Below are 57,671 nucleotides of genomic sequence, written 5' to 3' on the forward strand. Positions count from 1 at the left end.
CTGGAAAAGTTGATCCGTTGCATCGCTTCCGCAATTGGCCTAGCCAACGCCGAAGGGTTGGAGGCGAGCCATACTTAGTATCTTCACATGGCCCTTTGACGCCGGTTCCGCCTTGGTGGTAGCGGGTTGGGGTTTTTGGTTTGGCGCGCTAGGACTTGTTCTCACTGTCGGTGGTTTCAGGATCACGTGGGTTCAGCTAAAAAGGACAGAGAATGCTGCCGAAGCCGCCAGCAAAGAAATTGCTCGCATACAGCTAGCTATTGCTACCTACGACGCAGCGCAGGAAACGTCCCGAGCTATGACGGCCTTGGATGCGGCAAGACGCCACCTTCGGAATACTGCCTGGGCCGACGTTGCAGATAGTTACGAAACTTTTCGGCGCTCCATAATGACCGTCGCTGCCATTCAGCAGCTTACCGACGAGATGGGCGAAGAGGTAGTCGCCGCAAGCAAATATGTTACCCGCCTTTGTGAGCGTATCGAAGAAGGGCTTGTTAAAGGTACTGTCCAAGTCGATACTGCCAAGACAATATCGATGATTCGTCAACATGATGAGTTAGCTGGACAGATAAGCCTGCATTTGCAGAGAGGTGCGATACAGTGAGTGATACGATCCGAAAGTACCGTACGTTAGTAGAGAAACTTTACATTCGTACCAAGTCCGATTTAATAAATTGGAAATGGGACGAAGAACAGAAAATTGTATCTTCTAAGATTGCAGATCTGTTCGTAGATTTAAAAAAGGGTGTCAACGACAATTTTGAAGATTTGTATAGCGTTGTTGTCTACGGACCCGCCGGTCATGTTGTCGATGAGTTTAATGATGAATATATTTCATCGCCCTCGGCAAAGCCGGGAACATTGAATTTTGATTCTTATTTCTTTTTGATGGACGCTTTATACGAAATGGCTTACCGAAAGTCGATCGGCGCAGATAAGGCGCTTGATCAGATTTTAACGTATCTTGATGAAATCGAAGATCCGTTCTGATAATCAGTCGCCAATATTCTTTGTTGTGACATCTAGTAGCGCCGCCCCAAAGTCGTCCCTGCCCACGGAATCCCGCTTCGTCATATCCCGCGATTTTTGGGCCATACCCAGCTTGATTAGCAGCTGCCCCAGCATCGCGACGTTCCGGCGGTGGTTCTCCTGATCCACCGGCTTGCCATCCAAGAGGTCCGCGGTAGCCTGCTCGCAAAGCATCGCGATCGTCGCTGCATTCATCAGCAATAGGCGTTCCGATGCCGTGGGGTTGCGGCCTAGCTGCTCCGTGAGGTCCGTTCCGATCGATCGGAAGCGACGCGCCTCCATGGTGCGCCCGTCCACCTTGCGGCCTGCCACGACCAGATCGAACGCCGGGGGTTCAATGGACACTGGCTGTTCCTCCCATGGAATACCCGATCGCCTGGGCAGCTTGGATCACGCGGGCCGTGGTAGCGGGTGCGATACGCCCAGTGCCCTTGAGCGCCCGCGCTACCGTTATCCCCGACACACCGGCATGCTTCGCGACGTCCGCCATAGTGACGGTGCAGGGGTTATTTTGGACATGATCGACATACGCCAGCACACAGTCGCGGGTGGTCCGCGGTTCCAGGCCAGCGAGCGTGCATACCATGGCGAAGTCGTCACCACCGTTCGCGAACCATGCGCGGGCGGATTGCTGGATAGTGCGATGCGTATCCCCGATGCGGCGCCCGCCAGCCGCCTCTATCGCCGCGTTGGCGACGACGCCAAGGAATAGGCGTTGTTCGGGGCTGATCGCGCGGGAAACGGTTGCGGACTGGTCCAGGGCGTAGCTCATGCCGCCCGCCTCAGTACCGCCTTGCACCGACAACCGGCTTCCAGGGGCGGCGTGAAGCACGGCCCCAGGGGGGTTGCGAACGGCTGGTTTAGGGGCACACCGTCGCGGTTCATTGCGGGCACCTGGGCATGCGCGAGGCGCACGCGCTCGTCCCCGGCGGTCCGCCAGTACCGGCGCTGATCGGCGGGTAGCGCGCCAAACCGCTGGGCGATCTGCCACCCCGTGAGCTTGGCAGCTTCCGCGATGCTGTGCGCGGCGTTCCCGGCGACTGCCTTGGTGCGGGCGTTGCGAAGGGCACGCGCGTGCTTGTCCAGGATCGCTTCCGCCTGGGCTGGCGTCGTTCCGATGCGGATGGCCTTCGTGAGCATCTGGCGCTGGGCAGCGGTGATGTTGCCGCGGGTCGGTGCCAGGATGGCGTTGGCGTCGGCGCGGGGGTCCGCGGCATGCGCGACCAGGGCTTCGCGCACGACGTGAAGGGAACGGGCCTGATTGCTCGAAAGGCCGGTGATGCGACGTATCTGGGCCGCGCGGCTGTCGGGGCTTCCTGGGGCTACCAGCATGCGCTGAAACGTCTCCCGTAGAGCGTTGGCGCTTTCGTGGAGGTAGGCGGCGCGGAATGAGCGAACGGCGCTGTCGCGGGCTGTGGTGGCGTCTGCGGCGTTTGTGTTGGCGACATGACGGACGTGCGCCGCTGCCAATGCCGTGATTGCGGCGAAGAACGACGCAAGGCCGATTGCCATGGCTGTGGCGTCCAGGGCATCGGCGAGTCCGCTGTGGTCCAGTTCGTCGGTGCCGATGAAGGTAGCAAGCTGTTCGCGGTAATGGTCGCGGGCGTCCGCGCCATCGTCGTCGGCGTGGCCCAACATTGCGGCGAGTAGCATGATGTCCAGACTGGCGATGGCATCATCGATCGCGGCGTTCAGGGCAGCTTCGATGTCCGCTTCCTGCTGATCGGTGAGTTGGTCGATAGGATCGATCACAGCTGGACCTCCGCGACGTTGGCGGACGATGCGCGCAGATGCGGTTCGATCAGTCGACGGACGTGCTTGGGCAGCTCATCCGTGATCGTCGGGAAATACATGGTCATCGAGTCGCCCAGCATCCGCTGCATCACGGGGGCGCCGGGGAGCTGCCCTTGCGCAAGTAGGTGGATAGCAAGCTCTACAGCCGCGGCTTCGATCGCTGGTGGGGTCGCGACGGTAAGCGGATAACCATGGGGACAGCGATCGGGCACACGCGGCCATGCCAGTGCCTGCGTCGGGGCTACGGATCGCCCCTGCCAACGCATGCGGTCTAGCAGCGCCGTCGCGGTGATAAGTGCCTTGCTTTGATCGCCTTCGTTGGCGCGATGCCATGGGTCCGCGAACAAGCGGGTCGACGCGAACGCATCCGCCGCGGGGTGGCTGACATACGAGTTCAGGCCGGCGCTGATTGTCCAGGCGGGCGGCGGGCCTTCCTCGATTGGTTCTTCGTCGTTCAGGTCGTCGTAGGTCACGTCAGGGATACCTTATGGAGCACGCCACCGGGGAGGTTTCGGCGCTCCAGGCGGACCACCTTGAGGGCGGTTGCGTCGGGCAGCTCGAATGTATCGCCGATGATGATTGGGTGGGGGTGGTCGATCAGCCACACGGTCGCGGTGGCGTTGGCGATGGCCTCGTTGGATGCGGCGCCAAGCGTCTTGCCTGGGCTGTAGGTCACGCGGGCGCGGTGAAGGGTGACTGTGCCGCGGCCCGGTGAGAAGGACAAGCCGTTACCGCTCCAATTCTCGCTAGGTGCCACAATGGTTTCGCGCCCAAAGATGTCGCGGACCGGATCGCGCCAGTGGCGCACGGTATCGGTCATGAGCGGCAAGAGGTCAGCGAGCATGGGGCACCTTTAAAAGAGGTTGCCACCCGCGCGCCCCATTTCAGGAGAGTGGGCGCCGGTGGCTTTCGGGGTTTTGCTGCACGGGCACTGTCCGAATGATCCCGCGCCGGGTGTTGCCACCCGGCCCCATCCACTCCGATGCGCGCGGCGGGCATCCTTTCCAGCGCATCGAATATGTGGGTGGCTTCTATTGCCCGTCGGGGAGCTTACGCCGCCTTCACGCCCTTGAGGCGGGCCGCGGCCTTGGGATGCTTGATGACGTAGCCCGAGTACCATTCGGTGCGCGTCCGAAGCGCGGGCTTGTCGTCCACCTCGCCCAGGTCGCGCGCTTCGATCGGCTTCGTCTGGATTCCGTGCATCGTGTCCGCGCCGAAACGGACCGCATAGATGCTGGCCGTCGCGTTCGCCGTGCCCTGGGCTTCATCGAAGGCCAAGATTTCCGCGCCCGTCTCGTCTTCCTCCACGATGCCGAACGGAACGCCGGCATAGCCGTCCAGTTCGCGGCCGAGCTGGTCCGTGGAGATCGTGAGGGCATTGACCGATCGGGCGAGCTGGCGAGCGCGCCGGCGGATGGTCTTGTTCATGAGCAACAGCGTGGGCGTGCCGCGCACCGCGTCGACCAGCTCGTCCAGCATTTCCAGCGTCAGCACGTTTCCGTTGGCACCGGCGGACAGAACCTGTTCCCCGGTCAGCCGGCGGTTGAGTCCGTCGAACTCCTTGGGGTTCGTGGAAGTGTTGCCGTCGAAGAAAGTGCGGCACCACGTCAGCGCCGCCGCCTTCGCCTTGAGTGCGTCGTGAATTGCGCGAGTATCGTTGTCGCCGGTCTGCATCGCAATCTGGGCAACGTCGAAATCGCTATCGCCTCCCAAGATGGTAAGCGTCTCGGTGAGCGGGTTCACAACGCCGGTGCTTTCCACGTAGCCCTCGTTGAAGCCGCGGAAGGCAACACCGGGAAGCGATGTCTCACGGTTGTAGGTGAATGCATTGCCGGCGATGTTGATGAACGGCATCGCAGCGAGCACAGGGTTCTCGGTAGCGAAAATCTCGACAATACCGGACGTGAGCTGATCGGGGTTCAGCTTCGCCCATTCGGTGATCGTTAGCACTTGAAGGTATCCTCTCTTGTATTGTTATTTGCGGTATCCGCCGGCCATGCGAGCAAAGACAGGCAGGGACGACGGATCGGGGGTGGTCGGTGTGATGGAAGGCTTGCCGCTGTCGGTCGCAGGTACGACGGGCTTGGCGTCGAAAACGCCGGTGGCCTTCGCGGTGTCGAACCACGCGAGCTGTTCCGCGGGCGACATGCTGGCGGGGATCAGCCCGCGAAGAGCTTCCGGGACGCCGGCAAGCACGGTGGCCGCGGTGGCCGCGAGCTGGGCCTTGAGTGCGGCAAGCTCCGCGACGGCGGGGTCAGGCGTGGGGGTCTCGTTTTCCATGTTAGCTCCTACAGGGGCAGCGCGAGTGCGGCGGACTCGTCGCGGCGGGATTGAAGTTCGCGCATCGCGGCGGTGCGATCGGGGTAGCCATCGGGATTGATCGCCATCAGCGCGTCGGCGGGGGACCAAAGGCCCAAGTCGATTTTCTCGCGGCTGTTGGCGAGCTGTTCGGATTCGGTCAGGCTGTCCATCAATTCGGCGAAGTCGACCGCGATCGTGGCATCGTCGGGGATGGTGCCGGGGCGGTGCGTGTTCACAACCGCCTTGAGCACAGCGAACAAGCGGGCTTCGCCGATGCGCCATTGCGCGATGTCGTCCAGGCGTTCTTCCCGAAGCTCGATGCGGCCCGCGTGCTTCGCGCTACCGGACTCGGCTACCTTGGACAGGTCGAAGACGTCGCTGCCCACGCCGTGAGTGGCCGCTGTCTGGCGCATTACGAACTCGATCGCCGACAGGATCGATGCGATCGGCGAATTGGGAGAAGCGAAGCCGAAGGTGCCGCCCTGGGGTAGCGCAATCGCGCGATCGGGGCCGAACTGTAGGATCTCGTTGGCGCTGATACCGGATGCCCAGGCTTGCCCGTGGGCTTGGCTTTCCACCGAGCGCCACAGGTTCGCGAGCGCGACGTTCACGGCGTCCTGGGCTTCGATGAGGTCATCGCCACCGGGGAGGAAGAACTGGTCGTCGGGAAGCCGATCGAACAACGGGACGAAGGGGAGGACGCCGTAAGGGTTGGCGTTGCCAGGGTTGCCGTCGATCCGGCGGGGCGCGCCGCGGTAGTTAAGGCGGCGGTAGCCCGTTGCAGTCCAGTCGCTGAAAGTCACGTCTTCCGCGCGGGTGGCGCCGTGCGTGATGATAACACGCTCGGGGTGCTCGGGGTCGCTGTAGAGCACGTCCAGTACGTTCGGGGTGATGACGTTCAGCGTTGGCACGCCAGCGGCTTCGTTGAAGCCCACCTGCAAGACCGCGGTTTTGCATAACTTCGTATATCGCGAAGCCTTCTTGAGCACCGCGTCGGCGTTGATCGACCGATAGAGCGCGTCCATCGTTGCTTGGTCGACGCCCGTGAATACCCGGCGGGGCTGGATGCGATAGGTATTGGCGCGGCGGTTCGTAATCGCGCGAACCATGTTGATGCTGAATACGCGGAACTGCTCGGGGCGCGACCACCGGCGGGCAATGAGCTTGAGCGTGTCCTGTGACTGCTCGTCCCAATAGTACCGAAGTCGACGCGCGCAAATATCCTTGCGATCCTTCGACGCGGTGGCTATACGGACAGTGTCAGATGAAAACAGCACTTGGATCAGTAAGCCTTAAAGCCGAAAATACTGTAGCAGTATAAATCAAAAATCGATGTAAGTCACGATGTTTTTCATCGTGGGACGGTGTGTGCGCCAATATTTTTCATTCTTGTTGTCGCGAACACTTCAAACGCCAACGGCTGGACCGGCTTGCGGTCGCGATAGGCATCGAAAAGCCGTGACGCCTCGCGCATCGATCGACATTCGCGGGCGCAAAGGGGGACGTGCCCCCCGCCATTCAGCACGCACGCCGCGACCGATGGTCCGCGTCCGTTGCAGTGGATGCCGTCGAGTTCGTAGGGGTTCAGGGATACGTGGCGCAGCGAGTGCGCGGCCCAGGCGACAGCATGCACGAAGTCGTCATGCGCGCCGCGGGGGTGCGTGAACTTCGGGATGGCGGCTTCGCCATCGGTTGCCTTCCCGTCCGAGTGGACCTCGAACACCGCCAGCTCCGAAAGCAAATCTTTGAAGGCCGGGTGGACGTGAAGGCGCTGTTCCGCCGCGGCCTGCCACAAGCCCATGAAGGCCTGATACTTCGTCCGCCGCGAGGGGTGGATTACCTCTACGCCGGAGCTGAACGGCTGCGTCGCGGCCCAATCAGCGACGTCCTGGGCACCGTACGATTCCAGGGTGGCACGGGTCATGCCGTATCCGCGGTGGTATCCATCCAGGCGGCTCTTGATGCCGCCCAGGCGCCCCAGGAACACGCTGTCGGCGTCCAGGACGTACAGGTGCTCTTCGTCATCGATCACGATCTTTGCGACGCATGCGGTGACGGTGCGGTCGCCATGCTTCGATCCACCGAAAGCGCGGTCCAGGCCACCGCCGACGATGTATGCGGACCCGGCGGCTAGGGCCTTCACGTCCAGGGGATACTCGTGCGTGCATGCCGCCAGCACGTCGGCGGGGAACAAGGCGCTGGTCGCGTCACCCCAGCGGTTGAGGTGGTACAGCGCGAAGTCGTGCGGGAGCATCTGGCGCGCGAGCGAGCGCAGCTTCTTTTCGCTGATCCAGGGCGGCGCGTTGTGGCATGCGTCGTCCAGGTCGGCGTAGGATATGTGGCTGAACGCGATCGACGTGTCGGGGTCGGTCGGATGGGTCGCGGCCTGATACAGCTCGTAGAGCTTGTTGGATTTCGGCGAGACGGTGCTGTCGATCAGCATCAGCGAGCCGGCGGTGTCCAGCAGCGAGCCGGCAAGCGCCGCGAACACCTCATCACCGCGGGGCGCGGCATGAAGCTCCGAGACTTGCGCTGTCGACAGCTTCTTGCCCCAGAGGGCAGCGGGATTGGCGCTGAACGCTTGGATCGTGGACCCGGCGGTCGGGAACTCGATACGATCGCCCAGCACATTGATTGTCCCCGCCGCGACCAGCCGCTTGAGCAACGGGGTTTGCTCGAAGGCCTCGCGGATCGACCGGAACGCCGTGTCGACCACTTGCTTTTCGCTGTTGGCGACAACCGCAACGTTTTCGGTCGCGCGGGTCAGAAACCGCCACACGATCACCATCGCCGACGTGACGGACTTCCCGTGCCGCCTGGGCCAGCAGAACACCGCGACGGACACGTCGCTGCCATCCAGGGCCTTCGCGATCTCCGCGGCTTCACGGGGGCCAGGAACGAAGGGGGTGAACCCGCCGGTGCTGGACCGGACACGCGGCTGCACTTCGTCCAGAAACCGGAAGAACCCGGCGGACCCTTGGCGCCACGATGCGATCGACGCGGCAAGATTGGACGTGGTGTAGGCGGTGGACACGGATGATCTCAAATCGGGGAGGTCGGGAGCTGATGGAACACCGCGTGGTCGCGGGATCAGTCTAACGACGCTCGACTTGAGCGGCCCGTCCTGGGCGTGGACCGCACGCGGTCCGGGTAGTTCGAGGTGCCTAGCGCCGCGGAGCGGCTAGTGGCCCGGTGCAATCAAGATGACGGCGCTTTCGTGATCGCCTCGAACGCCGCAAGTGGGAAACACCCCGGAACGTCATGATCTACATGACAGCATGACTATACCAGGATCAGAACAGGAAGGGAACGAAAAACTTCATACCCGCCGAATGGGTGCGCTTCTCGAATGACAAGAATCAAAGCGAGCTGTCACGGAGTGACAGCGAAGCTTATTACCCGACCGAAGGGAGGGTAAACGTACCAATCGCCCTAAGACGATGATCGCCCCACCTGCGGTGGGACGATGATCTGCGCCTTCGCTACGCTACGGCTTGATTCTTCTCGCTTCGCTCGATGCGAGTACACATACATGTCGTCAGAAATATGATGTAATTTGAGACGACGTGCATCTGTACGGGGTGGAAAACGGCAGTTTTACGTTCCTGTGCAGCTCAAGCCTCTTCAAAAACCTCCGAAATCACCCCGTTCAAAAATCGTCCGATTGAACGGGGTGGATTTGTGTCTACGTCGCGCCCGAAGTCGCCCCATACCGGCGCGCCGTCAGGCTCGATCTCAAGTTTTCCAATGCGGGTGATGGCTTCATTGACCCGCACACGAAGCGATGTCTCTGGCTTCCCCTGATCGCGGCCCAGCGCAATCATAGCGCGGGTTACGTCACCGCCGGTGACCTCCCCACCGTGGCGGTGCTCGATCGCAGTCAGGACCTGCCACACGTCGCATGTCAGAGTGACGGTGCCGCTGGGGAGGTTCCGCAACCATGTCGGCGCGCCGGGGGTTGCCACCGCCTTCACGAGCGCGGCGTGTCGCCGCTCGCGCTCGTCATCAAACGCCGTTAGCGACGACGCGGCAACGGTCTTTGCCCGTTTCGCCTTCCGCGTCTTCGCGTCGCGATCTTGGCGTTTCCGCTTCGCCTCCGCGGCGCGCGCCGACGACAGTGCGTCGGCGTTGTCAGATACCCAAGCGCGCTCGTTGCAGGCGGTTGCGAACTCGGTGAAGGTTCTGTGTTCATAACGAGCCACACCGGCCAAGGCTTGCGTCGCGTCCTCCCAAGCAGCGCGCTTGGCTAGGATTTCCGCGTCGCTCTCGACGCGGTGCTCCGCGAACTTCCCACAAGCTACTCGGGAAGGGCATCCATCGCACCATCGGGGCGGACCCTCTTTCCCCTTGTATGTGTCGCGCTTGTCCGAGAGGCCCCGAGTGAACTCGATAGGACTTGCAAAGCAATCGAGGTTCTTGATAGGCGGATGACTTATGTTGCCGTCCGCATCGATAACTACATCGGCTATCTTGAGCTTATCTCGGCGGTTCCGATACCTCTGGACACGAAGAACATGCTTGCCATCCAGAGCGATATAGGCTACATTACTGGCGATCATTGAAGCGATTCATTGGTTTATTCCTTGTGCACCTGCCCGCCGGTTCATGCCGGCGGGCTTTTTCTGTCACATAGAATAGACGACTATCCGCTAATTTGCAACGACGGTTTTTGAACGGGGTCAGTTAACCCACCGCCGGGAACACCACCCCATCAAACCGCACCCGCCGCATCACCGGCGCCAGGAACTGCACGGTGCCCTGCCGCACAGCGCCATAACCCCCGGTGGTCGACTTCTGATCGTGCCCCAGGGCGACGGCGATCTGGTCGTCAACCAACCCAACCTCCGCGCGCAGTCGGTCCGCCAGCTCGTGCCGGAAGCTATGCGCCCCCAGGCCATCCGCACCCGACTTGACGCCGATCCGGGTCAGGTAGTCGCGCCAGAACACCGAAGGCATCGCGCCTAGCTGATCGCGTTCGTTCGCGAGCAACTCCGGGAACAGGCGGCTATCGGCACCATGAGCACGGCGGGCCTTCACGAAGTCGATGAACCCCATTTCGACCAACTTGGCATGCGCCACCGCGGCACGCGATTGTCCCGCCTTCGTCGTCTGTCCACGATCCGGCGCGTGCATGATGTCGATCATCCAAGCCCCGCTCTTGTGGCGCGATATGTCGTCGGCGCGGAGCTGCGCAGCCTCCCCTACCCTCATGCCCGTGAAAAGACACAGCATGGGTATCCAGCGCCGCCAGTCGGTCGCCATGACGGTGCCAGGGCGGTGCTCCTTCCCGTCTGCCTCGAACCCCGTGAACAAGGGCGATGCGAGCACCTGATTGAGGCGCTCGGTGCCGAATGGGGGCCGCGGGTTCTTCCCCTTCACGCGCTTGAAGAACAAGCCGGTGCAGGGGTTCGTAAGGTCCCATCGCTCTTCGATCAGCCATGCGAACAGCGGCGATACCGTCGACAGGTGCTTGTTTATGGTCGTGAGGGCTATGCGGGGCATGTCCGCGGCGCGGGCCTTCTCCGCGGCTTCCCGCATCGTCAGACCCCGCATATCGGCGCGGTCGCGCCACTTCGGCGGTAGCTGGCGCATCGTGTCGCGATAGTCACGGACGTGCTCGGGCTTGATCGACGCCACGGCGCGATCGACGCCCACGAACTCCGCGAATTGCTCGATCACCTTGCGGTCTTGGGCGAGCGTGTCGTCACGCTTCCCTTCCTCTGCCTTCCGCACGTCGGCGTAGCGGTCAAACAGCTCTAGCAACGTCTCACCGGGCTTGGCCTTATCACGCTCTCGCTGGCGCACGCGGGCAACGAGCGGGCTTTCGGTGCATGCTTCCAGGTCGCCGCGCGCGCGGGCGTGGCCGGTTTTCAGCGCCGCCAGGCGCGCAGCGTTCAGGTCGGCGAGAAACTGGCGGTACGCCGGGGTGCCGGGTTCAAGGTCCAGCCCCATGCCGTCAATGATTTCAGAAGCCATACCCTCGACAAGCGAGTGGTCGCTGGTCGCTGCCAGCGGCATGAAGGCATCAAGCGCCGCCTCCGTGCGGTGCATATGCCGACGCCAGCCGCCGGGTTGCTGACGACGCAAATCGCTTTGCGCCAAGGCCTCGTCGTGTCCGAACTCTACTGCCAGCGCCTCTAGCTCCGCTTCGGTTGGCTGTCGGCGTGCCGACGACGCTTCGGGCAGCATATCGAACCCCTCCCCGCGCGCCGATGCCCATTCGCGCTTCCATTCGTCTAGAACCCTTAACGCACGGTCCGATGCGATCCGGCGATCGGTCGTGCCCATGGATTTGATGCGTTCCCTGGGCTTGCCAGGAGCATGAAGCGCGCGCGGAACCGGCACGCGAAGCTGCCAGGTGCCGCTCTTGCCGCGCTGGACTAGGTAGGTAGCGAGGGACATAGAAGCCGACTTCTCCGTGCGAGTGCTGTAGCAAGTCGTAGCACGTCTGCTGTAGCAAGTGGAGTCCGAAACCCGCAGAAAACCGCGACTCGCGGTAATTCCTATGTCAAGATTGGTCCTCGATTCGAATCCTGTCTCCCCGACCATTTCCGCCGCTTGCCAGCCATCGGTCGCGTCCGCTACGGCGCCGTGGCACGGAGGGCCTGTAGCTCAACGGTTAGAGCTGGCCGCTCATAACGGCTAGGTTGCGGGTTCGAGTCCTGCCGGGCCCACCGTGCTTCTCCGTTTCAGGCGGCCCATGACCGACGCATCGCCCCCAAATGTCATCGGCCTCGATTTCGGCACCACGAACACGGTCGCCGCGCGGGCGACGGGCGACACGGATGTCGCGCTCGTGCCGCTGATGTCGCCCGACGGGCAGGACCCGGTGTTCCGCTCCGCCTTGTGCTTCTGGGAGGAGGCGCAGGGCGTCGCGTCTGCGGCGGGGCCGTGGGCGGTGGAGGAGTATCTGGCCTTCCCGCAGGGGTGCCGCTTCATCCAGTCGTTCAAGTCGGTCGCGGCGACGGCGTCGTTCAACCATGCCACGATCTTCGGCCGACGCTGGTCGTTCGAGGAGCTTGGCGCGCGGTTCCTGCGCCATCTGCGCACCGCCGCGCAGGGCGCGTTCGATCCCGCCCCCGCGCGGTTGATTGTCGGGCGGCCCGTCGAATATGCCGGCCATCGCCCGGATCCGGCGCTGGCCCGTGCCAGGTACGACGCGATGTTCGCCGGCGCGGCGACGTCGATCCATTATGTGTACGAACCGCTTGCCGCGGCCTACAGCTACGCCACCCGGCTTGCGGAACCCGCGACCGTCCTGGTGGCGGACTTCGGCGGCGGGACCAGCGATTTTTCGGTCGTGCGGATCGCCGCGCCGGGTGCCGCGCGGCGCTGCGTCCCGATCGGCCATGCGGGTGTCGGCATCGCGGGCGACCGGTTCGACCGCCGGATCATCGATCACCTGCTGCTGCCGCTGCTGGGCCTGGGCGGCACGTATCGGTCGTTCGACAAGGTGCTGGACATTCCGCGCGGCTATTTCGGCGACGTGGCGGATTGGTCGCGACTAGCGTTGATGCGCAATCCCAGGACGCTGGCGGAACTGGAGCGCCTTCGCCGCAGCGCAAGCGATCCGGATGCGATCGCGCGGATGATCGCGATCGTGGAGGAGGAGCAGGGCTATGCCCTGTACGACGCGGTAGGGAAACTGAAGCGCCAATTGTCGGTCGCGGACAAGGGCGTCTTCCGTTTCGAGGGCGGCGGGGTGGACATCGAGGTGGAGGTGGAACGTGCAGCGTTCGAGGCGTGGATCGCGCCCGACCTTGCGCGTATCGAGGCAGCGGTAGAGCGCGCGCTCGACACCGCGCAGATCGCGGCGGGTGCGATCGATCGTGTATTCCTGACCGGGGGCACGTCGCTGACGCCGAGTATCCGGCAATTGTTCGTCCGACGCTTCGGCGCAGAGGTCATCGCGACGGGGGAGGAACTGACCTCGATCGCACATGGCCTGGCGCTGGTCGGGCGCGAACCGGATCTGGCGCAATGGGAAGCGTGACCGGGGCGCGGCACGCGTCGGCGGCGGCGATCACTTCGGTCACCGACGCAGGGGCGTAGCCCGCGCGCGCAAGGGCGTCGAAGACGACGTCCCACCAGCGGTGGAAGCGCGCCAGGTCCGCCGCGTCGCGGACATAGGGGGTGTGCCCCGGTACCAGCGACGGCGAATGGAACGACAGGACCAGCAGGCGCAGGTCCGCCGTCGCCACCGCGTACGCCGCCTCCGCCGCGTCGACCCCCTCCGGCGTCAGTGGTACGCGCGACAGCAGCCCGCCACGCGCGAGAAGGCCGCGTCCCCACGGAATCCGTCCGGCCAGGGGATGCAGCCCCCGACCGAAGCGGCGCCAGCGGCCGGTATCGATCGTGCTGAGCGGCAGTTCCGTCAGGCGATCGTCGATCCGGAAGGCGTCCCCGGCGATCGCGCCATAGTCCGGGCCACCCGCGGGCCGATAATCATGCCGCGCGCGCATCGAGGTATCGACGCGGAAACCGCGCCCGGCCAACAGATCGAAGGTCGAAGGCCCCAGGCCATAGCGCCCCGCCCGGTACGCCCGCGGGCGGACGCCCATGCCATGCTCGATCGCCTGCACCAGCGCATCCAGCTTCGCCGCCTCCAGTTCCGGCGGCAGGTTTCCCGCGAACGACGCGGCCACCCCCGGGCGTTCGGCGTGCGGCGGATTGACCCATGGGTGCAATTGCGCCCCGATCTCCGTCCCCTGCCCCGCCAGTGCGGCGACGGTCGCGGCGGCGCGCGGGTCCGTGGCGACGGGATGATCGACCAGGTACAGGGGCGCCACCCCGGCAGCGGTCAAGCGGCCGTGCATCGCGGGAAGCGAGGCCACGGCGGTCACGCCGCGCGCCGAACGGGAGAAGGGCTGCCGCCAGTCGAACTCCTCCTCGACATCGACGGTGACCAGGAAACGACGCCCGAACGACGCCGGCCAGTCGATCCGCGCGGACGCGGGCATGGCGAAGCGCATGCGGTGAAGCGTGACCGGCGGTTCGGCGGTCACGGCTTGCTGGTGGAGGCCTGTCCCATGGCGACGGTGGAACCCGCGGGCAGCGTCAGTGTCAAGCGATCGCGCTCGAAACCCAGCCTGCCGCCCAGCTCGGTCGCCAGATGACGCGCCAGACGCAACGCGAACCCGACGCCGAGCAGGGGCGCGCCCTCGTCGCCGTCGAGGCGTTCGTCGTCCATCGCCATCAGTTCGGACGACATGCGGTCGCGCAGTGCGGCAGGGCGGGAGATCGACAGATGGATCGTGTCCCCCGTCCCCGCCGCGGCACGAACCGCCAGCGCTTCCCCCGCCGCCGCGGTCGACAGGACGCTGGCGAGCAGGCGCGACACCAGTCGCTCGACCGCGGGTGCGTCAGCCGCCCAGGAAAGGTCGTTGCCGCCCCCCACGTCGAACGACGCGCCGCGACGCGCGGAAAGCGGCGCGAGGTCGGCGGCGACGCGGTCCAGCAAGGGGGCGACCGCCACGCGTTCCTGCCGCAGGTCGAGCATCCCCCCCTCGATCCGCGCGGCGGTTTCCAGATCGTCGATCGCGTCCATCAAACTGTCGGTCCGGCGATGGATATCCGCCGCCCGTTCGCGGTAGACCGACGCGACCGGGCCGAGCAATTGCTGCTCGATCAGCTCCGAGAAACCCGAAATGGCGTTCGCGGGCGTGCGCAGTTCGTGCACCAGGCGACGCAGGCCGTCGATCTCGCGCGTCGGCGCGCGCGGGCGGCGACGCGCGGCGTCCTCCTCGACGAACGGTCGCCGCGCGCTGCCGCGATAGCCGGTGAAATGGCCGCGCGCATGATCGAACAGCGGCACGCCGGAGATGCGCCAGTCGCCCGACAACGGCGATTCGCCCGCGACGACGAGCCGCGCGTCGGCGAAGGATGCGCGCTTGCGGAACGCGCCCGCCGCCACGCCGTCGACCGACGGTGCGACCGACGCGGCGTGATCGAGCGACAGACCGACGACCGCGCCGCGCGGGGCGCTGTCGATCCAGCGGATGATGCCCGCGGCATCGGTTTCGAAGCGGAACGAGGCGACCCGCGTGTCCGCGACCGGCGCGGCGGCCGGTACGGCGCGATCGCGCTGGAAGGCGGCGATGCGATCGACCAGTTCGGCGATCTCGAACCGCGCGCCGCCGGTGTCGTCGTCGTTGGTTAACCGCGTCGCATCGATCCGCGGCATCACGGCCGCGGCCAGCACGCCGATCGCGGCGAAGTCGTCCACCGATGCGGGCACGTACAGCGGTGCGGCGGGGGCGTCGGCCGGGGCCGCGACCCGGGCGTCGGGCAGTGCGAAATCGGTGCTGCCGAACGCGTCGAGCGCCCGCAGGGCGGTCGGCGGCAGGTCGCCGCGACGCCGGAGGACGCTGCGGCCGTGCGGGCCGACGCGGGGAATGACCTGCTCCCATCCTTCCGGATCCAGCCTTACCGCACGCAGGACCGCGGCGGCGACGTCCGGACCGTCGTCGGCCAGGAACGCGACCAGCGCGGCGGGCGGGTCCGCCAACGCCATCCCGCGCGCGACCGCCGCGCGCGTCTCGGCCGGGACGCTCGTGCGCAGCGTCGCCAGCCGGTCGAACAAAGCGGCATCCGGATCGATGCGGTGGCGGGCGGCAAGATCGACCAGCTGCCGATAGGCGGCGCGCGCGCCGAAGGCGGTCGACGTGTCGGCGGCAAGCACGGTCTTCAGACTGTCGTCGAACCTTACGCGCACCGATCGTCACTCCAACGACGACCCGACGGGATCGCCTGGGAAGGGACATAGGGGCTGGCGTCCGAGAGCGATACCACGGCGAAATGGCACCTGTCGCAGCATGGCACAATTGCCAGCACGCGCAATTTTCCTGTAGCGACGGTTTGCGAAGCTATCGCGATCGTGCGCGTAGCCGGGAAAAGGCGTGATGACACTGGACCGGATCGACCGAGAGATCCTGGCCCTGCTTCAGCAGGACGGGCGAATGACGAATGTCGAGCTGGCTGAACGGGTCGGCCTGACGGCGCCGCCGTGCCTGCGGCGGGTACGCGCGCTGGAGCAGGCGGGCGTGATTCGCGGATATCATGCCGAATGCGACGCGGCGAAGCTGGGGTTTCCGATCACCGTCTTCGCGATGGTCAGCCTGAAGAGCCAGGCGGAACACGATCTGTCGGCGTTCGAGGAGCATGTGGGGTCCATCCCCGAGGTGCGCGAATGCTTCATGCTGAACGGGGAGATCGACTTCATCCTGAAAATCGTCGCCGCCGACCTGGAAAGCTTCCAGCGCATCCTGACGACGCACCTGACGCCCGCGCCCAACGTCGCGAGCGTCAAGTCGTCGCTGACGATCCGCACCGCCAAGACGCTGCCGGGCGTACCGATCCCCTGACGCGAACGCCCGGCCCCGGCAGGATGCCGGGACCGGGCGCGCGTGTCCGGCAACGCCCGCGATCAGCCGACCGGCGGGGCGTCCAGGAAGGTGAGCCACAGCGCGGCGACGCCGTCGCGCGGCGGAGTCTTGACGGTCTCGAACGCCGCCTTCGCCCCGGCCTTGTCGCCCGAATTGGCGAGCGCGATCCCGATGCGCGTGTTCATCGCATCGGCGTCCACCCCGCCCTTCGCCAGCGCAACACGGTACAGCTCGACCGCCTTGGCCCAGTTCCCGCTGCCGAGGTACGCATCGCCGGTGCCGTTCGCGAGCTTCCCGTTCGCCGACGCCTTCGCCCGCGTTTCAAGCGAGGCGAGCGAGCCTTCGTTGCCGATCGACGTGTTCGCCGCGCTCAGCAGGCCGGTGGCGTTCGCGCTGCCCGCCGGCACCTTGCCCGCGGCCTTGCCCTCCGTCAGGACGGCCTTGGCCTCCCACGGGATACCCTGGTCCAGCGTATATTGGGCGTACAGCTCATAGTCGTACTGGTCCGCCAGCGCCTTTCCGGTGCGCAGAAGGCGATACAGGTCGACCGCCTGCTGCTTGTCCAGCTTCACCACCGCCTGCGGCTGGATGCCGTAGAAGACGACCATGTCGCGCCAGTTCTTCGCCGTCGGATAGGCGGTAAGGTAGCGACGGATCCACGACAGCGTTTCCGCGCCCATCTTCTTCTGGTTCGTGGACGAGATCGCGTAGCGATACAGCTGTTCGTCGGGCTTCTGTCCGGCGGCGACTTGGGCGTCCATCAGCTTCGCGAGATCGGCGGTGCCGCCCGCGGTGTCGCCCGACGCCAGCTTCAGCTTCACCAGCTGCAACGGCAGGTTGGGATCGTTGTAGCCCAGCTGCTGCGCCTGCTGGAAATAGGTCGTCGCGCCCGCGAAATCCTTCGCGTTGTTGGCCATGATGCCCAGCTGATAGGCGTATTTCGCCTTGTCCTCCTGCGGAGTGCGTTGCAGCGCCATCAGCGCGACCAGCGGACCCTTCAGCCCGGCGGTGTTGTTGCTGGCCTGCGACTTCGTCACCTCGACGTTCAGGCGGGTCGAGGCGGCGATATACTTCTCGTCGTCGGTCGCGGCGGACGCCTCCATCTGCGCGACCAGCGGCTCCGCGGTCGCGACGTCCTTGGCGGTGACGGCGGCCTGGGCCTTCGTCGCGAGCTCGCGGAAATCCTTCGACAGCTTGAACGTGGGAGCCTTCTGCTCCTTTTCCTTCTTCTGCGCCGCGGCGGCGGCGGGCATCAGCGCCAGCGGCGCGACGCCGGCCGTCAGGGCGGCGGCCAGGATGGCGTTGGAAATCCTCTTCATCGACACGTCTCTCCGAATGCGTGGGCGTCTGATCCGCCCGTGCCACCCCCTGTACGGGGCGTCCGGTGCGGGTTCAAGGAAGCGGGCGTATCCGTGCCCTCCCCGCGCTGAACCGCGTTTGAACGTGCGTTGTTCCGGACATGCGGGTTGTCGCACGGCCGCGCGACCGATAGCGGCAGGCGATGATCGCCCTCCTCTCCCCCGCCAAGACGCTGGACCTGACCACCCCGCCCCCCTTCCGCGCCACGACCCCGCGCTTCGCGGACGAGGCCGCGACGCTGGCGAAGGCGGCGTCGCACCTGACGCAGAAGAAGCTGGGCGAGCTGATGCACATCTCCCCCGCGCTGGCGAAGCTGAACGCGGACCGGTTCCGCGATTTCGACGCCGCCGACGCGCGCCCCGCGCTCTACACGTTCGCAGGCGATGTCTACACCGGGCTGGAGCCCGCGACGCTGGACGAGGCGGCGGTGCGGTTCGCGCAGGATCATCTGCGGCTGCTGTCGGGACTGTACGGCCTGCTCCGGCCGCTCGACGCGATGCGGCCGTACCGGCTGGAGATGGGCACGCGCTGGGCACCGCGGCGCAAGAAGCTGACCGACTGGTGGGGCGACCGGATCGCGAAGGCGCTGGTCGCGGACCTCGACGGATCGGACACGGTGCTGAACCTTGCCAGCAACGAATATTGGGCCGCGGTCGACGGGCGGCTGCCCGACCGGGTCCGCGTCGTCGCGGTCGATTTCCGCGAGGCCGACGGCCGCTTCGTCAGTTTTCACGCCAAGAAGGCGCGCGGCATCATGGCGCGATGGATGATCGAGCACCACGTCACCGACGTCGACGCGATGCGCGGGTTCGACAGCGCCGGATACGCCTTCGACGCCGATGCCAGCGAGGGGGACCGCTGGTCCTTCCGGCGCGCGGCATGACCGCGGTCGTCATCGGCGCGGGCGGCGGGATCGGGGCCGCGCTGGCGGATGCGCTGGCGGACGAGGGCGAGACCGTCCACCGCCTGACCCGCGCCGACGTGGAACTGACCGACGAGGCCAGCATCGCCGCCGCCGCGGCGCGGGTGGGATCGCCCGCGCTGGTGTTCGTCGCCACCGGCCTGCTGCACGAGGACGGGCACGGACCGGAAAAGTCGATCCGCGACCTCGATCCGGTCTGGCTGGCGCGCCAATATGCGGTCAACGCGATCGGTCCCGCGCTGGTCGCCAAGCATTTCCTGCCGACGATGCCCAGGGGACAGCGCAGCGTCCTCGCGGTCCTGTCGGCGCGGGTCGGCAGCATCACCGACAACCGCCTCGGCGGCTGGTACGGCTATCGCGCGGCGAAGGCGGCGCTGAACCAGCTGGTCCGCACGCTGGCGATCGAGGATCGCCGCCGCAACGAGCGCGGGATCGTCGTCGGCCTCCACCCCGGCACGGTCGACACCAGATTGTCGTCGCCGTTCCGGCAATCGGGCCGCGACCTGTTCCAGCCGGGGCGGGCGGCGGTCCAGCTGCTGGACGTGATCGACGCGTTGAAGCCCGCGGACAGCGGGAAATTGTTCGCGTGGGACGGCAGCGAGGTCGCCCCGTAGCCGCCGCGAAAGGTCACATAAGGTCGCATGGTCGCCCCCCCGTCGCGTGTCGCCGCCGATCCCCGCGATCGGGACGACGGCGGCCGTTCTACCCCGATGGAGCGATGTAGGACAGCGACGCGGCGTGCGCGCCCGTGTATCGCGTGTGCGTGACTTTGCGGTCGTGCCCGCCTACACCGGCACCGCAACGAATCCGTAACGCGAAAGAGCATCCTTGACCGACGAGACCGTCCTCGCCGACCCGTCCGACATCTCCCCCATCTCCATCGTGGACGAGATGAAGGCGAGCTACCTCGACTACGCCATGAGCGTGATCGTCGCACGCGCGCTGCCCGACGTGCGCGACGGGTTGAAGCCGGTGCATCGCCGCATCCTGTTCAGCGCCAGCGAAAGCGGGTTCGTCTACAACCGCCCATATCGCAAGTCGGCGCGCATCGTCGGCGACGTGATCGGTAAATATCACCCGCACGGCGATACCGCGATCTACGACGCGCTGGCGCGGATGACGCAGGACTGGTCGATGCGGCTGCCGCTGATCGACGGCCAGGGGAACTTCGGTTCCATGGACCCCGATCCCCCCGCCGCGATGCGGTACACCGAAGCGCGGCTGGCGAAGGCGTCGAACTTTCTGCTGGAGGACCTCGACAAGGATACGGTCGATTTCCAGCCGAACTACGACGGATCCGAAAGCGAGCCGCAGGTCCTGCCCGCGCGCTTCCCCAACCTGCTGGTCAACGGCGCGGGCGGCATCGCGGTCGGCATGGCGACCAACATCCCGCCGCATAACCTGGGCGAAGTGGTCGACGCGTGCCTCGCCTACCTGGACCGCAAGGTCGCGGGGGGCGAGGAGATCACGACCGAGGAATTGATGGAGATCGTGCCCGGTCCGGACTTCCCGACCGGCGCGATCATCCTGGGCCGTGCCGGTGCGCGATCGGCGTACGAGACCGGGCGCGGATCGATCATCGTGCGCAGCCGTCACACGATCGAGACCGGCAGGGGCGACCGCCAGTCGATCGTCCTGACCGAAATCCCGTACCAGCAGGGCAAGAACGCGCTGGTGGAGAAGATCGCGGAAACGGCGAAGGACAAGAGGATCGAGGGCATCGCGGACGTCCGCGACGAATCGAACCGGCAGGGCGTGCGCGTCGTCATCGAGCTGAAGCGCGACGCGACCCCCGACGTCGTGCTGAACCAATTGTGGCGGCACACGCCCGCGCAGGGATCGTTTCCCGCCAACATGCTGGCGATCCGCGGCGGCCGGCCGGAAACGCTGAACCTGCGCGACATCATCGCGGCGTTCGTGACGTTCCGCGAACAGGTCATCACCCGGCGCAGCAAGTTCGAGTTGAACAAGGCCCGCGAGCGCGCCCATATCCTGCTGGGCCTGGTCATCGCGGTCACCAACCTGGACGAGGTGGTGAAGATCATCCGCGGGTCGTCCAGCCCGGCGGAGGCGCGGGGCAAGTTGCTGGCGCGCGAATGGCCGATCGCGGAGATCGCGTCGTATCTGCGGCTGGTCGAGGCGCTGGACGTGGACGTGGAGGGCGACAGCTATCGCCTGACCGAAATCCAGGTCCGCGCGATCCTGGACCTGCGGCTGCATCGCCTGACCGCGCTGGGCCGCGACGAGATCGGCGGCGAGCTGAAGAATCTGGCCGATTCGATCGCGGAGCTGCTGGCGATCCTGTCCGACCGGGTGAAGCTGTACGCCGTGATGCGGCAGGAGTTCACCGACGTGCGCGCGCAGTTCGCGACGCCGCGCCGGACCGAGATCGCCGCCGCCGCCGACGGGATCGACGACGAGGACCTGATCGAGCGCGAGGACATGGTCGTGACCGTGACCATGGAAGGCTATATCAAGCGCACCCCGCTCGACACGTTCCGCGCGCAGAAGCGCGGCGGCAAGGGCCGGTCGGGCATGTCGACGAAGGACGAGGATGCGATCACCAGCCTGTTCGTCACCTCCACCCACACGCCGGTCCTGTTCTTCTCCACCGCGGGCAAGGTCTATCGCCTGAAGGTGTGGCGCCTGCCCGAGGGCGGCCCCGCGACGCGCGGGCGGCCGATGATAAACCTGCTGCCGCTGGCGGCGGGGGAGACGATCTCCACCGTCCTGCCGCTGCCCGAGGACGAGGCGAAGTGGGCGGACCTGCACGTCATGTTCGCCACCGCCCGGGGTTCGGTCCGCCGCAACAGCATGGATGCGTTCGCGAACATCCGCCAGTCGGGCAAGATCGCGATGCGGTTCGAGGAGGAATCCGACGATCGCCTGATCGGCGTGTCGTTGCTGACCGAGGCGGACGACGTCCTGCTGGCGACGCGCGCGGGCCGCGCGATCCGCTTCGCCGCCACGGACGTCCGCGAATTCCAGAGCCGCGATTCGACCGGCGTGCGCGGCGCGCGACTGGCCGACGGGGACGAGATCATCTCGCTGTCGGTCCTGCGCGCGTTCGACGCCAGCCCGGCAGAGCGTGAGGCGTATCTGAAGGCTGCACCGTGGAAGGAGGGCGAGCGCGAGATGACGCTGTCGTCCGAACGGATGGCGGAATTCGAGGCGGCGGAGGAATTCATCCTGACCGTCACCGCCAACGGATACGGCAAGCGCACCTCCGCCTACGAATATCGTCGCACCAATCGCGGCGGGCAGGGGATCACGAACATCGTGACGTCGGACCGCAACGGACCGGTCGTCGCCAGTTTCCCCGCGCACAACGGCGAGCAATTGATGCTGGTCACCGACCAGGCGAAGCTGATCCGCACCACGGTGGGCAGCATCCGCGTGGCGGGGCGCAACACGCAGGGCATCACGATCTTCCGCGTCGCGGACGACGAGCATGTCGTGTCCGCGGCGAAGATCGACGAGGAGGAGGCGCCGGAGAACGACGCGGAGGCGCTGATCGCCGACGAGACCGCGGACGCGCCCGCGACCGACGCGGAACCGGGCCTGACCGTCGACGACGGCACCGGCCCGGACACGACCGACGAGAGCCGGGACGACGAGGCGTGAGCGACCGGCCGCAGACCGCGTACAAGGTCCTGACCGCCGAGCAGCTGTCGACGCTGGAGCGGGACGGGCGCTTCGGGGGCGCGCCGGTCGACCTTGCCGACGGATATATCCATCTGTCGACCGCGGCCCAGCTGACCGACACGGTGGCGCGCCATTTCGCGGGGCAGGACGACCTGCACGTCGCGGCGGTGGACCTGTCCGCCTATGCCGCGGACACGGTGCGGTGGGAGGAGGCGCGCGGCGGGCAGTCCTTTCCGCACCTGTACGACGTGCTGCTGCTGGACACGGTCGTCGCCTACGGGCCGCTGGAACGCGACGGCGACGGCGCGGTGAAGCTGCCGGTCGCAGGCTGAGGCGATGCGCCGGGGAGTGATGGCGGCGGCACTGCTGCTGCTGGTCGCATGCGGGGGCGACGGGACGGAGGCGCCGGTCGCGCCGGCCCCCGCCCCCAGCCCGACGCCCGCCCCGACGCCCGCGCCCGGCCCGTCGCCCCTCCCCTCGCCCACCGCATCCCCGGTGGCGCGGTGGACGCCGCGCCCGGACGATGGCTGGCACTGGCAGCTTAGCGGGACGGTCAACACGGGCTATGCGGTCGCGGTATACGACATCGACCTGTTCGACACGCCGCCCGCGACGATCGCGGCGCTGCACGGCGCGGGACGACGGGTGGTGTGCTATTTCTCCGCGGGCAGCGCGGAAAACTGGCGCAGCGACTATCCGCGCTTCGCCGCCGCGGACCTGGGCAACGCAGTCGACGGATGGGCGGGGGAGCGCTGGGTGGACGTCCGCTCCGCCACCGTGCGCGCGATCATGGCCGCGCGGCTGGACCTGGCGGTCGCGAAGGGATGCGACGCGGTGGAGCCCGACAACGTCGACGCGTTCGAGCCCGACAATCGCGCCGGGCTGCCGCTGACCGCGGCGCACCAGATCGACTACAACCGCTTCCTCGCCGCGGAGGCGCATCGCCGCGGCTTGGCGATCGCGCTGAAAAACGACCTGGCGCAGGTCGCGACGCTGGCGCCCGATTTCGATTTCGCGGTGAACGAACAGTGCCACGAATACGACGAGTGCAGCGACCTTTCCCCCTTCGGCGCCGCGGGCAAGGCGGTGTTCAACGCGGAATATGCCGACCGCTACCGCACCAATGCGGGCGGCGCGCGCGACCGGCTGTGCGCCGCGGCGGCGGCCGGGCGGCTGCGGACGCTGGTGCTGCCGGTCGCGCTGGACGACGGGTTCCGTTTCGCCTGCTGACGCGGCGCCGTCGCGCGCGGCTTCGCCGCTGCACAGGAAAGCTTGGCTGGCGCGCGGGCCGGATCGCCCCCATCTTCAGCGCCATGACCCAATATTCGCTCCTCGATCTCGTCCCCGTCGTCGAAGGCGGGACCGTCGCCGCCGCGCTGGCCAATGCGGCCGACCTCGCACGTCATGCCGAACGGCTGGGCTTCCACCGCTACTGGGTGGCCGAGCATCACGGGATGCGCGGCATCGCGTCCGCCGCCACCGCGGTCGTCATCGCGCATGTCGCGCAGGCGACCGACACGATCCGGGTCGGATCGGGCGGCGTGATGCTGCCCAATTCGGCGCCGTTGCAGATCGCGGAGCAGTTCGGCACGCTCGACGCGCTGTTCCCCGGGCGCATCGACCTCGGCCTCGGCCGCGCGCCGGGCAGCGACCAGCGCGTCGCGCACGCGCTGCGCCGGACGCTGGCCAGCGATCCGAACCAGTTCCCGAACGACGTGGTCGAACTGCAAAGCTATTTCGCGGACGACGGGCGGACGGGGATCGTCGCGACGCCCGGCGCCGGCGCACGGCCGGAGATGTGGATCCTGGGATCCAGTACCTATGGCGCGCAGCTGGCCGCGATCCTCGGCCTCCCCTACGCGTTCGCCTCGCATTTCGCGCCGGACGCGCTGGACGAGGCGCTGGCGATCTATCGCCGCGACTTCAAACCGTCGGCCACCCTGTCGCAGCCCTATGCCGCGGCGGGCTTCAACGTGTTCGCAGCCGATACGCGGGCGGAGGCGGAATTGCTGGCGTCGTCGCAGCAGCAGGCGTTCGTCTCGCTGCGCACCGGCAACCCGCGCCAGTTGCCGCCCCCGGTCGAGGGGTATCGCGAATCGCTGCCGCCCGCGCACGCCGCGGTGCTGGACCAGGTGCTGTCGTGCAGCGCCACGGGCACGCGCGACGACGTGGCGGACGGCATCGCCGCCTTCCTGCGCCGGACGGGCGTGGACGAACTGATCCTGACCAGCAGCATCTACGACCACGACAGGCGCAAGCGGTCGCTGACGATCGCGGCCGACGCGATGCGCGAGGTGGCGGTCGCGGCGTAGGACGCCTCCCCACACACCTCCGTTCGCCCTGAGCGACGTCGAAGGGCACGCGCAGCGCATATCCTTCGACTTCGCTCAGCACGAACGGGGGGCGGCACAAATGGAGGGAAGCGTAGCCCGTTGCGCTCCCGCCCCCTCCCCGCTACGCGCCCCTGATGGCGCACGTCGGCATCATCATGGGCTCCACGTCCGACTGGGAAACGATGCGCCACGCCGCCGACACGCTCGCGGCGCTGGACATCGCGCACGAGACGACGGTGGTATCCGCGCACCGGACGCCGCAGCGGCTGTACGATTATGCGGGCTCCGCCGCCGACCGCGGGCTGAAGGTCGTGATCGCGGGCGCGGGGGGCGCGGCGCACCTGCCGGGCATGACGGCGTCGATGACGCACCTGCCCGTGCTGGGCGTGCCGGTCGAAAGCCATGCGCTGAAGGGCATGGACAGCCTGTTGTCGATCGTCCAGATGCCCGGCGGCATCCCCGTCGGCACGCTGGCGATCGGGAAGGCGGGTGCGATCAACGCCGCCCTGCTCGCCGCCGCGATCCTGGCCTTGTCGGACGACGCGTTGTCGCAGCGATTGCAGGCGTGGCGCCGGGCGCAGACCGAAGGCGTCGCGACCGACCCGCGATGAAGACCCTCCCCCCCGGCTCCACCATCGGCATCCTCGGCGGCGGGCAGCTGGGGCGGATGATCGCGTCGGCGGCGGCGCAGCTGGGCTATCGCACCCATGTGCTGGCGCCGGATCGCGAGAGCGTGGCATCGCAGACCGCGTCCTCGCTGACGCGCGCGGACTATCACAACAAGGTCGTGCTCGCCGATTTCGCCGCGCAATGCGACGTGGTGACGTACGAGTTCGAGAATATCGACGTCGGCCCCGTCGCATGGCTGGCGGATCGCGTGGCCGTGCATCCCTCGCCCGAAAGCCTGCGCGTCGCGCAGGACCGCGTGACGGAGAAGCGCTTCGTCGAGGGTGTCGGCGGCCGCCCGGCGCGCTGGGCCGCGGTCGCGACGCGCAGCGACCTGGACGCGGCGCTGGCCGCGATCGGCACCCCGGCGGTGCTGAAGACCACGCGCTTCGGCTACGACGGGAAGGGGCAGACGCGGATCGCGTCCGTCGACGAGGCGGATGCGGCGTGGGACGCGATCGGCGGGCCTGCGGTACTGGAGGCGTTCGTCACGTTCACGCACGAATTCTCGATCGTGCTGGTGCGCGCGGCGGACGGGACGATGACCAGTTATCCGCCGCCGTGGAACGAGCATCGCGACGGCATCCTGCACCGGTCCACCCTGCCCGCCCCCGCCGCGGTCGCGGCGCAATGGACCGAGGCGGCGGCGCTGACGGGCCGGATCGCGGAGGCGCTGGGGCATGTCGGCGTCCTGACGTGCGAATATTTCGCGGGCGCCGACGGACCGGTCTTCAACGAAATGGCACCGCGCGTCCACAATTCGGGACATTGGACCGCCGAGGGCGCGGTGACGTCGCAGTTCGAGAACCACGTGCGCGCGATCTGCGGCCTGCCGCTGGGCGACACCGCCGTCGTGGCGGACCGGGTCGAGATGGAGAACCTGATCGGGGACGAATGGCAGCGCTGGCCCGAACTGGTCGCCGCGCCCGATACGCACCTGCACCTGTATGGCAAGCGCGAGGCGCGGCCGGGGCGCAAGATGGGCCATGTCACGCGGCTGACCCGCCGCTGACGTCGCGCCGCCCCGGACCGGGTCCGGGACGGCGCGCGCCGGTCGCTACTTCGCCTCGCCGTCGATCGCGGAGCCCGCCTTGTCGGCGGTCCGCTCGACGCTCTTGGCCGCGGACGTGATCGCGTTGTTCTTCGACACTTCGCTGTCGTTGCGGACCAGCAGGAAGTACGCGGCAACGAGGACCGCAATCAGCACCGCCAACCCCACCAGCAATCCGCCACCGCTGCCGCGGCGCTCGATCACTGTCGTATGCGGGGTCTGCGTCACCCGATCGTCGGCCATGCCATCCTCCTCTTTCGTCTGTTAGACGGACGGGACAGCGCCCGGGCCGGAAGTTTGTTCCCGGCCCGTTACGACTGTCTCAAAACGGGAGCTTGAAGCCCGGAGGAAGCGGCAACCCACTGGTCATCTTCGCCATTTCGGCGGACGAGGCCGCATCCGCCTTCGCCCGCGCATCGTTGAACGCGGCGACGACGAGGTCCTCCAGCATCTGCTTCTCGGACGGCTGCAACAGCGATTCGTCGATCGCCAGCGAGATCACCCGGCCCTTGGCGGAGGTCTTCACCTTCACCAGCCCGCCGCCCGACGCGCCCTCGACCTCGATCGTGTCGAGCCCTTCCTGCGCCTTGCTCAATTCCTGCTGGACGTTCTGCGCCATGGCCAGGATGTCGTTCAAATCCTTCACGTGAAACTCCGTTTGGCTGCGGGGGGATCGATCAGTTCCGCCTCGGGAAAGGCATCGAACGCGGCGGCGACGACGGGGTGTCCGCGCGCGTCGTCGTGGCGTGCCTGGAGGACGGCGAGTTCGCGCTCCCCGATCGTCGGCGCACCGTCCGCATCCGACAGCGACAATTGCCATGTCCGGCCGGTGGCGGTGCGCAGGGCGGCGGCGAGTTCGGCGAGCGTGTCGGCGGACAGGGGTCGACTGCCGCTGAACACGATCTCGCCGGGAGCATAGGACACGACGCGCGCGCCATGCTTCAACCGCACGCCCAGCGCATGATGCCCGGCCCCCTCCACCAGCGCGATGACGCCGGCGAAATCGGCCGGGCTGCGATCCGCCGGCGCGGCCGGGGGCGGGGGCGCGGCGGCGGCGGGAGGCGCGACACCGGTGGCGAGCCGGCGCGCGAGGTCGCCGGGATCCGGAAGCGACGACGCGTGGATCGCGCGCAGCACCGCCATCTCCGCCGTCTCGACCGGCAAGGCGGCGCGCCCGACCTCCTCATGCCCCTTCAGCAGCAATTGCCACAGGCGGTGGAGCAGCGGGAAGGACAGCTTCCCCGCCCAGTCGCGGTACGCGGCGCGTTCCTCCGCGGGCAGCGAGGCGTCGTCCTGCGCCCCCACCTTCACCTGCGTCACGCCGTGCACCGCCTCCAGCAGCGCGCGCATGACGCCCGCGGGATCGACGCCGAGGTCGTATTGCCGCCGGATCGCGGTCAGCGCGCCCGGCGCGTCGCCCGACAGGATCAGCGCCAGCAGGTCGCGCACCGCGCCGCGATCCGACAGGCCCAGCATGTCGCGCACCGCATCCGCCGTGACGCCGCCGCCCGCCATGTCGGCATGCGCGATCGCCTGGTCCAGGATCGACAGGCCGTCGCGCGCCGATCCTTCCGCCGCGCGCGCGATCAAGGCCAGCGCCTCCGGCTCCGCCGTCACGTCCTCCGCCTCCGCCACCATGCGGAAATGCTCCGCCAGCGTGTCGGCGGGGATGCGGCGCAGGTCGAAGCGCTGGCAGCGCGACAGGACGGTGACGGGGACCTTGTTCACCTCGGTCGTGGCGAACAGGAACTTCACGTGCGGCGGCGGTTCCTCCAGCGTCTTCAGCAACGCGTTGAACGCGTTCTTCGACAGCATGTGGACCTCGTCCACGATGTAGATCTTGAACCGCGCCGACACCGCGGCGTAGCGCGAGGCATCGATGATCTCGCGCACGTCGTCGACGCCGGTGTGGCTGGCGGCGTCCATCTCGATCACGTCGATGTGGCGCCCCTCCGCGATCGCGCGGCACGGCTCGCACACGCCGCACGGGTCGATCGTCGGCCCGCCCTGCCCGTCCGGGCCGATGCAGTTCAGCGCCTTCGCGATCAGCCGCGCGGTGCTGGTCTTCCCCACGCCGCGCACGCCGGTCAGCAGGAAGGCGTGCGCGATCCGGTCGCGACGGATCGCGTTTTCCAGCGTGCGGACCATCGCGCCCTGACCGATCAGTTCGCCGAACGTCTGCGGCCGGTATTTGCGCGCGAGCACGCGATAGGGCTGCGCGGCGGCGGCGGGCTGGGGCGGTTCGCCAAGGTCGAGGAAGTCGGCCATCGCCCCCCCATAAGCGCTCGGGCCGGGTTCGTCAGCGCAATTCGCCCCGGGTGTTTGTCCTTGCAATTGTGCGGTGCAGCGCGCATGTTGCACGGCTTCATGACCGTAAACGACCTCCCGCCGCTTCTGGCCGAAGCGCTCACCGCGCGCGGCTATGCCACGCTCACCGCCGTCCAGTCCGCCGTGACCGCCCCCGAAGCGGAGGGCCGCGACCTTGTCGTGTCCGCGCAGACCGGATCGGGCAAGACGGTGGCCTTCGGCCTGGCCATGTCCGCCGAGCTGCTCGACGCCGGTCCGCCGCGCGCGCCGATCGCCCTGTGCATCGCGCCGACGCGCGAGCTGGCGTTGCAGGTCAGCCGCGAGCTGATGTGGCTGTACGAGAAGGCGGGGGTCCGCATCGCGACCTGCGTCGGCGGCATGGACGCGTCGCGCGAACGCCGCGCGCTCGGGTCCGGCGCGCATGTCGTGGTCGGCACGCCGGGGCGACTGCGCGATCACCTCGAACGCGGGGCGCTGGAGCTGGGCAGCCTGAAGGCGGTCGTCCTGGACGAGGCGGACGAGATGCTCGACATGGGCTTCCGCGAGGATCTGGAAGAGATCCTCGATGCGACGCCGGGGGAGCGGCGCACCTTGCTGTTCTCCGCCACGATGCCCAAGCCGATCGTGGCGCTGGCGAAGCGGTACCAGCGCGACGCGCTGCGCATCTCCACCGTGGGGGAGGATCGCGGCCATGGGGACATCGCCTATCAGGCGGTGACCGTCGCACCCGCGGATATCGAACATGCCGCGATCAACCTGCTGCGCCTGCACGAGGCGGAGACCGCGATGCTGTTCTGCGCCACGCGCGACAACGTCCGGCACCTGCACGCCAGCCTGGTCGACCGCGGGTTCGCCGCCGTCGCGCTGTCGGGGGAGCATAGCCAGAACGAGCGCAACGCCGCGTTGCAGGCGCTGCGCGACGGCCGCGCGCGCGTGTGCGTCGCGACCGACGTCGCCTCGCGCGGGATCGACCTGCCGACGCTCAGCCTGGTCATCCATGTCGAGCTGCCGCGCGATGCGGAGACGTTGCAGCATCGGTCGGGCCGCACCGGGCGCGCCGGCAACAAGGGCACCGCGGTCCTGATCGTCCCCTATCCGCGCCGTCGCCGCGTCGACATGATGCTGCGCGGCGCGCGGATCGCGGCCGAGTGGGTCGAGGTGCCGACGGTCGAGGACATCCGCGCCAAGGATCACGAGCGGCTGCTGGTAAAACTGCTCGCGCCCGTCGAGGTGGACGAGGAGGATCGCGCGCTGGCCACGCGGTTGCTGGCCGAGAAGTCGCCGGAGGATATCGCCGCGGAGCTGGTGAAGCTGCACCGCGCGTCGATGCCCGCGCCCGAGGAACTGATCGCGGGCACGCCCGAGGCGCGCAAGGCGAAGCACGAGGAAGGGCACCGCCCCGGCTTCGACGACACCGTCTGGTTCCGCATGAACGTCGGCCGGCGCCAGCGGGCGGAGGCGCGCTGGATCCTGCCGGTGCTGTGCCGCCGCGGCCACATCACGAAGAACGAGATCGGCGCGATCCGCATCGCGCAGGGCGAGACGTGGTTCCAGGTCCCGCGCACCGTCGCGCCGCGCTTCGCACAGGCGGTCGCGCGCAGCGCCGATCCGCAGGGCGAGGACGAGAACGGCATCCGGATCGAGCAGGCCCCCGCGGGCGCCACCCCGCCCGACCAGGGCGGCGGCGCGCCGCGCGGCGGACCGCCGCGGTCCGGCCCGGCGCGCAAGGGGCCGCCGCGCCGCTAACGCGGGAGCGGGCGCGGGCGTCCGTAACCTCGCATTCCTGCGAAAGCAGGAACCCAGGGCCGCAAACGTCGCCGTTCGTTACCCTGGGCTCCTGCGTTCGCAGGAGCACACCACCTTCTAGGGAACGTTCACATCGACCGTTGACAGTGCGCCCGCCGGACTGTCACGACCCGTCCAAAATCTGGAGAGGTCGATGTCCGTAGCCCCCCGCTTCCTGATCGCGCTGGCCGCGACCGTGCTGCCGTGCGCCGTCGTGGCGCAGGATACCACGGTCCATCCCGAGCGCTGGCCGGCGGTGAAATGGCCGATCGCGCGGGATGCCGCGACCGAGGCGCGGATCGCGGACCTGCTGCGCCGCATGACGGTGGAGGAGAAGGTCGGGCAGGTCGTCCAGGCCGACATCGCCAGCGTCACCCCCGACGACGTGAAACGCTATCACCTGGGTTCCGTGCTGAACGGCGGCAATTCCGGGCCGGGCGGCGACGATCTGGCGCCCGCGGCGAAGTGGCTGGACCTGGCCGACGCCTTCCACGCCGCGTCCACCGATCGCAGCGGCGGCGGGGTCGGCATTCCGATCCTGTGGGGCACCGATGCGGTCCACGGCCACAGCAACATCGTCGGCGCGACGTTGTTCCCGCACAACATCGGGCTGGGCGCGGCGAACGATCCGGACCTGATCCAGCGGATCGGCGCCGCCACCGCGGCGGAAATCCGCGTCACCGGGCAGGAATGGACCTTCGCCCCCACGATCACGGTGCCGCAGGACGCGCGCTGGGGGCGGACGTACGAGGGCTATTCGTCCGATCCGAAGCTGGTCGCGCGTTACGCCGACCGCATGGTCCTGGGGTTGCAGGGACCGGCGACGGGCAAGGCGATGCTGGACGGGCCGTACGTCCTTGCCAGCACGAAGCATTTCCTGGCCGACGGCGGCACGTTCGAAGGGCGCGACCAGGGCGATGCGCGGATCGACGAGGCGACGCTGCGCGACGTCCACGGCCTGCCCTACGTCCCCGTCATCGAGGCGGGCGTCGGCACCGTCATGACCAGTTTCTCCAGCTGGAACGGCGTCAAGATGGCGGGGCACAAGGGCCTCGTTACCGACGTGTTGAAGGGGCGGATGGACTTCGGCGGGTTCGTCGTCACCGACTGGAACGCGCACGGACAGGTCGCGGGCTGCACCAACGCCAGCTGCCCGCAGGCGCTGCTGGCGGGGATCGACATGTACATGGCGCCCGACAGCTGGAAGCCGCTCTACGCCTCGCTGCTGGCGCAGGCGAAGGACGGCACGATCCCGGCGGCGCGGCTGGACGATGCCGTCGCGCGCATCCTGCGCACGAAGATGCGGCTCGGCCTGTTCGAGGCGGGGAAGCCGTCGACGCGGTTGCTGGCGGGCAAATGGGACCTGCTGGGCGCGCCCGCGCACCGCGCCATCGCCAGGGAGGCGGTGGGCAAGTCGCTGGTGCTGCTGAAGGACACCGGCGTCCTGCCGCTGAAGCGCGGCGCGCGTATCCTGGTCGCGGGCGATGCGGCCGACGACATCGCGCGCCAGTCGGGCGGATGGACGCTGACGTGGCAGGGCACCGGCCTGACCAACGCCAATTTCCCCGGCGCGACCTCGATCTGGGCGGGCATCCGCGACGCGACGGGCGGCAAGGCGGAACTGTCGCCCGAGGGGCGTTTCACGACGAAGCCCGACGTCGCGATCGTCGTGTTTGGCGAGACGCCCTATGCGGAATTCCAGGGCGATCTGAAGACCGTGCAGCTGCGCGCGGACCTGCGGCGGCTGGACCTGATGAAACGGTTGAAGGCGCAGGGGATTCCCGTCGTCGCGGTCATGCTGACGGGTCGGCCGCTGTTCATGGGGCCGGAGTTGAACACCGCCGACGCGTTCGTCGTGGCGTGGCTGCCGGGCAGCGAGGGCGCGGGCGTCGCGGACCGATTGTTCGACGGCATATTCACCGGGCGCCTGCCGATGCCCTGGCCCGCCAGCGCGCGGGCGGACGGGGCGACTCTGTATTCGCTGGGCCACGGGCTGTCGAAGGCGGCGGCGTGGACGCGCGTGCCGGAGGATGCGGGCGTTGCCGACGAGGACGCGGGCGGCATCTATTTCGCGGATGGGGTGCCCGCCAGCGGCTGGTCGCTGATGGCCACCAGCGGCGGCAGCGCGACGCGCGTCACGTCGGTGCCCGTCGTCAACGGCCGCATCCGCGTGACCGCGGTCGACGCGCGCGTGCAGGAAGGCGCGCGCGCCTTCGCTTTCGCGGGCGGGGGCGCGCAGGAGGTCGCGCTGACCGCGCCCGCGCCGCTGGACCTGACGCGCGAGGCGAACGGGGACGTGATGCTGGTCGCGACGATGCGCGCGGACGGCGCGACGGCGCGCGACGCGACGCTCGCGTGCCTGGGCAAGGGGTGCACCGGCGGCGTGCCGCTGCCCGCGCTGACACCCGGCAAGTGGCAGACCGTGGGCGTGCCGCTCCACTGCCTGGGCATTGTGTCGGCGGTCGAATCGCCCTTCGTCCTGCGCAGCGCGGGGGCGATGCGCGTGGCGGTGGCGCGGGTGGCGCTGGGCACCGCGGCGGATACCGTCGCGCGCTGTCAGAGGTAGCGAATCCACCAGCGGTCGCTGCGCCGCTTCACCCCCGCGAACCAGCGCGTCGCCAGCCATAACGGCGGCGCGCAGACTGCCGCGATCGCCCAGACCCAGGCGATCGACGGCACGTCGCCCGCGCCCCCGCCCGCCTGCGTCCAGATCAGACGCAGGAGGTGGAGCGCGTAGATGTGCAGCAGGTAGAAGAACAAGGGCGCGCCGCCCAGCACCGCCAGCGGCCCGCCCCGCCCCTCCCACGCCGCCAGCAGCAGCGCACCGATGCCGAGCGTCAGCAGCAGGAAATCCAGCGACGGCGGGTATTTCGTCAGGTTGAGAAACGACATGACGGTCGCGAGCGGCGTCGCGCCCACGGTCCACGCCACCGGCTCCCCATAGCCGTTCGCCGCGCGGATCGCCACGAAGGCGAGCAGCATCGCGACCCCCGCCGCGATCAGCCTCCGCCGCCGTACCGCCGCCGGACCCGCGAACCACGGGCCGATCGCATAGCCGATCGCGATGACGCCGATCCACGGCAGCACCGGATAGGACGTACGCGCGCGCAGCCCCTCCGCCAGCGGCAGCACCGCGCGCTCGTGCAGGATCGCCCATGCCGCATGCGCGGGCGTGCCGGGTGCGAAGGCGACGGGATCGAGCAGATTGTGCCCCGCTACGATAACGATCCCGATCGTCGCCACCGCCGCCCGCGGCAGGTGGACCAGCGCGGCCAGCGCGATCATCGACAGGCCGATCGCCCAGATCACCTGAAGGTAGATCATCGCGGGCGGCACCGCGAAGCTCCAGCCGAATCCCACCAGGGTCAGCTCCAGCGCGATCAGGAACAGCCCGCGCTTCAGCAGGAATGCGGACACCGCCGCCGCCGACCGTCCCCGCCCGTACAGCCACGCCGCCAGCCCGGTCAGCGCCACGAACACCGGCGCGCACAGATGCGCCGCCAGGCGGGTGAAGAACAGGCCCGGCGTGGTCGTCGCGATATCCATCGGGTCGCCGACCTGATGCCCGATGAAGAAGAATTCCCGCGCATGATCGACCAGCATCAACAACATCACCAGCCCGCGCAGGCCATCGATCGAACGAATGCGCTGCGTCGTCGCTGTGCCCTGGATCGTCATGGCGGACCCATGATACGTTATCTCATCAACGTCAATGGCGAACCTGCCGAGGAATATTGTTTGCGATAACGCGTACCGTAGGGTCACTTTCGCAATGGCGCGCGACCGCCGACGAATTGTTGTTGCGGCCCATATGGCGATCCGGTATCGACGGATTTCGAAGTGGCGCGCGTTCCTCGATCTGGAATGATAGCGCTACCTTTTCTGGGAGGGGATGCAGTGGAAACCGGTGTCATCGTTCGTCGCGATCTGCCGACGATCAAGCGTGTCGTGATGGGCGCCTCCGCGCTCGCGATTGCGGCCGGGCTGTGTGCGCCCGCGTTCGCGCAGACCGCCGATTCGGCACCCGCGACGGAAACCCCCGCCACTCGCCCCGACGCCGCGAAGACGCCGCAGACGAAGGGCACCGTCGTCACGACCAGCTCCTCCGCCGACGCGCAGATCGGTGCCAGCGGCAGCTCCACCGACGCGGCGCAATCGACCCCGATGCAGACCGCGACGGACGCGGAGGGCAACGACCTGATCGTCACCGGTTACCGCCAGTCGCTGCAAAGCGCGCAGAGCATCAAGCGCAACGCCGATTCGATCGTCGATTCGGTCAGCGCCGAGGATATCGGCGCCCTTCCCGACCGTTCCGTCGTGGAGACGTTGCAGCGCATCCCCGGCGTGTCGATCAGCCGCTTCGCCGCGGGCGTCGACCCCGATCATTTCTCGGTCGAGGGATCGCAGGCGACGGTCCGCGGTCTCACCTACGTCCGGTCCGAATTCAACGGGCGCGAGGCGTTCTCCGCGCTCAACGGTCGCTCGCTCGGCTTCCAGGACGTACCGTCCGAATTGCTGGGCGGCGTCGACGTGTTCAAGTCGCCGACCGCGGACCGGATCGAGGGCGGCATTTCGGGCATCGTCAACCTGCGCACGCGCAAGCCGTTCGATGCGAAGGGCACGTACCTCGCCGGATCGCTGGAGATGAATTACGGCGACTTCGTCAGCAAGTCCGCACCGACCATCTCGATCCTGGGCAGCACGCGCTGGGACACCGGCATCGGCGAGATCGGCATCCTGGGCAGCGCGGTCTATTCGCAGCTGTTCACGCGCAACGACCGGTTGCAGGTATCCAGCTTCCGCAACCGGCCGATCTACAGCAACGGGACGCGCACCGACGTCGTCCCCTTCGCCGGCGCGACGCAGACCGGCAGCGGGCTGTTCCCGCGCGGCGCGGTGATCGGGACGCAGACGTTCGAGCGCGAGCGCCAGGGCTATTCCGCAGCGCTCCAGTGGCGGTCGCCCGACCGGTCGATGGAGGCATCGTTCCAGTTCCTGCGCTCCGACGCGCGACAGGATTGGTTCGAGAACACGATCGAGATCGCGACCGACAACGTCACCTCCAACGGCGACAGCCGGGCGCGGGCGGGCACGTCGATCAGCTTCGACGCCGACAATCTGTTCGACCAGGGGCTCATCACCGGGCCGACCGGCTGGCGCGCGGACCAGAATAACGCGGAATCCGCCGCGACCCCCGCGGGCCGTCGCACGCCCGCCTTCGGCCTTCAGTCGAACAACCAGTTCCGCGAGCACAAGGAGCGGAGCGTTACTGACGATTTCGGCTTCAACTTCAAATGGAACGTCAACGAGCGGATCGGCATCACGGTCGATTACGATCACGTCAATTCGCGTGGCGAGGTGCTGGACAACGGCATCTGGGGCACGACGTACCAGGATGCGTTCATCAAGCTGAACGGCAAGGACCTGCCCGTGGTGCAGTTCGTGTCGCCGCAATCGTGCGAGGGCGCCGCGCTGAACGCGCAGGGGCAATGCGTCGGCACGCCGGGGGCGACGGGGAGCTTCCCCACCTACTACACCGGCACGCACCAGAATTTCACCGATCCGTACAACAACTTCTGGCGTGCCGCGATGGATCACGCGGAGGAATCGTCGGGCAATTCAGACGCCTTCCGCATCGACGGCGAGCTGACGTTTCCGGACAGCAATTTCCTGAAGGCGGTGCGCGCGGGCTATCGCTACGCCGACCGTGACCAGATCGCGCGCAACTCCACCTACAATTGGGGTGTGTTGTCCGAGCAGTGGGGCAATGGCGGCCCGGTGTGGATGGACGAGCGCATCGGCGGCGTCGGCGGCGACCAGCAGGGCACGACGTCGCAGGCGGGATCGTACGACGCCTTCACCTTCAACAACTTCTTCCGCGGCGCGGCGGGCGATCCGACCGGGAACCAGGGCCGCCTGTACTATGCAGGCAAGCCCGCGCAGGACTATGCGTCGTACATCGCCTTCGCCAAGTCGATCCGCAACGAATGGCTGCCCGCGGGCACCGTGCCGACGGGCGGCGCGGGCGGCTGGCTTCCGCTCGCCGAACGGCCGGGCACCGTCGACGGCGGCTATTACCTGCCGGGCGAGATCAACCCGATCGAGGAGATCAACAACGCCGGCTATATCATGGCGAACATCGACACGACGTTCGCCAACGACTGGCGCCTGACCGGCAACATCGGCGTGCGGTACAGCGATACGAAGCGCACCAGCAGCGGCTTCATCCAATATTCCACCGCCGAGCCGCTGACGGTCGACGCGACGTGCCGGACCACCATCCAGCAGATCGTCAATCCGCAACCGGGACAGGCCGTACCCGCGACGCCCACGGTGCCCGCGGGCTGCGCCTTCCTGTACAGCAACCCGCAGCTGCGCGCGAACGTCCGCGCGTTCCAGAACGGCGCGATCGTGCCGAACGATTTCAAGACCAGCTACGATTACTGGTTGCCCGCGGTGAACCTCAAGCTGGAAGTGACGGACGAGCTTCAGTTCCGGGCCGCGTATTTCAAGGGCATCTCGCCGCCCAACACGACGCAGATCCGCAATTACTTCCCGATCTCGATCACGCCGCAGGTGCCCGCGGGCGCGGTGCTGACTGTCGTCCCCAACACCGCCACGGCGGACCCGAACGACGGCATCATCCAGAACGAGGGCGTCGTGCGGTTCGAGGGCGCGGGCATCCGTTCGGGTTCGCCCGACCTGTTGCCGGTCACCGCCGACAATTTCGACCTGACCGCGGAATGGTATTTCAACAAGGTCGGATCGCTGACCGTGTCCGCCTTCTACAAGGAGGTGAAGGGCGTGGTCGTGTTCGCCACCGACCGGCAAAGCTTCACCAACAACGGCCAGACGTTCGAGGCGGTGGTATCGCGCGAGGTGAATTCGCCCGACACCGGCAAGGTGAAGGGCGTGGAGATCGCCTATCAGCAGACCTACGACTTCCTGCCCGGGCCGCTGTCCGGGCTGGGGTTGCAGGCCAACTACACCCACGTCAGCAGTTCGGGCGTGCCGCAGCCGACGCTGGATCCGGGCGATCCGTCGGTCGCGGGCGGGCTGGTGTCGAACCTGAACGTGTCGGGTTTCGGATTGCAGGGATTGTCGAAACACAATTTCAACGTCACGCCCTTCTACGACTACAAGGGCCTGTCGCTGCGCGCCTCCTATGCGTGGCGGTCGCGCTTCCTGTTGACCACGCGCGACGTCATCACGCCGTTCGATCCCGTGTTCCAGGAGGATTACGGCCAGCTCGACGCCTCGCTGTTCATCCAGGCGACGCGGAACCTGCGGCTGGGCATCCAGGGCGTGAACCTGACCAATTCGCTGACGAAGACGTCGGTCGCGGTACAGGGGCCGGGCGGGGCGGACGACGTTCGGATCGTACCGCGCGGATGGTTCATGAACGACCGCCGCTTCTCCGCCATCGCGCGGTTCAACTTCTGATGCCCGACGGGGCCATCGACATTCGGTGGCCCCGTCCCGGGTTCCTGCGGTCGCAGGAACACCCGACGGCTCAGGCCAGCGTCAGGAAGATGTTGGCGGTCAACCGGCCCGTGCGCGGGTCCGCGTCCAGCGCGCCGGGATCGGGGATCACGCCGGAATGAAGCAGGCGGCTGCGATAGACGACCAGCCGGTCGAACGCGGCATCGACCGCGCCGATCGTTTCGAAGGCGGCGTGGTCGCAGGTGGCATAGCCCTGCCCCGCGGGCTCTGCCGCTCGCGCCGCGTCGTAGGCGGCGAGCCGGTCGGGGGTGATCGCCTCGAACCCCGTCGCGCGATGGCGGAAGAAGGCGGTGCCGCCGAACCGGGCGTCGCACAGGTAATGCAGCAGCGCGAACTGATGCGCGTCGGTCGTGTCGACGTGCGGTGCGCGTTGCGCGGGTACCAGATCGTGCGGCGGCAGCGTGACGAGCGAGAAGCTGCATTCGGCGTGGCGCGGCCGCGCACCGGTGGGCAGGGCGAAGGCGGCGACGATCGCGGGCGTCAGCGCGCGGACGACGTCGCCGACGTAATCGAGCGGGGCGGGCGCGCGCAGACCGGGATAGCCGCCCGCGGGCCCGTGCGCGGGCGCGAAGGCGGCGACGGCGGCTTCGTCCACCAGCGCGGCCGGATCGCGCGACAGACCGTCGATCGTGACGACCGGCTCGCGATCCCGCCCGACGATGCGGGTCGTCGCGCGCAATGTCGGCGACAGAGGGAAACGCGCCGTCATCACCGCGCGATAGGCCACGGGACGCGACGTTGACAATCATATCGGGAGCGAGCGGGCGATGAACGAGGGGACGGTTATCGATCGCCGGGGCGCGATCGTCGGCGCGGGCGCCGTGGCGGCGGGCGCGATGCTGGGCGGAGCGGCGGCGGCGACGCCGGGGTTGCATGCGATCGCCGCGACGAAGGGGCGCGCGTTCGGCACGTGCCTGTCCTGGTCGCCGAAGGGCGCGGATGCGGGATCGCTGGCCAACCCGCGCTATGCCGCGCTGGCGACCCGCGACTGCGGCATCGCGGTGCCGGAGAATGCGCTGAAATGGCAGGCGCTGCGCCCCTCCCCCGCCGCGTACGACTTCGCGCGCTTCGATGCGATCCTGCGCGATGCCGAGCGCGCGGGGATGCGGATGCGCGGGCATACGTTGTTGTGGCATTACGACCGCTGGTTTCCGAAATGGCTGGTCGACCACGATTTCGGCAAGGCACCGGCGCGGGAGGCCGCGCGCATCCTGACGCAGCATATCCGCACCGTGTGCGCGCGGTACGCTGGGCGCATCTACAGCTACGACGTGGTGAACGAGGCGGTCGATCCCGCGGACGGATCGCTGCGCTCCACCGCGCTGTCGCGCGCGATGGGCGGGGCGGAGGCGGTGCTGGACCTGGCGTTCCGTACCGCGCGCGAGGCGGCGCCGAAGGCCGAACTGGTGTATAACGACTATATGAGCTGGGAGGCGGGGAACGAGAAGCATCGCGACGGCGTGCTGCGGTTGCTGGCGGGGTTCCGGACGCGCGGCGTGCCGGTCGATGCGCTGGGCGTGCAGTCGCATATCGGCGTGTTCGCGCCGACCGATTCGATCGAACGGCTGGTCGCGACGCTGTCGCCCGACTGGCGCGCCTTCCTCGACCGCGTGGTGGGAATGGGATACCGCCTGGTGGTGACCGAGTTCGATGTGCGCGACCGCGGCCTGCCCGCCGATATCGCCGTGCGCGACGCGGGCGTGGCGGCGTTCGCGAAGGGCTATCTCGACCTCATGCTGTCCTATCCGCAGCTGCGCGACGTCCTGTGCTGGGGCATGACCGACCGGTACAGCTGGCTGAGGGGGTTCGAGCCGCGGCCCGACGGCCTGCCGACGCGCGGCGCGCCCTATGACGCGTCGTTCCGCGCGAAGCCGATCCATGCCGCGATGCACGCGGCGCTGGCGCGGTGACGGCGCCGGTCGCCTCGGTCCTGATCGTCGGCGGCGGCACCGCGGGATGGATGACGGCCGCGGCGCTGGCGCACAAGTTGCGCCACATGCGCATCGCGATCACGCTGATCGAGAGCGAGGCGATCGGGACCGTCGGCGTCGGCGAGGCGACGGTGCCGCACATCCGCGCGTTCAACGCGGCGATGGGATTCGACGAGGCCGAATTCATGGCCGCGACGAATGCGACCTTCAAGCTGGGGATCGAATTCCGCGACTGGGCGCGCGTCGGCGATCGCTACTTCCACCCCTTCGGCCTGTTCGGGGAGCCGATCGACGGCGTGCCGTTCCACCACCAATGGCTCGCGGCGGGCGAGGACGCGGGGGCGTTCGGCGACTATTGCCTGCCCGCCGCGATGGCGCGCGCCGACCGGTTCGCGCGCCCGCGCGACGGGGACGATTACGGGTACGCCTATCAGTTCGATGCCGCGGGCTATGCCGCGTACCTGCGCGGCGTGGCCGAAGCGCGCGGGGTGACGCGCGTGGAAGGGCAGATCGTCGACGTCGCGGTCGACGCGCGCGGGCATGTCGCGTCGGTCGCGCTGGAGGACGGACGGCGGCTGGCGGCGGACCTGTTCGTGGACTGTTCGGGATTCCGCGGACTGCTGATCGAGGAGACGTTGCACGCGGGCTGGGACGACTGGCGCCGCTGGCTGCCGTGCGACCGCGCGTGGGCGGTGCCGAGCGAACGGGCCGGCGCGATCACCCCCTACACCCGTGCCACCGCGCTGGACGCGGGCTGGGCCTGGCGCATTCCGCTGACGCACCGGACGGGCAACGGCCATGTGTTCGCGAGCGCATTCGTATCGGACGAGGCGGCGCGCGCGGCGTTGCTGGCACAGCTCGACACGCCCGCGCTAGCGGAGCCGCGGATGCTGCGCTTCGCTGCGGGCAAGCGGCGGCGGCAGTGGGTGGGCAACACCGTCGCGATCGGGCTGTCGGCGGGGTTCCTGGAACCGCTGGAATCGACCAGCATCCATCTGGCGCAGGTCGCGATCGAACGGCTGCTCGACCTGTTCCCCACCGGCGACCGGGACCCGCTCGACGCCGCCGAGTTCAACCGCACGATGGACGTGGAATACGAACGCGTGCGCGACTTCATCATCCTGCATTACGCCGCGACCGAGCGGCGCGACACGCCGTTCTGGCGCCATGTCGCCGCGATGCCGCTGCCCGACAGCCTGTCCGCGAAGATCGACCTGTTCCGCGCGCGCGGCGTCGTGACGACCTATGCACAGGGCCTGTTCATGGAGCCGAGCTGGCTGGCGGTGTACATGGGGCAGCGCGTCCGGCCCGCGGGTCACGATCCGCGCGCGAGCTGCGATGCGGCGGCCCTGTCGCGTATCCGCGCGCGCGTGGCGACGCAGGTGGCCGGGATGCCAACACACGACGCGACGCTCGCGCGATGAGGATCGCGGTGGCGGGCGATGGAATCGCGGCGCACCTCGCCTGCGCGATGCTGGCGCGTGTCGCCGACGTCGTGCGTGTGCCGGTGGGCGCGGGCGGGCACGGGCTGGGGCCGGTCGGCCATGTCGTCACGGGCGCGCCGGCGTGGATGGCGACCGACCTCGCGGCGCGTGTCGGGCACGTCCCGGGGGCGGTGGCGACGCTGGGCATCGCCTTCGCAGGCTGGAGCCCGCAGCAATGGTTCCTGCCCTATGGCGACGTCGGCGCGCCGCTGGAGACGATTCCCTTCCCGCAGTTGATCGCGCGATTGCGCAGCGAGGGGCATGGCGTGGAGCCGGGGGACTTCTCGCTCGCGACGCTGGCGGCGCGCGCGGGGCGGCTGCCGCCGCCGGACGACGACCCGCGATCGCCCTGGTCGACGGTGCGGCCGGGTATCACCTATCCGTGCGCGGCGCTGGCGACGCGGCTGGCCGCGCTGGCCGATGTGCCCGTCACGGCCCCCCTCGCCGCACCGCCGGGCGACGCGCCGCGGATCGCGGCGCTGGCGCTGGCGGACGGCACGACGCTGTCCGCGGACCTGTACGTCGACGCCGGCGGCGGGGCGGCGGGGATCGCGACGAGCGAATGGGAAAGCTGGGCGCGCTGGCTGCCCTGCACCGGCGTCACGTCGCGGATCGTGGCCAGCGACGCGCCGCCGCCGCCCTTCCCGCTCCACAGCGCGACGCCCGACGGCTGGCGCGCGACCGTGGCGCTGGAGGGCGCGATCGTCGACACCGCCTATGGCGCGGGCGGCGAGCGCTACGACAACGGCCTGCGTCGCACGGCCTGGCGCGGCAACCGCGTCGCGATCGGCGCGGCGGCGGGGGTGGTGGAGCCGGTGCTGGGCCATGCCCTGCTGCTGGCGCACGATGCCGTCGCGCGCCTGATCGGGCTGCTCCCCGCCGCAGGATCGGACGGCACGGTCGAGGCCGCCGAATATCACCGCCTGACCGCGCGCCAGCACGAACGCGCGCGCGACGCGGCGGTGGCCCTGTGGGCGACGCGGCGCGGGAGCGAGGACGTGCCGCCCGCCCTCGCGCACAAGCTGGCGCTGTATCGCAGCCGCGGGCATGTGCCGATGGACGACGACGATCCGCTGTCGCGCGGCGACTGGGCGATGCTGCTGGACGGACAGGGCGAGCGCCAGCGCCGCGTCGACCCGATCGCCGCCGCTTTGCCGGGCACCGCGGTCATGGACCATTGCCGCCGCCTGCGTGCGATCATGCTGCGCAGCATTTCCGGGGACGACCGATGACCGACGACCGCCGCATCCGCTCCATCGCCATCGTCGGCGGGGGCAGCGCGGGGTGGATGGCCGCCGCCACGCTCGCGCGCCTGCTGGGACCGGGCTACGCCACGATCACGCTGGTGGAATCGGAGGAGATCGGCACCGTCGGCGTCGGCGAGGCGACGATCCCGCAGATGCGGACATTCAACCGCATGCTCGGCATCGACGAGGACGAGTTCGTCCGCGAGACGAAGGGCAGCTTCAAGCTGGGGATCCAGTTCGTGGACTGGGGGCGGCTGGGCCACACCTACTTCCACCCCTTCGGCGGCTATGGCGTCGACATGGCGGGCGTGTCCTTCCACGCCTATTTCCTGCGGCTGCGCGCGCTGGGCGAGGCGCCGTCGATCGACGCCTATTCGTTGCAGGCGATGGCGAGCCGCGGCGACAGGTTCATGCGTTCGATCGACGCGGGCAATTCGCCGCTGTCGGACATCGCCTACGCCTATCATTTCGACGCGGGGCTCTACGCGCGCTACCTGCGCCGCTATGCCGAGGCGCGCGGGGTGGTGCGGCGCGAGGGGCGGATCGTGTCGGTCGAGCGCGACGGCGAGAGCGGCAACGTCGCGGGCGTCACGCTGGCGGAGGGCGGGCGCGTGGAGGCGGATCTGTTCGTCGACTGCTCCGGCTTCCGCGCGCTGCTGATCGGCGAGGCCATGGGGAACGACTTCGTCGACTGGGGCCATTGGCTCCCCTGCGACCGCGCGGTGGCGGTGCCGTGCGCGGGCCGGGCGGAGATGACGCCCTACACCCGATCCACCGCGCGCACCGCGGGCTGGCAATGGCGCATCCCGTTGCAGCACCGCACCGGCAACGGCCATGTCTATGCCAGCGCATATCTGTCGGATGACGAGGCGGCGGCGACGTTGCTGGCGAACCTGGACGGCGACGCGCTGGCGGACCCGCGGCTGATCCGGTTCCGCACCGGGCATCGCGCGAAATTCTGGGACGGCAACGTCGTCGCGCTCGGCCTCGCCGCCGGGTTCATGGAGCCGCTGGAATCCACCAGCCTATGGCTGGTGCAGAGCGGGCTCGCGCGCCTGCTGGCGATGTTCCCCGATCGCGATTTCGACGCCGCGACGACCGCGCGCTACAACCGCATCCTGACGACCGAGTTCGAGGAAATCCGCGATTTCCTGATCCTGCATTACCACGCGACGCAGCGCCGCGACACGCCGTTCTGGCGCTATTGCGCGGACATGGCGGTGCCCGACCGGCTGGCGGAGAAGATGCGCGTCTATGCCGCGCACGGCCGCGTGTTTCGCGAGAACGAGGAATTGTTCAACGACACCAGCTGGTTCGCGGTCATGCACGGGCAGTTGCTGCCGGTGAAGGCGCACGATCCCGTCGCGGACGCGATGGACCTGGCGACGACGCGCGCGCGGCTGGCGGAGATCGCGCGCGCGGTCGCCAATTCGGCGGACTACATGCCCGGGCACCGTGCCTTCGTGAACGAGCATTGCCGGGCGGCGTCATGATCGCGGCGCTACTGCTCGCCACCGCGGTCAGGATCGGGGGGTTGGGATTCGCGCCCGCGGACGCGAAGGCCGCGACGATCGAGAGCGAGGCGGCGGCGCCGATCGCGTGGCGCGTCGAGGATGCGGCGGGACGCGCGGTGCTGTCCGGGCGCAGCGAACCGGCGGCGCGCGACGACGCAGCCGGGCGGCGGGTACATCGCGTCGACCTGTCCGCGCTGCGGACGCCCGGCGCCGGATATCGCCTGATCGCGGGCGCCGCCGCGAGCCCGCGGTTCGCCGTCGCGCCGGGACTGTACCGGCCGCTGGCGCGCGACGCGCTCACCTATTTCTACCACAATCGCGCGGGCACGCCGATCGAAGCGCGCTTCGTCGGTGCGCGCTGGGCGCGTCCGGCGGGGCATCCGGACGAACGCGCGACCTGTTTTTCCGGTGCGGACCGCAAGGGCGTGCGCTGGCCCGGATGCGCCTACACGCTCGACGTCACGGGCGGCTGGTACGATGCGGGCGACCACGGGAAATACGTCGTCAACGGCGGCATCGCGCTGTGGACGCTGCTGGACATGGCGGCGCGCGGGGTCGCCTTCCCGGATCGCAGCCTGTCGATCCCGGAGTCCGGAAACGGCGTCGACGATCTGCTGGACGAGGCGCGGTACGAACTGGACTTCCTGTTGCGGATGCAGGTGCCCGCGGGACAGGAACTGGCAGGCATGGCGCACCACAAGGTCGCAGACGCGCGCTGGACCGCCTTGCCGCTGCGTCCCGACCGCGATCCGGAAACCCGCCTTCTGTACCCGCCCAGCACCGCCGCGACGCTGAACCTCGCCGCGGTCGCGGCGCAGGGCGCGCGGCTGTGGCGCGGTATCGACCCCGCCTTCGCGCGGCGCTGCGCCGAGGCATCGGCCCGCGCGTGGGCGGCGGCGAAGCGGCATCCGGCGATGCTGGCGACGGGCGATTTCGCGGGGAGCGGGAATTACGGCGACGCCGACGTGTCGGACGAAATCTTCTGGGCCGCCGCCGAACGATGGGTGCTGACGCGCGATCCGGCGCTGCGACGCGCGATCGATGCCAGCCGCCATCTGCGCGCATCGTCCGGCGAGGCGGGATGGGCCGCGACCGCACCGCTCGGCCTGATGACGCTGGCGCAGGCGGGCGACCCCACCGCGCGCACGACGCTGATCGCCGCCGCCGGGCGCTTTCGCGACGAGGCGCGGCGCAGCGGCTACGGCATCCCGTTAGCGGGCACGGCCTACGTCTGGGGATCGAACGCGGTCCTCCTCAACCGCGCGATGATCCTCGCGATCGCGGCGGACCGGACGCGCGACGAAAGCTATCGCGCGCCGGTGATCGCGACGCTCGACTATCTCACCGGCCGCAATCCGCTCGGCCGCTCGTACGTGTCGGGATACGGCCCCGATCCGATGCGGCATCCGCACCACCGTTTCTGGGCCGCGGGCGTCGACCCCGCCTATCCCCCTGCCCCGCCCGGCGCGCTGTCGGGCGGGCCGAACGCGACGCCCGGCGACGACGTCGCGCGCGCCATTGGAAAGTGCGCGCCGATGACGTGCTGGCGCGACGATGCGCGCGCCTATTCGCTGAACGAGGTGGCGATCAACTGGAACGCGCCGCTGGCGTGGGTCGCGGCGTGGCGCGACGCGACCGAGGCGCGGCGATGATCGCGGCGCCGATCCGCGACCTCGTCATCGTCGGCGGCGGCACCGCGGGCTGGATGATGGCCGCCGCCGCCGCGCTTTACCTGAACGACGGACGCCGCCGCATCACGCTGGTGGAGAGCGAGGCGATCGGGACGGTCGGCGTCGGGGAGGCGACGATCCCGCCGATCCGCGACTTCAATGCCATGCTGGGCATCGACGAGCGCGCATTCCTCGCCGCGACGGGGGGCACGTACAAACTGGGCATCGCGTTCGACGGCTGGGGCGCGCCGGGCGACAGCTACGTCCATCCGTTCGGGCGCATGGGGCGCGACTTCAACGGAATCGATTTCCACATGGCGTGGTTGAAGCACCGCGCCGCACCCGGCGTCGGTCCGCTGGGCGATTACTGGATGGCGCAGGTCGCCGCGCGCGGTGCGCGGTTCCAGCATCCCGCCACCGATCCGAACACGCCGACGGGGCAGATCGCCTACGCCTTCCATTTCGACGCCGCGCGCTACGCCGCCTTCCTGCGCGAGCGGGCGGAGGCGGGGGGCGTGGTGCGCGTGGAAGGAAAGGTCGCGGGCGTGGCGCGCGATCCTGCGACGGGCCATGTCGCCACGCTCGTGCTGGACGACGGGCGGCGCATCGATGGCGATCTGTTCGTCGACTGCTCCGGGTTCCGCAGCCTGTTGCTGGGGCAGGAGATGGGCGTGCCGTTCGTCGACTGGCGCCACTGGCTGCCGTGCGACCGCGCGGTCGCGGTGCCGTCGGAACGGCGCGATCCCCTCGTTCCGCTGACGCGCGCGACCGCGCACGACGCGGGCTGGCGCTGGCGTATTCCGTTGCAGCATCGCACCGGCAACGGCGTCGTCTATTCCAGCGCGCACCTGTCCGACGACGATGCGGGGGCGCGGCTGCTGGCCGCGCTCGATACGCCCGCCACCGACACGCCGCGCACGATCCGCTTCGCCACCGGCCGCCGCGCGCGATCGTGGGAGGGGAACGTCGTCGCGCTGGGCCTGTCGGGCGGGTTCCTGGAGCCGCTGGAATCCACCAGCATCCACCTGATCCAGTCGGGCATCTCGAAACTGCTCGCGCTGTTCCCCGATACCGGCTTCGCGCCCGTCCTGCGCGACGAATACAATCGCCTGATGGGCGCGCAATACGATGCCGTGCGCGATTTCGTGATCCTGCACTATCACGCCAACGGCCGGGTCGGGGAGCCGTTCTGGGACGCGCTGCGCGACATGGCGATTCCCAACACGCTGGCGACCCGCATCGCGCTGTTCCGCGAGAAGGGGCGTGTGCTGCGGTACGACGACGATCTGTTCTCGATCGCCAGCTGGGTCGCGGTGCTGCTGGGGCAAGGCGTGATGCCGCGCGGGTACGATCCGATGGTCGACGCGCTGGACGACGGCGCGGTCGTGGCGGCGCTACGCGGACTGCGCGCATCCTACGCGCAGGCGGCGGGGGCGATGCCCGACCATGCGGATTATCTGCGGCGGATGTGAGGGAATGGTGGAGCCGAGGGGGATCGAACCCCTGACCTCTGCAATGCCATTGCAGCGCTCTCCCAGCTGAGCTACGGCCCCATTCCGTTCGGGAAGGCGCCCCCTAGCGGGGCGCTACGGCCTTGGCAAGCGGCGAAAACGCCGCCTGCCGCAACCGCATCGAATCAATGCTCGTCCTCGTCCTTGCTGGTCTCGACGCCCAGGTCGTCGTCGCCGCCCAGATCGACCTCGTCGTCGGGCGAGGGCTCCTCGTCCTCACCCGTGTCGATATCCTCGTCGTCGCCCGCCAGATCGCTGTCCGGCTCCTGCTTGTCCGCCTTCACCGCCTCGAACGGCAGCGGCTGCTTGGACTTCAGGATCGGTTCGGGCTGCCACGCATAGCCGCATTCGATGCAGGTGACGGGCGAGTCCTTCTCGAGGTCGTAGAAACGCGTCGCGCACTTCGGGCACGTGCGTTTCGTGCCCCATTCCGGCTTTATCATGCCGTGTGATGCCTTTCGGATGGGTGGTTCGCCGGCTGACCGGTCGAAGTGAGCGCGCCTTGCCATAGCACGACCCGGCTGGCAAGGCGCGGCGCGCAATGACCCAGGCGCCCCCTCCCCGTCCGCTGTCCGTAACCGCCGCAGGACCGCTGACGGGCAGCGTGACGGTGCCGGGCGACAAGTCGATCAGCCACCGCGCCTTGATGTTCGCGGCGCTGGCCGTCGGGGAAAGCCGGATCGAGGGACTGCTTGAGGGCGAGGACGTCCTCGCCACCGCCGCCGCGATGCGCGCGATGGGCGCGGATATCCGCCGCGGCGACGACGGCATCTGGGGCGTCCACGGCGTCGGCGTCGGCGGCCTGCTTCAGCCCGCGGTGGCGCTGGACATGGGCAATTCGGGCACGTCCACGCGATTGCTGATGGGCCTGGTCGCCTCTCATCCCATCACCGCGACCTTCGTCGGCGACGCCAGCCTGTCGAAGCGGCCGATGGCGCGCGTGATCGAGCCGCTGGCGCGGATGGGAGCGGATGTCACCGCCGCTCCGGGGGATCGCCTGCCGCTGACGATGCGCGGGCTCTGCCCGGCGGTGGCGATCGACTATACGCTCCCGGTCGCGTCGGCGCAGGTGAAGTCCGCGGTACTGCTCGCGGGCCTCAACACCCCCGGAATCACGCGCGTGCGCGAGCCGATCCCGACGCGCGACCATAGCGAGCGGATGCTGCGCGGTTTCGGCGCCGCGCTGGACGTCGAGGAGACTCCCGACGGTCGCATCATCTCGCTCCATGGCGAGGCGGCATTGCGTGCGCAGGACATCGTCGTGCCGGGCGACCCGTCGTCGGCGGCCTTCTGGATGGTGGCGGCGTCGATCGTCCCCGGATCGGACGTGACGGTGCGCAGCGTGCTGATGAACCCAACGCGTACCGGGATCATCACCGCGTTGCGGATGATGGGGGCGTCGATCGAGGCGGTGGGGGAGCGCGACGTCGGCGGCGAGACCGTCGCGGACCTGCGCGTGCGCCACGCGCCGCTGTCCGCGATCGAGGTTCCGCCCGATCTGGCGCCGAGCATGATCGACGAATATCCGGTGCTGTTCGTCGCCGCCGCCTTCGCACGCGGCACGACGGTGGCGAGGGGCGCGCACGAATTGCGCGTGAAGGAGTCGGACCGGATCGCCGCGATGGCCGCGGCGCTGGGCCTTGCCGGGGTTTCGGTAGTCGAGCATGACGACGGCCTGTCGATCGCGGGGCGCGACGGCGATCCCCTTCCCGGCAGCGGCGGCGCCCGGGTCGCGTCGCTGCTGGACCACCGCATCGCGATGAGCATGGCGGTGGCGGGGATGCACAGCGCCCGTGCGGTGGCGATCGACGATGCTGCGCCGATCGCCACCAGCTACCCCGCCTTCATCGACACCGCGCGCCTGCTGGGGGCACATATGACATGGTTGAACGCATGATTATCGCCGTCGACGGACCCGCCGCGAGCGGGAAGGGCACGATCGCCAAGGCGTTGGCGAAGCACTACCACCTGCCGCACCTCGACACCGGGCTGCTCTATCGCGCAGTAGCGGCGACGGTGATGCGACTGGAACTCGATCCCGCGAGCGAGGCGGATGCGGTCGCCGCGTGCGATTTCGACGAACTGACGCTCGCCGACCCGGTGTTGCGCGACGACGAGGTCGGACAGGTCGCCTCGATCGTGTCGGCGCACCCGCTGGTCCGCGCCGCGCTGATGCAGCGGCAGAAAAGGTTCGCGCACCAGGACGGCGGGGCCGTGCTGGACGGCCGCGACATCGGGACGGTCATCGCGCCCGACGCGACCGCGAAGCTGTTCGTCCGCGCGACCCCGACGATCCGCGCGCAGCGGCGCCGCGCGGAGCTGAAGAGCCACGGCAGCGCGGTCAGCTACGACCAGGTGCTGAGCGACATACGCGCCCGCGACGAACGCGACAGCAGCCGCTCCACGGCTCCCTTGGTTCCGGCCGCCGACGCCGTGCTGCTGGATACGAGCTTCCTGTCGATCGACGCCGCGGTGGCGAAGGCGGTGGCGCTGGTGGAGGCGCGGCGATAGAAATGAGCATGATTTTACCGATGCTTGCGCTATTTCTCCAAAGCGATTTACCCGTTCCCAAAGCGTCCGAACCCGCGATTACGGTTACCGGTAGACGGGCGGATAGATCGGTAAGTGACCGGGCAGTCCGCAACGTGATAACCCCGTCGCGAAATGGCCAGATTGCGCGTTTCGAAGACCCTTTGTGTCCCGCAGTCATCGGCATCAATCCGTCGACGGCGCGCGGTATCACGTCGCTGATAAAAACGAACGCAAGCGAGGCTGGCGCGCGCGTGGCAGGACGACAATGCCAAATAAATGCCTTGGTCGTTGTCACCTCGTCGCCGAAGGGCTTTATCGAGGCAGTTCTTGCCGCTCAGCCGATGACTACCGCAACCATCGACAAAAGTAGATTGCGCTGGCTGAAGGAAAGCGACGCACCAATCCGTTCTTGGCAGGTGACAGCCGTCGAGGATCGCAACGGCGTGCCGTTGATCGGCAATGACAGCGGACCGACCATCAACCCGCTAACGTCGGTGAGCCGACTGGTGGCGACGACGAGAGAGGCAATGGTCAAATCGATCGTGGTGCTCGACGTCGGTAGCATGGACGGCAAGACCGTGCGCCAGATAGCCGACATCACGACCCTGCACCTGCTACTGAATATTGCGCCGGATGCGGGGGACAGGTCGGTTGAATCAATCCTGGCGCTGTTCGACCGATCTGTAGCGCCACAGGAAATGACACCCTTCGATCGCGGCCTCCTGGCAGGTCTCTACACGCCTCCGACAAACGCCGTGACCGCGGGCGAAACGCGACGACGTATCCGGCGGACGTTAACGCGGGGCCGGGGTTACGCCGCCGACCAGAAGTGACGCGTTGAGCAGGCAGCCGCTCGAAACGCAGCCCCGCCGCACCTTGCCTTCCCCGCCCTCCTCCTATAAGGGCGCGCGGTCCGGCGGACTTCGGGTTCGCGGAAGGCTTGGTGCGGTCGGCGTGGCCGTCGCGCCCTTTTCGCATTTCTGCGGCGAGGCCCTTCGCGATCGGGAGCGAGCGGATGCCGCTTCGGCATGGGGTCGATGCGGCGGTGAAGGCCAAGACCGGCGGAAAAACCGCCTGGCCGGAAACGAACCTTAGGACGATCCTTTTTATGGCCTCAGTGGCAACTCCCACGCGCGACGATTTCGCGGCGATGCTCGATGACATGTTCGGCGGCGCCGACAGCTTCGAGGGCCGCGTGGTGCACGGCACCGTGACGGCGATCGAGAACGACCTGGCGGTCATCGACGTCGGACTGAAGAGCGAGGGCCGCGTGCCGCTGCGCGAGTTCGCGCCGGCGCCGGGCCAGAAGGCGGACCTGAAGGTTGGCGACGAGGTCGAGGTGTACGTCGACCGTGTCGAGAACATGCATGGCGAAGCGATGCTGTCGCGCGACCGCGCGCGCCGCGAAGCCGCGTGGGACAAACTGGAGATCGAGTTCGCGAAGACCGCGCGCGTCGAGGGCACCATCTTCGGCCGGGTCAAGGGCGGCTTCACCGTCGACCTGAACGGCGCGGTGGCGTTCCTTCCCGGCAGCCAGGTCGACATCCGCCCCGTGCGTGACGTCACCCCGCTGATGGACATCCCGCAGCCGTTCCAGATCCTGAAGATGGACCGCAAGCGCGGCAACATCGTCGTCAGCCGTCGCGCCGTGCTGGAGGAAACCCGCGCCGAGCAGCGTTCGGGCCTCATCATGAGCCTGGCGGAAGGCCAGATCATCGAGGGCGTGGTCAAGAACATCACCGATTACGGTGCGTTCGTCGACCTGGGCGGCATCGACGGCCTGCTGCACGTCACCGACCTCAGCTACAAGCGCGTCGGCCATCCGAGCGAGATGATCAACATCGGCGACACCGTGAAGGTGCAGATCATCCGCATCAACAAGGACACGCAGCGCATCAGCCTGGGCATGAAGCAGCTGGAAAGCGATCCGTGGGACGGCGCCAGCGCGAAGTATCCGGTCGGCGCGAAGCTGTCGGGCCGCGTCACGAACATCACCGAATATGGTGCGTTCGTAGAGCTGGAAGCCGGCATCGAGGGCCTGGTCCACGTGTCCGAGATGTCGTGGACGAAGAAGAACGTCCATCCGGGCAAGATCGTCAGCACGTCGCAGGAAGTCGACGTCATCGTGCTGGAGGTCGACGAGGACAAGCGCCGCATCAGCCTCGGCCTCAAGCAGGCGCAGGGCAATCCGTGGGAGGCGTTCGCCGCCGAGCATCCCGTCGGTTCGACCGTCGAGGGCGAAGTCAAGAACGCGACCGAATTCGGCCTGTTCATCGGCCTCGACAACGACGTCGACGGCATGGTCCACATGTCCGACATCGCCTGGGGCGTGTCGGGTGAGGACGCGCTGGCGCTGCATCGCAAGGGCGAGATGGTCCAGGCCGTCGTGCTCGACATCGATGCCGAGAAGGAGCGCATCAGCCTCGGCATGAAGCAGCTGGAGCGTGGCGGTCCGGTCACCGCGAATGCGGGCGATCGCCTGAACAAGAACGCCATCGTCACGGTCACCGTGCTGGAAGTCCGCGACGCAGGGCTGGAAGTGCAGCAGGGCGACGACGGCGCGACCGGCTTCATCAAGCGCACCGACCTCGGCCGCGACCGCGACGAGCAGCGTCCGGAGCGGTTCCAGGTCGGGCAGAAGTTCGACGCCATGGTCACCGGCTTCGACCGCAGCAAGAAGCCGACCTTCTCGATCAAGGCGATGCAGATCGCCGAAGAGAAGCAGGCCGTGCAGCAATATGGTTCGTCCGATTCGGGCGCATCGCTGGGCGATATTCTGGGCGCGGCGCTGAAGGCGCGCGATACCGAAAAGTAAGTCGAAAGTTTTCGACTGCTGTGAGGGGTCGGTCCACCGGACCGGCCCCTTTTTCTTGCATGACGCGGACGTACCATATCGGGCAATCTGGCCAACTTGTCGCTGTGAAAACCGTGCGTTGATCTGTATCAACCGCCCGGCTGTGCGGTGGCTGCGCGGGGGAAACGGCAGATGATTCGGTCCGAACTGGTACAAAAACTGGGGGAATTGAATCCCGGCCTGTCGCACCGCGACGTCGAGGCGATCGTCGCGACGTTCTTCGACGAGATCATCAAGCGGCTGGCGGACAACGGCCGCGTCGAGCTGCGCGGCTTCGGCGCCTTTTCCACCCGCGCGCGCGACGCGCGGACCGGCCGCAACCCGCGGACCGGCGAAACCGTCCCGGTCGATGCGAAGCGCGTTCCGTACTTCAAGCCCGGCAAGGAAATGCGCGCGCGCCTGAACGTGGAATAAGCGGCGTCGGCGGCGGCGACCTTGACGTCGCCCCCGCGCTCGGCTTGTGCGGTCGACGTGCGGACGTGGCGGAATCGGTAGACGCTGGAGACTTAAAATCTTCTGCCCATGGCGTGCGGGTTCGAGTCCCGCCGTCCGCACCATGTCCCACCGCACACCCCGTCGCCGCGATGCGATCCCCGCCCCCCTTCGGCGCCAGCCCTTTTCGTGCGATCGTCGCAGCCGGGATTGCCGAAAGCGATCGCGCGGGCTTTAGAAGCGGGCGGGAACGGAGGTAGCCGGATGATCGCTTCGCGCACGCCATGCGGCGCAGGCCGCGCGATACTGCTGGCCGCGCTGCTGGCCGCGGCGACCGGCTGCGGTCGACGCGCGGACGTGGGACCGGTCGTGGTCAGCGTCATCGGCGACGACGCGCCCGAGCCGGCGGGATCTGACCGCGCCGGATTGTCCACCGCCGACCGGGTGCTGACGGATTCGATCGCCATGGGGCTGGTCCGCTTCGACGCCGCGGGACAGATCGAGGCGGGGGTGGCGCAGCGATGGATCGTGACGGACGGGGGCATGCGCTACGTCTTCCGGCTGCGCCGCGCCCGCTGGGCCGACGGGTCGCCCGTCACCGCGGGACAGGTCGTCGCGCTGTTGCGGCGGCAACTGGCAAAGGGCGCGCGCAACCCGCTGGCGCCATACCTCACCGCGATCGCGGGCGCGGTGGAAATGACGCCGGAAGTGATCGAGATCGAGTTGTCGCGGCCACGCCCCGACCTGTTGAAGCTGTTCGCGCAGCCGGAAATGGCCCTGGTCCGCACGCGCGCGGAGGTCGGCGCGGGGCCGTTCCGTCCGACGCGCCGAACCGGCACCACGGTGTTCCTGACGCCCGTACCGGACCCCGATCGCGACACCGCGACCGAGCGCGCGGCCGAGGACGACGTCGGCCTGCTGACCGAGCGCGCGGCGCGGGCGATCGTCCGCTTCGCCGACCGTCAGTCCGACCTGGTCAGCGGCGGCACGATTGCCGACTGGCCGCTGGTCCGCGCCGCGCAGCCCGCACCCGCGAACATCCGCATCGATCCCGCGGCAGGGCTGTTCGGCCTGCTGGTCGCGCGGCGCGACGGATTCCTGGGCGACATCGGCAATCGCGCCGCGGTGGCGCAGGCGATCGACCGCGCGGCGCTGACCGCGGCGGTGTCGCCCGACTGGACGGCGCGCGACAACCTGCTGCCCGAGCAGCTCGATTCGGCCACCCCGCCGGTGTCGCCCGCATGGGCCGCGCTGCCGCTGGCGGAGCGGCGCACGGCGGCGGCGGGGGTCGTCGCGCGCTGGCGCGCGACGCGCGGCGGCACGGCGGAGGTCCGGCTTGCGCTGCCCGGCGGTCCCGGCGGCACGTTGTTGTGGAGCCATCTGGCGCGCGACCTGTACGGTATCGGCGTGCGCCCGGTCCGCGTCGCGGCGGACGACAGGGACGCCGACCTGATCCTGATCGACCGCGTCGCCCCGTACGACAGCGCGCGCTGGTACCTGGCGGAAGGGTGCCGCGACTGTTCCGATCAGGCGCAGGAGGCGATCGAGGCCGCGCGGATGGCCGCCACCCTGCCCGACCGCGCGCGCGCCATCGCCGCCGCCGACGCCGCGCTGACCGAGGATGGGGGCTTCATTCCGCTGGCGCGCCCGTTCCGCTGGTCGCTGGTCGCCTATCGCCTGCGCGCGTGGACCGCGAACGCGCGCGCGTGGCACCCGTTGAATCGCCTGCGCGACGACACCAACTGACGGTCATGGCCCGCCCCGTCCCGCTCTCGCCCTCGTACGCCGGGCTTCCGCTCGGCCGAGACCCCGCCTCGGTCCGGCGTCGCGTGGAGGCGATGGAGCGGTTGCTGGAGGGGATGTACGTCGTTCCCGGCATCAACCGCCGCGTCGGGCTGGACGCGATGTTGGGACTGGTGCCCGTCGTCGGCGATCTGGTGGCCGCGGGGCTGGGCGCGTGGATCGTGTGGGAGGCGCGCAACCTGGGCATGGGCCGGATGGCGCTGGCGGGCATGGGCGCGCGGGTGGGGTTCGACGCGCTGCTGGGCATGGTGCCGCTGGTCGGCGACGCGGCGGATTTCTTCTACCGCTCGAACACGCGCAACGTGAAGCGGATCCGCAAGTATCTGGACAAGCATCATCCCGCGACGATGACGATCGAGGGATGATCCGTCAGTAGAGCAGGTACGGCCGCCGTTCCTCGATCCACGCGGCCTCGTCCGCGCCTGCGATCGCGTCCAGATCGCCCGGCGCGGCGCCCGCATCGTCGACCCATTCGCGCAACTGCGGCCCGCCGTTGATGACGTCGATCGCCAGCTTGTCGAACACATATTCGTACGGAAAATCGCGCCACAAATCGTAGCCCGGCTGCATTCCGCGCAGCGCCTTGAACGCCAGCGCCTGAACCCGCCACGGGCGGAAGGCGGCGTGGTCGTAGGCCCCACCCTCCGCATGGATGAAGACGCCCGCGCACAATCGCCCCACATGCTTGTGGAAGGTCGGCTGGAACCACAGGTCGCGCAACGTGCATCCCGCCAGCCAGTCCGGCGCCAGCGCGCGCATGTCCGCGATCAGCGCGCGCGCGTCGATGTCGGGCGCGCCGAACAGTTCCAGCGGACGCGTCGTACCGCGCCCTTCCGACAGCGTCGTGCCCTCCAGCATCACCGTACCGGCATAGGCGCGCGCCATGTTGACGTTGGCGGCATTGGGGCTGGGGTTGATCCACACGCGCTCCGCCGGCCAGCCGAAGCCGGGGGCGGTGTCGGGCGCCCAGCCCTCCATCGCGATCACGCGATAGTCGAGGTCGAGGCGGTGGTGCGCGACGAACCACTGCCCCATCTCGCCCAGCGTCATGCCGTGGCGCATCGGCATCGGCCCCGCGCCGACGAAGCTTTCCCACCCGGCGCGCAGCGTCGTGCCCTCGACGGGGCGGCCCGCCGGGTTGGGCCGGTCGAGCACCCACACCGCCTTCCCATGCTGCGCCGCGGCCTCCAGCACGTACAGCAACGTCGTGACGAAGGTGTAGATACGGCAGCCTACGTCCTGGAGATCGACCAGCAGCACGTCGAACGTGTGCATCGACTGGCCGGTCGGGCGCCGCACCTCCCCGTACAGCGAGAAGACGGGCATCCCGTACGTCGGCTCCGCCTCGTCGGGCGATTCAATCATGTTATCTTGCAGGTCGCCGCGCACGCCGTGCTGCGGGCCGAACACCGCGGTGACGTTCACCCCCGCCGCGACCAAAGCGTCGAGGCTGTGGGTCAGATCCGCCGTGACCGAGGCGGGATGCGCGAGCAGCGCGACGCGCTTTCCCTCCAGCGGCATACGCAGCGCGGGGTCGGCGAGCAGGCGGTCGATTCCGAAGTTCATGCGCGCAGCGGTGCCGCAAGGCGCGCGACGAAGCCAGCCTGGTTGTGGAAATCGGGCTCGTCGCGCGGATGCGACAGCGCCCAGAAGGACTTGGCGCCCGATATGTCCTCGACGACGGTGGTCAGACCGAGCCGCCATTCGTCCACATCCGCCAGCGCGGGCATCGCGACCTCGGCCGTCAGCGTGGCGGTGGCACGGTCGAAGGCGATGGCGATGTCGCGCTCGTCGGCGTCGCGCATCCGCCCGCGATAGCCGTTGAAGTCGTAGATCGCGTAGCGGGTCGACGGCGACAGGTTCAGTTCGCGGTAGAAATCGCCCTCCCCCGCCACGAACGCCTCGAAACAGGTGTGCATCCACAATTCGTGCGCGAAATCGGATGCCGCAGGGTCGGGCCAGCGGATCGCGTCGAGACCGCCGTGGATGCGATACTCCAGCGCGATCCGGTCGCGCGCCGGGCGGGTCGCGGTGACGGTGATGGCGCGGACGGTCGCAGAGGGAGCGGATGGGTGAGAGAGGAGTTCAAACGTGGGCACCAATCCTCCTTGTGTCCCCGCGAAGGCGGGGATCCAGTCTGGGCTCCCGCCTTCGCGGGAGCACATCACTACAGCGCGCCACCTAGCAATTCGGCCCCGCTTCGCCTATGTCCCCGCACATCCCATGGCAACGCAACTCCCCTCCCCGCCCCGTGTGGGCATGGTGTCGCTCGGCTGTCCCAAGAACCTGGTCGACTCCGAACGCATCCTGACCCAGCTCCGCGCCGACGGCTACCAGATGTCCGCCGACTATGCGGGGGCGGACGTCGTGCTGGTCAACACCTGCGGCTTCCTCGATTCGGCGAAGGAGGAATCGCTGGAGGCGATCGGGGAGGCGATCGCGGAGAACGGTCGCGTCATCGTGACGGGGTGCATGGGCAAGGAGGCCGAGGCGATCCGCGCCCGCTTTCCGCAGGTGCTGGCGATCACCGGGGCGCACGAATATCAACAGGTGGTGGAGGCGGTGCACGAAGCCGCGCCGCCGGGGCTGTCGCCGTACCTCGACCTGATCCCCG

General features: G+C 68.5%; 51 protein-coding genes and 3 tRNA genes (1 of these 54 cut by a window edge). 31 read left to right on the plus strand and 23 right to left on the minus strand.

The features are described 5' to 3' along the window. Positions 1–388 precede the first annotated feature (388 nt). Positions 389–604: a hypothetical protein gene (locus tag ASG29_RS16800; protein ID WP_156458006.1), complete on the plus strand. Its 216-nt coding sequence runs from the start codon at positions 389–391 to the stop codon at positions 602–604. Continuing rightward, positions 601–990, plus strand: a complete 390-nt coding sequence (locus ASG29_RS16805; RefSeq protein ID WP_156458007.1) for a hypothetical protein — start codon at positions 601–603, stop codon at positions 988–990. Before ASG29_RS16800 ends, ASG29_RS16805 begins: the two co-directional genes overlap by 4 nt. A gap of 3 nt (positions 991–993) precedes the next feature. Here ASG29_RS16805 and ASG29_RS13220 read toward each other — a convergent pair whose 3' ends face one another. The 11 genes from ASG29_RS13220 to ASG29_RS13260 all read right to left on the minus strand — a co-directional run bounded on the left by ASG29_RS13220 (position 994) and on the right by ASG29_RS13260 (position 11,526). Next, positions 994–1,374: a hypothetical protein gene (locus ASG29_RS13220; protein ID WP_055984712.1), complete on the minus strand. Its 381-nt coding sequence runs from the start codon at positions 1,372–1,374 to the stop codon at positions 994–996. Then, on the minus strand, positions 1,364–1,801 hold the full coding sequence (locus ASG29_RS17605) for a LacI family DNA-binding transcriptional regulator (RefSeq protein WP_156458008.1): 438 nt from the start codon (positions 1,799–1,801) through the stop codon (positions 1,364–1,366). Before ASG29_RS17605 ends, ASG29_RS13220 begins: the two co-directional genes overlap by 11 nt. Beyond that, positions 1,798–2,781, minus strand: coding sequence for a hypothetical protein (locus tag ASG29_RS13230; protein WP_055984717.1), 984 nt, complete (start codon positions 2,779–2,781; stop codon positions 1,798–1,800). Before ASG29_RS13230 ends, ASG29_RS17605 begins: the two co-directional genes overlap by 4 nt. Continuing rightward, positions 2,778–3,296, minus strand: a complete 519-nt coding sequence (locus ASG29_RS16810) for a DnaT-like ssDNA-binding protein (RefSeq protein ID WP_156458009.1) — start codon at positions 3,294–3,296, stop codon at positions 2,778–2,780. Before ASG29_RS16810 ends, ASG29_RS13230 begins: the two co-directional genes overlap by 4 nt. Next, positions 3,293–3,667 carry a hypothetical protein gene (locus ASG29_RS13235; protein ID WP_055984720.1) on the minus strand — a complete coding sequence of 125 codons (375 nt, stop codon included), beginning with the start codon at positions 3,665–3,667 and terminating at the stop codon, positions 3,293–3,295. The genes ASG29_RS16810 and ASG29_RS13235 overlap by 4 nt, the downstream gene beginning before the upstream one ends. A gap of 206 nt (positions 3,668–3,873) precedes the next feature. After that, positions 3,874–4,773, minus strand: a complete 900-nt coding sequence (locus tag ASG29_RS13240; RefSeq protein ID WP_055984723.1) for a major capsid protein — start codon at positions 4,771–4,773, stop codon at positions 3,874–3,876. 24 nt (positions 4,774–4,797) lie between these two features. Next, on the minus strand, positions 4,798–5,103 hold the full coding sequence (locus tag ASG29_RS13245) for a hypothetical protein (RefSeq protein ID WP_055984725.1): 306 nt from the start codon (positions 5,101–5,103) through the stop codon (positions 4,798–4,800). Positions 5,104–5,111: 8 nt separating this feature from the next. Then, positions 5,112–6,401 carry a hypothetical protein gene (locus ASG29_RS13250; protein ID WP_200932461.1) on the minus strand — a complete coding sequence of 430 codons (1,290 nt, stop codon included), beginning with the start codon at positions 6,399–6,401 and terminating at the stop codon, positions 5,112–5,114. A gap of 74 nt (positions 6,402–6,475) precedes the next feature. Continuing rightward, complete coding sequence (locus tag ASG29_RS13255; protein ID WP_055984726.1) at positions 6,476–8,158, minus strand: terminase large subunit domain-containing protein; 1,683 nt, start codon at positions 8,156–8,158, stop codon at positions 6,476–6,478. Positions 8,159–8,738: 580 nt separating this feature from the next. Next, positions 8,739–9,683 carry a hypothetical protein gene (locus tag ASG29_RS16815; protein WP_156458010.1) on the minus strand — a complete coding sequence of 315 codons (945 nt, stop codon included), beginning with the start codon at positions 9,681–9,683 and terminating at the stop codon, positions 8,739–8,741. 124 nt (positions 9,684–9,807) lie between these two features. Continuing rightward, the gene (locus ASG29_RS13260; protein ID WP_235532909.1) at positions 9,808–11,526 is read right to left on the minus strand and encodes a tyrosine-type recombinase/integrase; all 1,719 of its coding nucleotides are present in this window, start codon (positions 11,524–11,526) and stop codon (positions 9,808–9,810) included. A gap of 199 nt (positions 11,527–11,725) precedes the next feature. Here ASG29_RS13260 and ASG29_RS13265 point away from each other — a divergent pair. Next, positions 11,726–11,798, plus strand: a tRNA-Ile gene (locus ASG29_RS13265). Between the two features lie 26 nt (positions 11,799–11,824). Next, the gene (locus tag ASG29_RS13270; protein WP_055984732.1) at positions 11,825–13,117 is read left to right on the plus strand and encodes an Hsp70 family protein; all 1,293 of its coding nucleotides are present in this window, start codon (positions 11,825–11,827) and stop codon (positions 13,115–13,117) included. On the opposite strand, the gene ASG29_RS13275 is transcribed toward ASG29_RS13270, so the two are convergent. Beyond that, positions 13,029–14,129, minus strand: coding sequence for a WalW protein (locus ASG29_RS13275; RefSeq protein WP_235532910.1), 1,101 nt, complete (start codon positions 14,127–14,129; stop codon positions 13,029–13,031). The genes ASG29_RS13270 and ASG29_RS13275 overlap by 89 nt on opposite strands. Next, positions 14,126–15,838: a sensor histidine kinase gene (locus tag ASG29_RS13280; protein ID WP_055984734.1), complete on the minus strand. Its 1,713-nt coding sequence runs from the start codon at positions 15,836–15,838 to the stop codon at positions 14,126–14,128. The genes ASG29_RS13275 and ASG29_RS13280 overlap by 4 nt, the downstream gene beginning before the upstream one ends. A gap of 187 nt (positions 15,839–16,025) precedes the next feature. Between ASG29_RS13280 and ASG29_RS13285 the strand changes: the two genes are divergently transcribed. Beyond that, positions 16,026–16,487 carry an Lrp/AsnC family transcriptional regulator gene (locus ASG29_RS13285; RefSeq protein WP_055984737.1) on the plus strand — a complete coding sequence of 154 codons (462 nt, stop codon included), beginning with the start codon at positions 16,026–16,028 and terminating at the stop codon, positions 16,485–16,487. A 62-nt stretch (positions 16,488–16,549) separates the two neighbouring features. Here ASG29_RS13285 and ASG29_RS13290 read toward each other — a convergent pair whose 3' ends face one another. Further along, positions 16,550–17,827 (minus strand): hypothetical protein, encoded by a 1,278-nt coding sequence (locus tag ASG29_RS13290; RefSeq protein WP_055984740.1) that lies wholly within the window; start codon positions 17,825–17,827, stop codon positions 16,550–16,552. A 182-nt stretch (positions 17,828–18,009) separates the two neighbouring features. Between ASG29_RS13290 and yaaA the strand changes: the two genes are divergently transcribed. From yaaA to ASG29_RS13330, 8 genes are all read left to right on the plus strand, one after another. Beyond that, positions 18,010–18,750 (plus strand): peroxide stress protein YaaA, encoded by a 741-nt coding sequence (yaaA, locus tag ASG29_RS13295; protein ID WP_055984743.1) that lies wholly within the window; start codon positions 18,010–18,012, stop codon positions 18,748–18,750. Next, entirely contained in the window at positions 18,747–19,403 is a 657-nt protein-coding gene (locus ASG29_RS13300; protein WP_055984746.1) for an SDR family NAD(P)-dependent oxidoreductase, read from the plus strand. The genes yaaA and ASG29_RS13300 overlap by 4 nt, the downstream gene beginning before the upstream one ends. Before the next feature lie 214 nt (positions 19,404–19,617). Further along, positions 19,618–22,413: a DNA gyrase subunit A gene (gyrA, locus tag ASG29_RS13305; protein ID WP_055984747.1), complete on the plus strand. Its 2,796-nt coding sequence runs from the start codon at positions 19,618–19,620 to the stop codon at positions 22,411–22,413. Then, on the plus strand, positions 22,410–22,766 hold the full coding sequence (locus ASG29_RS13310; protein ID WP_055984750.1) for a DUF952 domain-containing protein: 357 nt from the start codon (positions 22,410–22,412) through the stop codon (positions 22,764–22,766). The genes gyrA and ASG29_RS13310 overlap by 4 nt, the downstream gene beginning before the upstream one ends. Before the next feature lie 19 nt (positions 22,767–22,785). Next, positions 22,786–23,664, plus strand: a complete 879-nt coding sequence (locus ASG29_RS13315) for an endo alpha-1,4 polygalactosaminidase (RefSeq protein WP_235532911.1) — start codon at positions 22,786–22,788, stop codon at positions 23,662–23,664. An 83-nt stretch (positions 23,665–23,747) separates the two neighbouring features. Further along, entirely contained in the window at positions 23,748–24,746 is a 999-nt protein-coding gene (locus ASG29_RS13320) for an LLM class flavin-dependent oxidoreductase (protein WP_055984757.1), read from the plus strand. 155 nt (positions 24,747–24,901) lie between these two features. Continuing rightward, positions 24,902–25,378 (plus strand): 5-(carboxyamino)imidazole ribonucleotide mutase, encoded by a 477-nt coding sequence (gene purE, locus ASG29_RS13325; RefSeq protein ID WP_235532912.1) that lies wholly within the window; start codon positions 24,902–24,904, stop codon positions 25,376–25,378. After that, positions 25,375–26,445, plus strand: a complete 1,071-nt coding sequence (locus ASG29_RS13330; RefSeq protein ID WP_055984764.1) for a 5-(carboxyamino)imidazole ribonucleotide synthase — start codon at positions 25,375–25,377, stop codon at positions 26,443–26,445. Before purE ends, ASG29_RS13330 begins: the two co-directional genes overlap by 4 nt. A gap of 45 nt (positions 26,446–26,490) precedes the next feature. Here ASG29_RS13330 and ASG29_RS13335 read toward each other — a convergent pair whose 3' ends face one another. The 3 genes from ASG29_RS13335 to ASG29_RS13345 all read right to left on the minus strand — a co-directional run bounded on the left by ASG29_RS13335 (position 26,491) and on the right by ASG29_RS13345 (position 28,752). Then, positions 26,491–26,727: a hypothetical protein gene (locus ASG29_RS13335; protein ID WP_055984767.1), complete on the minus strand. Its 237-nt coding sequence runs from the start codon at positions 26,725–26,727 to the stop codon at positions 26,491–26,493. Between the two features lie 79 nt (positions 26,728–26,806). After that, positions 26,807–27,130, minus strand: a complete 324-nt coding sequence (locus ASG29_RS13340; protein ID WP_055984770.1) for a YbaB/EbfC family nucleoid-associated protein — start codon at positions 27,128–27,130, stop codon at positions 26,807–26,809. Continuing rightward, on the minus strand, positions 27,127–28,752 hold the full coding sequence (locus ASG29_RS13345) for a DNA polymerase III subunit gamma/tau (protein WP_055984772.1): 1,626 nt from the start codon (positions 28,750–28,752) through the stop codon (positions 27,127–27,129). Before ASG29_RS13345 ends, ASG29_RS13340 begins: the two co-directional genes overlap by 4 nt. A 99-nt stretch (positions 28,753–28,851) precedes the next feature. Between ASG29_RS13345 and ASG29_RS13350 the strand changes: the two genes are divergently transcribed. Next, a complete protein-coding gene (locus ASG29_RS13350) occupies positions 28,852–30,537 on the plus strand; it encodes a DEAD/DEAH box helicase (RefSeq protein ID WP_055985642.1) in 1,686 nt (561 codons plus the stop codon). A 193-nt stretch (positions 30,538–30,730) separates the two neighbouring features. Next, entirely contained in the window at positions 30,731–33,142 is a 2,412-nt protein-coding gene (locus tag ASG29_RS13355; RefSeq protein ID WP_055984775.1) for a glycoside hydrolase family 3 protein, read from the plus strand. On the opposite strand, the gene ASG29_RS13360 is transcribed toward ASG29_RS13355, so the two are convergent. Next, positions 33,133–34,254, minus strand: a complete 1,122-nt coding sequence (locus ASG29_RS13360) for a DUF1624 domain-containing protein (RefSeq protein ID WP_055984778.1) — start codon at positions 34,252–34,254, stop codon at positions 33,133–33,135. The two genes, ASG29_RS13355 and ASG29_RS13360, sit on opposite strands and share 10 nt — an antisense overlap. A 219-nt stretch (positions 34,255–34,473) precedes the next feature. Here ASG29_RS13360 and ASG29_RS13365 point away from each other — a divergent pair, with 219 nt between their 5' ends. Further along, complete coding sequence (locus ASG29_RS13365; protein ID WP_055984780.1) at positions 34,474–38,019, plus strand: TonB-dependent receptor; 3,546 nt, start codon at positions 34,474–34,476, stop codon at positions 38,017–38,019. A gap of 70 nt (positions 38,020–38,089) precedes the next feature. On the opposite strand, the gene ASG29_RS13370 is transcribed toward ASG29_RS13365, so the two are convergent. Further along, positions 38,090–38,788: a DUF6445 family protein gene (locus ASG29_RS13370; RefSeq protein ID WP_082516112.1), complete on the minus strand. Its 699-nt coding sequence runs from the start codon at positions 38,786–38,788 to the stop codon at positions 38,090–38,092. Positions 38,789–38,846: 58 nt separating this feature from the next. On the opposite strand from ASG29_RS13370, the gene ASG29_RS13375 reads away from it, so the two are divergent. Genes ASG29_RS13375 through ASG29_RS13400 form a run of 6 tightly spaced genes read left to right on the plus strand, consistent with a single transcriptional unit; the run spans position 38,847 to position 47,397 of the window. Next, positions 38,847–39,989 carry an endo-1,4-beta-xylanase gene (locus ASG29_RS13375; protein ID WP_055984786.1) on the plus strand — a complete coding sequence of 381 codons (1,143 nt, stop codon included), beginning with the start codon at positions 38,847–38,849 and terminating at the stop codon, positions 39,987–39,989. Next, positions 39,986–41,434, plus strand: a complete 1,449-nt coding sequence (locus ASG29_RS13380) for a tryptophan halogenase family protein (protein WP_235532913.1) — start codon at positions 39,986–39,988, stop codon at positions 41,432–41,434. Before ASG29_RS13375 ends, ASG29_RS13380 begins: the two co-directional genes overlap by 4 nt. After that, positions 41,431–42,726, plus strand: coding sequence for a tryptophan 7-halogenase (locus ASG29_RS13385; protein WP_055984789.1), 1,296 nt, complete (start codon positions 41,431–41,433; stop codon positions 42,724–42,726). The genes ASG29_RS13380 and ASG29_RS13385 overlap by 4 nt, the downstream gene beginning before the upstream one ends. Further along, complete coding sequence (locus tag ASG29_RS13390) at positions 42,723–44,234, plus strand: tryptophan halogenase family protein (protein WP_055984792.1); 1,512 nt, start codon at positions 42,723–42,725, stop codon at positions 44,232–44,234. Before ASG29_RS13385 ends, ASG29_RS13390 begins: the two co-directional genes overlap by 4 nt. Beyond that, on the plus strand, positions 44,231–45,907 hold the full coding sequence (locus ASG29_RS13395; protein ID WP_055985647.1) for a glycoside hydrolase family 9 protein: 1,677 nt from the start codon (positions 44,231–44,233) through the stop codon (positions 45,905–45,907). Before ASG29_RS13390 ends, ASG29_RS13395 begins: the two co-directional genes overlap by 4 nt. Next, the gene (locus ASG29_RS13400) at positions 45,904–47,397 is read left to right on the plus strand and encodes a tryptophan halogenase family protein (protein WP_055985648.1); all 1,494 of its coding nucleotides are present in this window, start codon (positions 45,904–45,906) and stop codon (positions 47,395–47,397) included. Before ASG29_RS13395 ends, ASG29_RS13400 begins: the two co-directional genes overlap by 4 nt. Positions 47,398–47,402: 5 nt before the next feature. Here the strand turns inward: ASG29_RS13400 and ASG29_RS13405 are convergent. Together ASG29_RS13405 and ASG29_RS13410 are read right to left on the minus strand one after the other, a co-directional pair. Continuing rightward, a tRNA-Ala gene (locus ASG29_RS13405) sits at positions 47,403–47,478 on the minus strand. An 83-nt stretch (positions 47,479–47,561) separates the two neighbouring features. Continuing rightward, complete coding sequence (locus ASG29_RS13410; RefSeq protein WP_055984794.1) at positions 47,562–47,879, minus strand: FYDLN acid domain-containing protein; 318 nt, start codon at positions 47,877–47,879, stop codon at positions 47,562–47,564. Positions 47,880–47,977: 98 nt separating this feature from the next. Between ASG29_RS13410 and aroA the strand changes: the two genes are divergently transcribed. The 8 genes from aroA (at position 47,978) to ASG29_RS13450 (ending at position 55,422) form a co-directional block, all read left to right on the plus strand. Further along, the gene (gene aroA, locus ASG29_RS13415; RefSeq protein WP_055984796.1) at positions 47,978–49,333 is read left to right on the plus strand and encodes a 3-phosphoshikimate 1-carboxyvinyltransferase; all 1,356 of its coding nucleotides are present in this window, start codon (positions 47,978–47,980) and stop codon (positions 49,331–49,333) included. Continuing rightward, on the plus strand, positions 49,330–49,947 hold the full coding sequence (gene cmk / locus ASG29_RS13420) for a (d)CMP kinase (protein ID WP_055984801.1): 618 nt from the start codon (positions 49,330–49,332) through the stop codon (positions 49,945–49,947). Before aroA ends, cmk begins: the two co-directional genes overlap by 4 nt. Before the next feature lie 2 nt (positions 49,948–49,949). After that, entirely contained in the window at positions 49,950–50,801 is an 852-nt protein-coding gene (locus ASG29_RS16820; protein ID WP_162242978.1) for a hypothetical protein, read from the plus strand. A 275-nt stretch (positions 50,802–51,076) separates the two neighbouring features. Next, a complete protein-coding gene (gene rpsA / locus ASG29_RS13430; RefSeq protein ID WP_055985651.1) occupies positions 51,077–52,783 on the plus strand; it encodes a 30S ribosomal protein S1 in 1,707 nt (568 codons plus the stop codon). A 171-nt stretch (positions 52,784–52,954) separates the two neighbouring features. Next, complete coding sequence (gene ihfB, locus ASG29_RS13435; protein ID WP_055985654.1) at positions 52,955–53,236, plus strand: integration host factor subunit beta; 282 nt, start codon at positions 52,955–52,957, stop codon at positions 53,234–53,236. Between the two features lie 59 nt (positions 53,237–53,295). Beyond that, positions 53,296–53,379 (plus strand) — tRNA-Leu (locus ASG29_RS13440). 139 nt (positions 53,380–53,518) lie between these two features. After that, positions 53,519–55,000: an ABC transporter substrate-binding protein gene (locus tag ASG29_RS13445; RefSeq protein ID WP_055984806.1), complete on the plus strand. Its 1,482-nt coding sequence runs from the start codon at positions 53,519–53,521 to the stop codon at positions 54,998–55,000. 5 nt (positions 55,001–55,005) lie between these two features. Continuing rightward, a complete protein-coding gene (locus ASG29_RS13450; protein WP_055984809.1) occupies positions 55,006–55,422 on the plus strand; it encodes a DUF4112 domain-containing protein in 417 nt (138 codons plus the stop codon). A gap of 4 nt (positions 55,423–55,426) precedes the next feature. Here the strand turns inward: ASG29_RS13450 and ASG29_RS13455 are convergent, their stop codons facing one another. Both ASG29_RS13455 and ASG29_RS13460 read right to left on the minus strand, forming a co-directional pair. Continuing rightward, positions 55,427–56,623, minus strand: a complete 1,197-nt coding sequence (locus ASG29_RS13455) for an exo-beta-N-acetylmuramidase NamZ domain-containing protein (protein ID WP_055984812.1) — start codon at positions 56,621–56,623, stop codon at positions 55,427–55,429. After that, complete coding sequence (locus ASG29_RS13460; RefSeq protein ID WP_055984815.1) at positions 56,620–57,156, minus strand: DOMON-like domain-containing protein; 537 nt, start codon at positions 57,154–57,156, stop codon at positions 56,620–56,622. Before ASG29_RS13460 ends, ASG29_RS13455 begins: the two co-directional genes overlap by 4 nt. Before the next feature lie 124 nt (positions 57,157–57,280). Here ASG29_RS13460 and rimO point away from each other — a divergent pair, with 124 nt between their 5' ends. After that, positions 57,281–57,671 carry the start of a 30S ribosomal protein S12 methylthiotransferase RimO gene (rimO, locus tag ASG29_RS13465; RefSeq protein WP_055984818.1) on the plus strand. Its footprint extends 941 nt past the window's final position, so 391 of the gene's 1,332 nt are visible here — the first part of the coding sequence; its start codon is at positions 57,281–57,283; the stop codon falls past the right edge of the window.

The organism is Sphingomonas sp. Leaf412 (assembly GCF_001425405.1).
Classification (GTDB): domain Bacteria; phylum Pseudomonadota; class Alphaproteobacteria; order Sphingomonadales; family Sphingomonadaceae; genus Sphingomonas.

Bases quoted from the DNA above. Each gene is read 5' to 3' on its own strand.
- ASG29_RS16800 (WP_156458006.1), top strand. From the start codon at position 389: ATGACCGTCGCTGCCATTCAGCAGCTTACCGACGAGATGGGCGAAGAG.
- ASG29_RS17605 (WP_156458008.1), bottom strand. From the start codon at position 1,801: ATGAGCTACGCCCTGGACCAGTCCGCAACCGTTTCCCGCGCGATCAGC.
- ASG29_RS13235 (WP_055984720.1), bottom strand. From the start codon at position 3,667: ATGCTCGCTGACCTCTTGCCGCTCATGACCGATACCGTGCGCCACTGG.
- ASG29_RS13245 (WP_055984725.1), bottom strand. From the start codon at position 5,103: ATGGAAAACGAGACCCCCACGCCTGACCCCGCCGTCGCGGAGCTTGCC.
- ASG29_RS16815 (WP_156458010.1), bottom strand. From the start codon at position 9,683: ATGATCGCCAGTAATGTAGCCTATATCGCTCTGGATGGCAAGCATGTT.
- ASG29_RS13260 (WP_235532909.1), bottom strand. From the start codon at position 11,526: ATGTCCCTCGCTACCTACCTAGTCCAGCGCGGCAAGAGCGGCACCTGG.
- ASG29_RS13270 (WP_055984732.1), top strand. From the start codon at position 11,825: ATGACCGACGCATCGCCCCCAAATGTCATCGGCCTCGATTTCGGCACC.
- ASG29_RS13285 (WP_055984737.1), top strand. From the start codon at position 16,026: ATGACACTGGACCGGATCGACCGAGAGATCCTGGCCCTGCTTCAGCAG.
- ASG29_RS13290 (WP_055984740.1), bottom strand. From the start codon at position 17,827: ATGAAGAGGATTTCCAACGCCATCCTGGCCGCCGCCCTGACGGCCGGC.
- yaaA (WP_055984743.1), top strand. From the start codon at position 18,010: ATGATCGCCCTCCTCTCCCCCGCCAAGACGCTGGACCTGACCACCCCG.
- ASG29_RS13300 (WP_055984746.1), top strand. From the start codon at position 18,747: ATGACCGCGGTCGTCATCGGCGCGGGCGGCGGGATCGGGGCCGCGCTG.
- ASG29_RS13315 (WP_235532911.1), top strand. From the start codon at position 22,786: ATGGCGGCGGCACTGCTGCTGCTGGTCGCATGCGGGGGCGACGGGACG.
- ASG29_RS13320 (WP_055984757.1), top strand. From the start codon at position 23,748: ATGACCCAATATTCGCTCCTCGATCTCGTCCCCGTCGTCGAAGGCGGG.
- purE (WP_235532912.1), top strand. From the start codon at position 24,902: ATGGCGCACGTCGGCATCATCATGGGCTCCACGTCCGACTGGGAAACG.
- ASG29_RS13330 (WP_055984764.1), top strand. From the start codon at position 25,375: ATGAAGACCCTCCCCCCCGGCTCCACCATCGGCATCCTCGGCGGCGGG.
- ASG29_RS13335 (WP_055984767.1), bottom strand. From the start codon at position 26,727: ATGGCCGACGATCGGGTGACGCAGACCCCGCATACGACAGTGATCGAG.
- ASG29_RS13345 (WP_055984772.1), bottom strand. From the start codon at position 28,752: ATGGCCGACTTCCTCGACCTTGGCGAACCGCCCCAGCCCGCCGCCGCC.
- ASG29_RS13350 (WP_055985642.1), top strand. From the start codon at position 28,852: ATGACCGTAAACGACCTCCCGCCGCTTCTGGCCGAAGCGCTCACCGCG.
- ASG29_RS13355 (WP_055984775.1), top strand. From the start codon at position 30,731: ATGTCCGTAGCCCCCCGCTTCCTGATCGCGCTGGCCGCGACCGTGCTG.
- ASG29_RS13360 (WP_055984778.1), bottom strand. From the start codon at position 34,254: ATGACGATCCAGGGCACAGCGACGACGCAGCGCATTCGTTCGATCGAT.
- ASG29_RS13370 (WP_082516112.1), bottom strand. From the start codon at position 38,788: ATGACGGCGCGTTTCCCTCTGTCGCCGACATTGCGCGCGACGACCCGC.
- ASG29_RS13375 (WP_055984786.1), top strand. From the start codon at position 38,847: ATGAACGAGGGGACGGTTATCGATCGCCGGGGCGCGATCGTCGGCGCG.
- ASG29_RS13385 (WP_055984789.1), top strand. From the start codon at position 41,431: ATGAGGATCGCGGTGGCGGGCGATGGAATCGCGGCGCACCTCGCCTGC.
- ASG29_RS13390 (WP_055984792.1), top strand. From the start codon at position 42,723: ATGACCGACGACCGCCGCATCCGCTCCATCGCCATCGTCGGCGGGGGC.
- ASG29_RS13395 (WP_055985647.1), top strand. From the start codon at position 44,231: ATGATCGCGGCGCTACTGCTCGCCACCGCGGTCAGGATCGGGGGGTTG.
- ASG29_RS13400 (WP_055985648.1), top strand. From the start codon at position 45,904: ATGATCGCGGCGCCGATCCGCGACCTCGTCATCGTCGGCGGCGGCACC.
- ASG29_RS13410 (WP_055984794.1), bottom strand. From the start codon at position 47,879: ATGATAAAGCCGGAATGGGGCACGAAACGCACGTGCCCGAAGTGCGCG.
- aroA (WP_055984796.1), top strand. From the start codon at position 47,978: ATGACCCAGGCGCCCCCTCCCCGTCCGCTGTCCGTAACCGCCGCAGGA.
- cmk (WP_055984801.1), top strand. From the start codon at position 49,330: ATGATTATCGCCGTCGACGGACCCGCCGCGAGCGGGAAGGGCACGATC.
- ASG29_RS16820 (WP_162242978.1), top strand. From the start codon at position 49,950: ATGAGCATGATTTTACCGATGCTTGCGCTATTTCTCCAAAGCGATTTA.
- rpsA (WP_055985651.1), top strand. From the start codon at position 51,077: ATGGCCTCAGTGGCAACTCCCACGCGCGACGATTTCGCGGCGATGCTC.
- ihfB (WP_055985654.1), top strand. From the start codon at position 52,955: ATGATTCGGTCCGAACTGGTACAAAAACTGGGGGAATTGAATCCCGGC.
- ASG29_RS13445 (WP_055984806.1), top strand. From the start codon at position 53,519: ATGATCGCTTCGCGCACGCCATGCGGCGCAGGCCGCGCGATACTGCTG.
- ASG29_RS13450 (WP_055984809.1), top strand. From the start codon at position 55,006: ATGGCCCGCCCCGTCCCGCTCTCGCCCTCGTACGCCGGGCTTCCGCTC.
- ASG29_RS13455 (WP_055984812.1), bottom strand. From the start codon at position 56,623: ATGAACTTCGGAATCGACCGCCTGCTCGCCGACCCCGCGCTGCGTATG.